This is a genomic window from Teredinibacter purpureus, from assembly GCF_014217335.1.
Taxonomy (GTDB): domain Bacteria; phylum Pseudomonadota; class Gammaproteobacteria; order Pseudomonadales; family Cellvibrionaceae; genus Teredinibacter; species Teredinibacter purpureus.
The window spans coordinates 17,501-75,171 of record NZ_CP060092.1; the positions used below are offsets into that span (position 1 = coordinate 17,501).

Annotated in this window: 38 protein-coding genes (2 of these 38 running past the window's edge); 11 read left to right on the plus strand and 27 right to left on the minus strand. The window is 47.5% G+C overall.

Annotation, left to right across the window (positions count from 1 at the left end; translation table 11 throughout):
* Positions 1 to 943 carry the 3' portion of a UDP-glucose--hexose-1-phosphate uridylyltransferase gene (locus H5647_RS00075; protein ID WP_045860891.1) on the plus strand. Its footprint begins 119 nt before the window's first position, so 943 of the gene's 1,062 nt are visible here — the last part of the coding sequence; the start codon falls outside the window, past its left edge; its stop codon occupies positions 941 to 943.
* A gap of 49 nt (positions 944 to 992) precedes the next feature.
* Positions 993 to 2,153 (plus strand): galactokinase, encoded by a 1,161-nt coding sequence (gene galK / locus H5647_RS00080; protein ID WP_045855511.1) that lies wholly within the window; start codon positions 993 to 995, stop codon positions 2,151 to 2,153.
* A gap of 271 nt (positions 2,154 to 2,424) precedes the next feature.
* Here the strand turns inward: galK and H5647_RS00085 are convergent, their stop codons facing one another.
* Complete coding sequence (locus tag H5647_RS00085; RefSeq protein WP_045855512.1) at positions 2,425 to 3,987, minus strand: sodium/sugar symporter; 1,563 nt, start codon at positions 3,985 to 3,987, stop codon at positions 2,425 to 2,427.
* A 1,260-nt stretch (positions 3,988 to 5,247) separates the two neighbouring features.
* On the opposite strand from H5647_RS00085, the gene H5647_RS00090 reads away from it, so the two are divergent.
* Positions 5,248 to 6,171, plus strand: coding sequence for a carboxylesterase family protein (locus tag H5647_RS00090; protein ID WP_052691766.1), 924 nt, complete (start codon positions 5,248 to 5,250; stop codon positions 6,169 to 6,171).
* 28 nt (positions 6,172 to 6,199) lie between these two features.
* On the opposite strand, the gene H5647_RS00095 is transcribed toward H5647_RS00090, so the two are convergent.
* From H5647_RS00095 to H5647_RS00150, 12 genes are all read right to left on the minus strand, one after another.
* Entirely contained in the window at positions 6,200 to 6,619 is a 420-nt protein-coding gene (locus tag H5647_RS00095) for a type IV pilin protein (RefSeq protein ID WP_045855513.1), read from the minus strand.
* Between the two features lie 27 nt (positions 6,620 to 6,646).
* Complete coding sequence (locus H5647_RS00100) at positions 6,647 to 11,632, minus strand: pilus assembly protein (RefSeq protein WP_162926247.1); 4,986 nt, start codon at positions 11,630 to 11,632, stop codon at positions 6,647 to 6,649.
* A gap of 34 nt (positions 11,633 to 11,666) precedes the next feature.
* The gene (locus tag H5647_RS00105; RefSeq protein ID WP_082086897.1) at positions 11,667 to 12,308 is read right to left on the minus strand and encodes a pilus assembly PilX family protein; all 642 of its coding nucleotides are present in this window, start codon (positions 12,306 to 12,308) and stop codon (positions 11,667 to 11,669) included.
* A gap of 17 nt (positions 12,309 to 12,325) precedes the next feature.
* Positions 12,326 to 13,399: a PilW family protein gene (locus H5647_RS00110; protein WP_045855516.1), complete on the minus strand. Its 1,074-nt coding sequence runs from the start codon at positions 13,397 to 13,399 to the stop codon at positions 12,326 to 12,328.
* A 34-nt stretch (positions 13,400 to 13,433) separates the two neighbouring features.
* A complete protein-coding gene (pilV, locus tag H5647_RS00115) occupies positions 13,434 to 13,892 on the minus strand; it encodes a type IV pilus modification protein PilV (protein WP_045855517.1) in 459 nt (152 codons plus the stop codon).
* Position 13,893: 1 nt separating this feature from the next.
* On the minus strand, positions 13,894 to 14,541 hold the full coding sequence (locus tag H5647_RS00120) for a GspH/FimT family pseudopilin (RefSeq protein ID WP_052691767.1): 648 nt from the start codon (positions 14,539 to 14,541) through the stop codon (positions 13,894 to 13,896).
* A 637-nt stretch (positions 14,542 to 15,178) separates the two neighbouring features.
* On the minus strand, positions 15,179 to 19,222 hold the full coding sequence (gene cobN / locus H5647_RS00125) for a cobaltochelatase subunit CobN (protein ID WP_045855518.1): 4,044 nt from the start codon (positions 19,220 to 19,222) through the stop codon (positions 15,179 to 15,181).
* Between the two features lie 71 nt (positions 19,223 to 19,293).
* Positions 19,294 to 19,599: a DUF2149 domain-containing protein gene (locus H5647_RS00130; protein WP_200911614.1), complete on the minus strand. Its 306-nt coding sequence runs from the start codon at positions 19,597 to 19,599 to the stop codon at positions 19,294 to 19,296.
* Complete coding sequence (locus H5647_RS00135) at positions 19,586 to 20,155, minus strand: MotA/TolQ/ExbB proton channel family protein (RefSeq protein ID WP_045855520.1); 570 nt, start codon at positions 20,153 to 20,155, stop codon at positions 19,586 to 19,588. Before H5647_RS00135 ends, H5647_RS00130 begins: the two co-directional genes overlap by 14 nt.
* A gap of 97 nt (positions 20,156 to 20,252) precedes the next feature.
* On the minus strand, positions 20,253 to 21,386 hold the full coding sequence (locus H5647_RS00140) for an HmuY family protein (protein WP_045855521.1): 1,134 nt from the start codon (positions 21,384 to 21,386) through the stop codon (positions 20,253 to 20,255).
* A 12-nt stretch (positions 21,387 to 21,398) separates the two neighbouring features.
* Positions 21,399 to 23,426, minus strand: coding sequence for a TonB-dependent receptor plug domain-containing protein (locus tag H5647_RS00145; protein ID WP_052691768.1), 2,028 nt, complete (start codon positions 23,424 to 23,426; stop codon positions 21,399 to 21,401).
* 131 nt (positions 23,427 to 23,557) lie between these two features.
* Positions 23,558 to 24,007, minus strand: coding sequence for a hypothetical protein (locus H5647_RS00150; RefSeq protein ID WP_045855522.1), 450 nt, complete (start codon positions 24,005 to 24,007; stop codon positions 23,558 to 23,560).
* Positions 24,008 to 24,098: 91 nt separating this feature from the next.
* Here H5647_RS00150 and H5647_RS00155 point away from each other — a divergent pair, with 91 nt between their 5' ends.
* Positions 24,099 to 24,284 (plus strand): hypothetical protein, encoded by a 186-nt coding sequence (locus H5647_RS00155; RefSeq protein ID WP_162926248.1) that lies wholly within the window; start codon positions 24,099 to 24,101, stop codon positions 24,282 to 24,284.
* Positions 24,285 to 24,449: 165 nt separating this feature from the next.
* On the opposite strand, the gene H5647_RS00160 is transcribed toward H5647_RS00155, so the two are convergent.
* Entirely contained in the window at positions 24,450 to 25,730 is a 1,281-nt protein-coding gene (locus tag H5647_RS00160) for an MFS transporter (RefSeq protein ID WP_045855523.1), read from the minus strand.
* 195 nt (positions 25,731 to 25,925) lie between these two features.
* Here H5647_RS00160 and H5647_RS00165 point away from each other — a divergent pair, with 195 nt between their 5' ends.
* Positions 25,926 to 26,567, plus strand: coding sequence for a 4'-phosphopantetheinyl transferase family protein (locus tag H5647_RS00165; RefSeq protein WP_162926249.1), 642 nt, complete (start codon positions 25,926 to 25,928; stop codon positions 26,565 to 26,567).
* On the opposite strand, the gene H5647_RS00170 is transcribed toward H5647_RS00165, so the two are convergent.
* From H5647_RS00170 to H5647_RS00215, 10 genes are all read right to left on the minus strand, one after another.
* On the minus strand, positions 26,564 to 32,806 hold the full coding sequence (locus H5647_RS00170) for a non-ribosomal peptide synthetase (RefSeq protein WP_045855524.1): 6,243 nt from the start codon (positions 32,804 to 32,806) through the stop codon (positions 26,564 to 26,566). The genes H5647_RS00165 and H5647_RS00170 overlap by 4 nt on opposite strands.
* A 25-nt stretch (positions 32,807 to 32,831) precedes the next feature.
* Complete coding sequence (gene dhbA / locus H5647_RS00175) at positions 32,832 to 33,584, minus strand: 2,3-dihydro-2,3-dihydroxybenzoate dehydrogenase (protein ID WP_045855525.1); 753 nt, start codon at positions 33,582 to 33,584, stop codon at positions 32,832 to 32,834.
* A gap of 6 nt (positions 33,585 to 33,590) precedes the next feature.
* Positions 33,591 to 36,758: a non-ribosomal peptide synthetase gene (locus H5647_RS00180; RefSeq protein WP_045855526.1), complete on the minus strand. Its 3,168-nt coding sequence runs from the start codon at positions 36,756 to 36,758 to the stop codon at positions 33,591 to 33,593.
* Positions 36,755 to 37,672 (minus strand): isochorismatase family protein, encoded by a 918-nt coding sequence (locus tag H5647_RS00185; protein WP_045855527.1) that lies wholly within the window; start codon positions 37,670 to 37,672, stop codon positions 36,755 to 36,757. Before H5647_RS00185 ends, H5647_RS00180 begins: the two co-directional genes overlap by 4 nt.
* 19 nt (positions 37,673 to 37,691) lie before the next feature.
* The gene (locus H5647_RS00190; protein ID WP_045855528.1) at positions 37,692 to 39,323 is read right to left on the minus strand and encodes a (2,3-dihydroxybenzoyl)adenylate synthase; all 1,632 of its coding nucleotides are present in this window, start codon (positions 39,321 to 39,323) and stop codon (positions 37,692 to 37,694) included.
* A complete protein-coding gene (locus tag H5647_RS00195) occupies positions 39,320 to 40,555 on the minus strand; it encodes an isochorismate synthase (protein WP_052691770.1) in 1,236 nt (411 codons plus the stop codon). The genes H5647_RS00190 and H5647_RS00195 overlap by 4 nt, the downstream gene beginning before the upstream one ends.
* 369 nt (positions 40,556 to 40,924) lie before the next feature.
* The gene (locus tag H5647_RS00200) at positions 40,925 to 42,589 is read right to left on the minus strand and encodes a PepSY-associated TM helix domain-containing protein (protein WP_045855529.1); all 1,665 of its coding nucleotides are present in this window, start codon (positions 42,587 to 42,589) and stop codon (positions 40,925 to 40,927) included.
* Positions 42,586 to 42,891: a hypothetical protein gene (locus H5647_RS00205; protein WP_045855530.1), complete on the minus strand. Its 306-nt coding sequence runs from the start codon at positions 42,889 to 42,891 to the stop codon at positions 42,586 to 42,588. Before H5647_RS00205 ends, H5647_RS00200 begins: the two co-directional genes overlap by 4 nt.
* 317 nt (positions 42,892 to 43,208) lie before the next feature.
* Positions 43,209 to 45,161 carry a TonB-dependent receptor domain-containing protein gene (locus H5647_RS00210; RefSeq protein ID WP_045855532.1) on the minus strand — a complete coding sequence of 651 codons (1,953 nt, stop codon included), beginning with the start codon at positions 45,159 to 45,161 and terminating at the stop codon, positions 43,209 to 43,211.
* Positions 45,162 to 45,511: 350 nt separating this feature from the next.
* Positions 45,512 to 46,333 (minus strand): hypothetical protein, encoded by an 822-nt coding sequence (locus tag H5647_RS00215; protein WP_045855533.1) that lies wholly within the window; start codon positions 46,331 to 46,333, stop codon positions 45,512 to 45,514.
* Between the two features lie 91 nt (positions 46,334 to 46,424).
* Between H5647_RS00215 and H5647_RS00220 the strand changes: the two genes are divergently transcribed.
* Both H5647_RS00220 and H5647_RS00225 read left to right on the plus strand, forming a co-directional pair.
* Positions 46,425 to 47,090, plus strand: coding sequence for a Fe2+-dependent dioxygenase (locus H5647_RS00220; protein ID WP_045855534.1), 666 nt, complete (start codon positions 46,425 to 46,427; stop codon positions 47,088 to 47,090).
* A 244-nt stretch (positions 47,091 to 47,334) separates the two neighbouring features.
* On the plus strand, positions 47,335 to 48,642 hold the full coding sequence (locus tag H5647_RS00225; RefSeq protein ID WP_045855535.1) for a GGDEF domain-containing protein: 1,308 nt from the start codon (positions 47,335 to 47,337) through the stop codon (positions 48,640 to 48,642).
* Positions 48,643 to 48,856: 214 nt separating this feature from the next.
* Here H5647_RS00225 and tyrS read toward each other — a convergent pair whose 3' ends face one another.
* Positions 48,857 to 50,161 carry a tyrosine--tRNA ligase gene (gene tyrS, locus H5647_RS00230; RefSeq protein ID WP_045855536.1) on the minus strand — a complete coding sequence of 435 codons (1,305 nt, stop codon included), beginning with the start codon at positions 50,159 to 50,161 and terminating at the stop codon, positions 48,857 to 48,859.
* A 319-nt stretch (positions 50,162 to 50,480) separates the two neighbouring features.
* On the opposite strand from tyrS, the gene H5647_RS00235 reads away from it, so the two are divergent.
* Together H5647_RS00235 and H5647_RS00240 are read left to right on the plus strand one after the other, a co-directional pair.
* Positions 50,481 to 51,860 (plus strand): OapA family protein, encoded by a 1,380-nt coding sequence (locus H5647_RS00235; protein WP_121495400.1) that lies wholly within the window; start codon positions 50,481 to 50,483, stop codon positions 51,858 to 51,860.
* Positions 51,861 to 51,994: 134 nt separating this feature from the next.
* On the plus strand, positions 51,995 to 53,119 hold the full coding sequence (locus H5647_RS00240; protein WP_045855537.1) for an anhydro-N-acetylmuramic acid kinase: 1,125 nt from the start codon (positions 51,995 to 51,997) through the stop codon (positions 53,117 to 53,119).
* A 7-nt stretch (positions 53,120 to 53,126) separates the two neighbouring features.
* Here the strand turns inward: H5647_RS00240 and H5647_RS00245 are convergent, their stop codons facing one another.
* Positions 53,127 to 53,765 (minus strand): SOS response-associated peptidase, encoded by a 639-nt coding sequence (locus H5647_RS00245; RefSeq protein WP_045855538.1) that lies wholly within the window; start codon positions 53,763 to 53,765, stop codon positions 53,127 to 53,129.
* A 121-nt stretch (positions 53,766 to 53,886) separates the two neighbouring features.
* On the opposite strand from H5647_RS00245, the gene H5647_RS00250 reads away from it, so the two are divergent.
* Entirely contained in the window at positions 53,887 to 55,869 is a 1,983-nt protein-coding gene (locus H5647_RS00250) for a sialate O-acetylesterase (protein WP_236074707.1), read from the plus strand.
* Between the two features lie 62 nt (positions 55,870 to 55,931).
* Positions 55,932 to 56,540 carry a DUF2799 domain-containing protein gene (locus H5647_RS00255; RefSeq protein WP_045855539.1) on the plus strand — a complete coding sequence of 203 codons (609 nt, stop codon included), beginning with the start codon at positions 55,932 to 55,934 and terminating at the stop codon, positions 56,538 to 56,540.
* Between the two features lie 132 nt (positions 56,541 to 56,672).
* On the opposite strand, the gene H5647_RS00260 is transcribed toward H5647_RS00255, so the two are convergent.
* On the minus strand, positions 56,673 to 57,671 hold the 3' portion of the coding sequence (locus H5647_RS00260) for an endo-1,4-beta-xylanase (RefSeq protein WP_162926250.1). The gene runs 1,077 nt beyond the window's last position; 999 of the gene's 2,076 nt are visible here — the last part of the coding sequence; its start codon lies beyond the right edge, outside the window; its stop codon occupies positions 56,673 to 56,675.

Here is a 57,671-nt window from a genome sequence, read left to right on the forward strand (position 1 = left end):
CTGGCTGGGCCAAGAGGAGGCGCCTACGCCTTTGCAGACAACACCCTACGACCCTAAGTGTTATTTATGTGCAGGCAATACTCGTATTAACGGTATTGAAAACCCTCAGTACGAAAATACTTTCGTATTTACGAACGATTTCGCCGCCGTAGAGCAGCAAATGCGTGAATCAACGGCCTGTGAACACGCCCTACTTCAGCATACGCCTGTCGCCGGTACCTCTCGCGTTATTTGTTTTTCCCCTGATCACAGTAAAACGTTACCGCAGCTTCCTCAAACGGAAATCGTAAAGGTAATAGAATGCTGGCAAGCCCAATTGAATGAGCTTTCTCAACAATGGGATTGGGTGCAGATATTCGAAAACAAGGGTGCAGCAATGGGCTGCTCCAACCCACACCCGCATGGACAAATATGGGCAACAGACACACTGCCTACGGAGGCAATAAAAGCAGACGCGAACCTTCGCCGCTACTATGAACAACACCAACGCAACCTATTATTGGATTACGCAACGCTCGAGTTAGAACAGCAGGAACGTGTAGTAGATCAAAACGAGCACTGGCTTGTAGTTGTTCCCTATTGGGCCTGCTGGCCTTTTGAACTATTGTTATTGCCACTGCAACCGGTTAAGCATTTAAACCAATTAAACCACGCACAAACAGACAGCCTTGCCAGCATCATGAAGTCTTGTCTTACACGATACGACAACCTTTTTAACTGCAGCTTTCCTTATTCTATGGGGTGGCACGGCCAAGCCTTTAATCGTGGCAATCAAGATCACTGGCAATTACACGCACATTTCTATCCACCACTCTTACGCAGCGCGTCAGTTAAAAAGCATATGGTAGGTTATGAAATGTTGGCGGAGCCTCAGCGCGACATTACGCCGGAGCAAGCCGCTCAGCGCCTTCGCGACTGCAGCACTAAACATTACGCTGCGTGATTTCTCGCCCTATCACGCCAAACACTTAGATGATTAGAGACGTATGATAATGAATCAACCTTTAGAGCGTGCCAAACAGGCATTTACTGAAAAATTCGGACGCCAACCCGATAGGATTTTTCATGCCCCCGGTCGCGTAAACTTAATTGGCGAGCACACAGATTACAATAACGGGTTTGTTTTACCGACAGCGATTGATCGTGGCACATACATCGCGGTGGGTATCCGCGATGACAGTGAAATCACGGTTACGGCTTTGGATATTAGCGGTGAAACCAGCCGCTGGGATACACGAAAGGCCGTTCAACATGACCCAGAGCACAGTTGGGCCAACTATTTACGCGGTGTATTTATACAATTTATCGAATCATCTCACTCAAACCTGCTGGGCTTAAACGCTGTAGTTGCGGGTAACATTCCCCAGGGTGCAGGCCTCAGCTCGTCCGCGTCATTATCGGTTGCCTTCGCAACCGCGCTTAATGAAATCAATCATTTGAGCTACACCCCCGCTAAAATTGCCCTACTTTGCCAGGCCGCCGAAAACCAGTTTGTAGGCTGCAACTGCGGCATTATGGATCAGCTTGTTTCCGCCGCTGGACAGGCTAACCACGCCCTGCTCATCGACTGCCAAAACCTCGCGGTTAATCCTGTATCAGTACCCGATTCACTTTCGGTCATGATTATCGACAGTAAGGTCACGCGCGGCCTAGTGGATAGCGAGTACAACGATCGGCGCGAACAGTGCGAACTTGCCGCTTCGCAATTAGAGGTGCCTAGCCTACGCAGCGCGAGCCTTTCGCAGCTTCTAGCCAGTAAAGAGAAACTCGACCCAACGGCATACAAGCGCGCCCACCACATTATTACCGAAAATGAACGTACCCTCGCGGCGGCGGAAGCACTTAAACATAACAACGTCGCTAGCCTATCTCGGCTCATGGCGGAATCGCATGTTTCTATGCGTGACGATTTCGAAATTACGGTCCCGGCTATCGATTTTCTCGTCGACATCATTGCTAAGGTGATTGGTATTAATGGTGGTGTACGTATGACGGGCGGAGGCTTTGGTGGGTGCGTTGTGTGCTTATTACCAGAAAACCTTATTGCCCCTGTCACGGCTGCTATCAACGAATACTACCCTCAAGCACACGGCCTTCACGCAGAAGTCCACATTTGCAAAGCGTCCAATGGGGCGGGCGAAATAAACGATTAATGGGCGTGCTACCAAACCACGCACGAGGGGCCGTTTAAGCCCCTTTTTTCTTGCCTGATAATAAACAACCTTTCCCACCTCACTCTACACTTTCCCTAGAGTCTCACTCACCAGCCTCTGTATAACCGCCATAGCGCGGCACACTGCTCACTCGCGCCAAGCCTTACTCCCTACTCATCAACCCTTTTTATTTTACCCACAAAAAAGCCCAGCCAATTGCTGGGCTTTTATACGCTTAATACGGTTTATTTAACCGCGTTGCGATACAGCGTTACCACCAAGTAGCGTAGAGCGCCACCAAGATTAATGATACGGCCATAGCCGATACCTTATAAGAGGTCGTCGTACCAAATTCAATACCGTTGAGGTCCACCGCATTCTCTTGATCCTTACCACCGGTAAGAATTACCGTAATAACCGCCAGCACAATACAGCTAACAAATACCACGCCAACACGGTCCATAAAGGGCAGCTCTGGCCACAAAAACTTCAGCGTAAGCGACAACACAAAAGAACCGAGCGCGGCAACCATTGCGGACGCTGCGTTGGCTTTTTTCCAAAACATTCCCAACAAAAACAAGACACAAATACCTGGCGTAAAGAAGCCCGTGAATTCTTGAATATATTGAAACGCCTGATCGAAATTACCCAATAATGGCTTCGCACAAATAATCGCTAACACCAAAGAGCCCAAACTTACCGCACGACCGACAAACACATAATGCTCTTGAGACTCGTCTTTTCGGTAATAGGAGTATAAGTCCATGGTGAAGATAGTTGAGATACTGTTCGTCATCGAACCCAGTGACGACACAATAGCCGCTACCAACGCCGCAAATACCAAGCCTTTAATACCGATAGGCATTAGCTGCATCATCGATGGGTAAGCTTCGTCAGAACGACCAAGGTCAGGCACCAATACAGCTGCAGCAATACCCGGCAACACCACAATAATAGGCATTAACAGCTTCAAAAAGGCCGCGAACACAATCCCTTTCTGGCCTTCTTCTAAACTCTTGGCCGCTAATGTGCGCTGGATAATATATTGGTTAAACCCCCAATAGGAAAGGTTCATAATCCACATACCACCCACCAAAACAGATAAACCCGGCAAACTCATATAGTGAGGGTTATCTTCGCTCAATATCATATCGAACTTTTCGGGTACCGCTTCGGTAAGCGCAACAAATCCTGCAACAATGCCCTCGCCTTTACCCAATAGCCCCAAACAAATATAGGTAAGCAACAAGCCACCAAAGACCAAGATAACTATTTGAATAATATCGGTCATGGCCACGGCTTTTAAACCGCCATATAGGGAATAAGCGACGGCAAAGGCTGCTAGAAATAACATGCCATAGGTCATATCAACACCCGCGATGGTATTAATCGCCAATGCACCCAACCAAAGAACCGCGGTTAAGTTTACAAACACGTAAACACCTAACCAAAAAATCGCTAATACCGTGCGCACGTTGTGATCGTAACGCTGCTCCAAAAACTGAGGCATTGTATAAATGCCACGCTTGAGAAAAATCGGCAAAAAATACTTACCCACAATAATCAACGTTATTGCGGCCATCCATTCGTAAGATGAAATCGCGAGACCAATCGCAAAACCTGAACCGGACATCCCGATAATTTGTTCAGCTGAAATATTGGCGGCAATAAGAGAAGAGCCTATGGCCCACCAAGGGAGGCTGTTACCAGCCAAAAAATAGTCTTTTGTATCTTTTTGGTGACCCGCCTTTTCACGAGAAACCCACCAAGCAATTGCGATTAACGCAACGACGTATACAAGAAACACTCCGGAATCAATTGGAGAGAGCGTCATACATCCACCTTAAAGTTATTATTGTCTAAATAGCGCTATACCTCTGTGAAGCGAGATAATGGCACAGACTTATACAACAAGCCATATGCACCAGCCCCACAAAAGGTAAACGTTTACCTTGCCCGCTTCCTAGAATATAGCGTTTGCCCTCATCAAGCAACGTTCGTTGATATATACGACACTCGCGACGCAGCTCATCGCTGATAAATCGTCGAGTTCTCCCAACTTATCGCACTCCGCAGAAGTAACAGACTCAACGATACCGTGCACGCCTTTAGCCCATTTAACATATTGGCGCGACGAATCACTTATAAAAAAGGGGTAACGTTGACCGCTAAACCGATACAACAGTATAAACGTTGCTCTGACACAATTGCTGACCCTCACGCATTCTGCTGTTTAACGCGGCACAACAACAATAATGAAGGCATCGTTCAATCCTTCCCTGCCAGAGTATTTCATCCTTTCTTTTTCTTATCATACATTCATGCTTGTGAAGACAACGGCTAACCGTCTCTCGCCCGAAGTAAGAAGAACTCTTAGGAAAGCTTTAACATCCTTACGTTTATTCACATTACGCCCGCTATGAACCATTTGCGCGGTTATATTTATAGCCGCTACTCAGAAATAGTGCGTGCTCGCTAAGCAATTTCTAGACAACCTCTCCACACAGAGCTGTACCGCTCAATAAGTATTAGGCGCACTCTTCAATGCTGCTCTTATCAATCCGCCCATCCATTCAATGACCAGAAAGCATACAAACTTTCTTTTACTGAACTAGCAACGAAACCAACACATAAATTAACGATATTCCAATTGAGAAAGAAATAAAAGGCGCCAAAATGTAACCCAATACAGCGGGGAAACACTAAATCACCCATCTTTAAGTGATTTTTAGTCAAAAACCACCACCCCTCTCTTATAGTAGTATTGACAATAAGATAGCTATGCCAGACAATAGCCCTTCGTTAATCATTTTGTAACGAGAAGTTCTGGTGTTATCAACCTTGGCAGCCCCCAATCACTGTTTAAGGTTGGCCGGAAACTTTCTCTTCACGGAGGGTTTAGCGTATTTCTCCTGGCGTCTGAATTGCTCTTGGTTTATTCAGGCAGAGACCAATGAGTTAAGGGTCTTAAATAGGTTAGGTTGACAGGGTGGGCATTGCCCACCCTTTTTTTGCCTGTCATTCACACCTTGCTAGTGCCTACGCCTGCTTTTCGTTATGGTGAGCCCATCATACAAGCAGAACAGGCCACCACATGTCGCACTCTTTTTATTTATTAACGTCACCTTACCGCCAACTCCATTGGGCACAAGACTGTTGCCGATACGTGTTTTTATCTGTTTTAACCTTAGCAACGAGCGCAATTGCTGTTACGGAAAATGTACAAACAAAATCTGCAGATCACCTACTCAGCAAGCATGTTTACACCGCCAGCAATGGCATGACGCTGCCTTACCGCCTCTATCTACCGAAAAATACAAGCCAAAAGACCCCTTTACCCCTGTTGATCTTTTTGCACGGCAGAGGAGAACGCGGCACAGACAATAATGCGAACATGTTTAACAATGTAGGGTTATTTAAAGGCGAGCATTCAATCCTCAGCCATAAAAACCGTCAACAATTCCCTACCGCTATTCTCATTCCTCAGTGCTCAGACAAAACCCCCCATGAAGAATGGGCACGCTGGAAAGGTAACTCCGCCGAACAGCCCTTTGCCGGCTTGGGTGCCGATGGTAGCTATCAGCAACACGCTCAACCGTCTGCCTCTTCGGCAGCTACGTTGGAGCTCATCGATTTATTAATTGCGCAGAAGAGATTAGACCCACAACGTATTTACCTCACGGGTATTTCCATGGGAGGTTTCGGGACATGGGAATTGACCAGTCGTCGCCCAGAGTTGTTTGCGGCAGCCGTACCCATGGCAGGCTTTTCCGATCCGTCTAAGGCGGCGTTAATTAACACCATTCCATTTTGGGTTTTTCATGGCACCACGGATCAATACAACCCTGTTGAGGGCTCACGTGTCATGACACAAAAAATGAAGGCGCTAGGTGCTGCGATTACCTATACCGAATATGAAGGGCTGGGGCATGGCGAAACATTTGAAAAAGCTTGGCAGAACACTCATATTCTGCCGTGGATATTTGCCCAGAAAAAAGCACTAAGCCCCCAGCAATAGGTGAAAAGGCATGACATTGACTGCGTGGTTACCAACATTTGGACGCATCGGCGCCGTCAATGTCGAACGCTTTTCGCAAGCCGGCTTGATTCAACGTGAAGCGTGCACATTGCGTATCATCCGTTTGCTTACCTGCCACTGACGCCGTTAATACATATCGAGTAATTGCATCACCCGCCTGCACCACGGAAATCGTGTAATAACCGTCGGGGCTTTCACTTCCACCAATATCATCCACGTCTGCGGAGTATTGATTGTTTTGCATATACAATCGCTCTTGCATTGCCGCCGCCGAGAGCAATGCGTCCTTTGCGTCGGTTCTATGACTTTTGAGCATAGAAGATCGATAGCTGGGCACTGCGATTGAAGCCAAAATCGCAACAATAACCAACACAATCAACACTTCTATTAACGAAAACCCGCCATTCGTTTGCTTTAATTCCAACATACTTACGACCTATTTTAACTCAATTTTTTACCAATCAATGGGAATCTCTCGCCACGATTGACGTTGCCCTGTTCGTGTACGCCCCTGAATTTCCTGATTCACAATTTCACCCGTAGAGGTTTGAATAATTGCACGGCTATTGCCGTCGGCGTCCTGATAAATCGTCGGTGTTGAAGGGTTGCCCGTGCCCAACGACTCATTTTCTTCTACAAGTTCTGCTTCACCATTTTTTACCGACGAATCTTTACCCAGCGGAGCAAATTCGCCGGGGATTCCTACTTGATAATGAGGGGCATAGAGATAGCCACTGCCTTCGGCATCACACACTTCACCCGTAGGCTGATACGTGGTAAAAATGAGAGACTCATCAGAGAGCTCAGCTTTGGTAGTATTGCGCTCTAGATCGTAAGGGAAATCAAAGAACCAACCGGAATGGTCTGCCACTGCGCTCATGACATCGGAAAAAGTCTCTACACTCTCACCGGTATTTAACGAAACCGGCGTGCTACCACCGCGCTTAATAGAGCCATCGGTGTACACATCTATATCAGTCGTTTCGACAAGAGTAGTTGTTGAAACTAACGTGCCAGGAATACTTTTCATATCCGCATCGGGGTCTTTTATGCCGTAATAAGTTTGATCTGTACTACTGCCATTATCGCCCGAAGTATAATAACGACCCGTACCACTGTAGACCCAAAAATTATTGGAGCGATCCCGAATTAGTGAGGGCGGTGCACTGAAAGGTTGGTTTGTTACGTTAATTAACTGACTAAAAGACATCGATAAAGAGCTGCCCGACAACGTTAAGCCGCCGCGCATAAGCTGGCCGGTAGGCGCGGCCTCGGTGCCGCCAACAACGCCAAAATAAATAGCATCATCTTCAAAATCATTATTCCAGTCGCCCGCCGCAACACCACCAACAAAGGCCTTAGCAATAGTGGTATCGAACTTCTGAAGCGCTTTTGTTCGCAAATTAAACGCGAATACCTTTGCTGTTTTTTCGCTAACAGCATTTTGCAACGCGGCACTGCGCGTCGCGGGCGTGTCGCCTGCAGGGCCAGAGCCAAATACTAAAAACCATTCATTTTTAGCGGGGCTAGAAAACGAACCTGAACGGCTATTTTTTGCCCTAAACTTTACAAGCGTTGGAATAGAAACCGAGTAACCTAAATCTTCGTCCGTAATCTCTGCAATGATTTCAGGTGGAGATTCTGGATCAGTAATATCGAGAATGACATAACCCGATCTCAACGTTATATCATCACTGGTATCGCTATCGCGCGCACTATCGGGATCGATTGTAACTTCGCCACCGCCAAAACGCATACCGACGACCAGAATATTACCCCAGCCCTCTGGATGATCAATTTTACTTGCGCTACTCCAAATACCGTTCACATCAAAAATTTGTGGCTGCCCATCAACATAATAAACATGCGCATATTCTGGCTGAGATAAATACTGTAGATGCGGAAGTAAGTTATAGGGAATATAGCCCCACAACTCACTACCTAGCGGGTGTGCCGAACGCCCATTAATTGATGTCTTGTAACTGGAAGAAGCCGAATCATAAAAGCCCGCGTTGAACGCATGGATCATGCCGTCGTTTGCGCCCAACATAACCACCTGCCGGCGGTCTTCAACCGCCTTCTTAAAATCAAGGTAAGTATTATCGCCAAAACTAACGTCATAACCTTTACCGGGGCGCGCTAGCGCAACGGGTGAAGAATTAACAATATCACCGAGCAGCCACGGTTCTTCACCATTCCCTGTATTACCGTCCCACTCTATTGTACGAGAGCGAAATTCATCATTCGATTCATCACCACGAATATAATTAACCAGGTTTTCCAGCGCAGTATTATCAGAGCCGTAATCCAGCAACCTAAAATTATGGCTGCCGCTCGTTGCAAACTGGCTCGCTTCAAACGGCACGGATTCCGCCAAATCAATTTGGCCGTCGCGTGTACTGGGGTTGTCTACGCCAGTAAAAAGGTAACGCCCCTTATTGGCAACGGTCCCGTAGTTTCGGTTTTCCGTGTAAGATTCTACCGCCGCCAACTGATCTCGTGCGCTCCATATGGGCTGTAAATCGGTAATATCAAACGCAGCCCCTGATACTGAGCCCCGTGTTCCATCGGCGTTAACCGCGTAACGCTGCACCATTGTGCGCTCTAAACCTTCGTCATAATAAATTTCTACAATAGGGTCACTGGACGTTAACTGCCCCGGAACTTCTGAGCCAGACTCCAAATCTTCACGCAGCTCACTATGGTCATCAATAAACAATGAATGCAATGTTCCCGCCCAAGTCACACGCGTATTGCCTGAGAGCGTGTCCACTTCAAAAACAGGGTTGTAGAGTGCTTGATACACCGCACCCTGACCGGCACCTGTACTTGCGACAACAGACGCCGCCGTACCAGACGAAACACGTTTAGTAATGTCGCCAAATACCCGCGCTAAACGCGACTCTAATTTCGCAGGGTTGCGCACAGGAAAATACGCATCGGGAATGCCATCAGCTCCCAAACTTCCGTCTACATCTGTTTTGTCCCATTCCGACGTTAAGTCCGGTAAATTATTATTGTTGATATCATTAAAATTTCCGTACTTCGCGGCGTACCATAATGGGTTTTCCAGTACTCCCGGTGTACCTGCGGCGGCCGTAAATTTTTCAATAACACTTCCCCACTGCGTTTTATTGTAAGCCGACCAACCACTTCCGGTTAACGCTACCGAATTAAAATCAACGTTAGAATCAGCTTCGATTAACGGGGTATAGGTTGCATCACGATTGCTCCCATTCATCACGAAACCAAGCGCGATATCGCCTCCGGCGTAGTTGGCAACCTCGGAAATACGTATTTGAATTTCACCCGTCGATGCCCCAGCCCAATTCGGACGGTTAGACGAAGAATCGTTAGTGTAATTACCGCATTGCGATTGCACGCTGGAGGCAGAACCCGTAGCCGTGCAATACTCCAACACCATGTACACATCCATATCAAAGTCACTGCCCCACAGTGAATCTTCCCAGGCAATATAAAAAGCAGCGTAATGATCGGTTTGGCTATGAGTGGTGATATCCACCAAGCTGCAGGCTGTTTCGCCAGTAGCACGCGTAGAAGTACAGTACGGAACTATGCGAACACTCTCTTTATTAGACGTAGTCACTTCCAACGTGGGGACGGATTCCGCCAGCGCTAACATATAGGATGAAACGTTCTGCTCGCCTTCCAAAGAGCGTAAATCTTTAAGAAAGCCATAATGCGCCAAGCCAGCTAAATTATAAGTGCCCTTCAACGAGGGGACTTCTGGGCATATACCAGTAGCGTCCGACAATTTTGTAATTGTTTTAGCGCTACAAGAATCGGTGGGATCGGCCGGTGTATTACCCACCAAAAATGTATTGTTGGTAATGTTTTCACCATCGCCCACAATGTCGGTATAGGCTTCGATATGCGAAAGCGATGATAAACCGGGTAGCGTACTACCGGATAACCCCGCCACTAAATTATCGCCGTCAAAAGTATTAACACCCGTCGACAACAATACAATGGCACAGTTTGCGCAAGAATCTGAACCGGACATGGGGTCGGACCAGTTAACGTTGGTCAGGCCATCAATGCTGTCTTTAGCCGCGCCGGCGTAACCATATTCCGTCGTTCCCGCCGTCGCACCGGCAAAGTAGCGCAAGGCTTCTAAGTACAGTTCCGCGAGAGGGTTGCCCCAATCTTTACATGTATAAGTACTACCGGATAAGAACTGGGTCATTGTAATGCCCCATGTGCCACAATCTTCGTAAAAGTTGGTGCCGAAATTCCAGCCCTGAATACGTAGGCGATTAAGCGTATTAATGATGCCGTTTTTATCGGTTCCTTGATTAACAAACTGTCCCGTTTGCGAATCTATTTCTATGTCGGCATTAGCCGCGCTTTCACCACCCATATAGGATACATTTTTACGTAATACACCGCCTTTATGGTTATTGATGTAGCTACCCGTCATTAAGCCAAATTGTAGGCCACCGTTTTCACCGTAAGATTGCAAAAGGCCATAGGGCTTATAGTGCGTAACATTTTCACCGTCTACGTACTGCCGGCAATCCGTCTGGTCTTGGCCACTAACACACGTTTCGACCCGCACATTAAATTCAAACTGCGAAATTCCACCGATAGAGCCCGACGTTGGCCTACTTGGAATAAAATCATTATGACGATCGCCATTGTCCCCAGCGACCTCTTCTTCAAACATACAAAGATTTCGTTCACTGCCGCTCCAGGTAAAAAGATCACCTTTTGCCACTTTAAAAACAGGGGGGTGAGTCGCAACATTTAGCGAGCCCGAAATTCCAGACGTAGCACTGGTAACGTTACAAAAACTTACCGCATCAGAACTTCCGTTTTCACTAGTGATAGCCGTGTAATCACTAATACTTCCGGTAATGTCGCTATTTTTTGCTACCTTTACAAACGCATGGTTATCATCGGGAAGCAGTGCGCGCTGTAATATGGTTTGGCTTTCGGTATCGGTTGAACGATAGCCGCCATAAAGTACCTTACGGATGACATCCATTCGCGTCATGGTCATCCAGTTCATAAAGTTACCGCTCCAACTACCGGCGGCACCAGCACAGCTATGATTCGGCGTTGGGCTGGCCACCGTAATATCGGAAGCCGATAATGCTACTTTACCCTTTGGGGAAAAGTAGCCGCTGACATAGCTATAACAATAATCAGAATTAAAATAGCCGTAATACACTAAGCCATCGTTATAGGTGGTCTCCAACGTACCATCATTATCGAGGTCACTATAGTCGGTGTAGGCTTTGTGCCACATTTGATTGTCATTAGACATGACCAACATAACCAACGGATCATCCGAGTTTGATAACAGCGGCGGCACCGAAATAAATTCTTCCATGCCCGCATGGCCAGTTAACGGCGCTACCATTACTACGGCTACTGCAATCCATTTTTTAACGCGCTTAGAAAAATAGTTCTGCATAGTATTGCTCTTTTTATGTAAGGTGCTCACTGTTTCACTCCACCACCATATAGGTTGACTGCAGCATAACTTTTGATCGGTCACCATTGCCGTCGGCTAGCGCGGTTACTCTATAAAGGGGCTCACCCGTAGTGGGATTAGTTTCATTAAAAATGACCATATCGTCGGGAGGTACGAAACACAGAAACTCCACGATAAATTTAACATCTTGCTCAATACCTTCCACTTTAATGGTGCGATGTTTCCCCGTGTTATTCCAAACATCTAAGGTTGTGTCTTTCCAAAAAGCCATGCGCTCGGCGGTAGTTGCCGAAGCGCCTACCGCGCATTCCCACTCTTCTGTGGCACCGGATGAAAAGTCACCATCAAAACACAACCCCCCGCTACACGTATCATCAAAACACGTAGCGCCATTGCCACACTCGTTATAAAGTTTACTGTGCGGTGGTTTATTGGCTTCAAGCCATTCTTCTGCACTGGCTAACGCGGCTTCCGCTGCTGCAAACGCCATATCACGATCACGATGACTCGTCGCCATTTTTAATTCGGTGGTCGACGTTTGCATGTTTGCAACACCTAAAAGACTGATCACAACCAAAATAACCAACGCGACAATAAGGATCGCCCCCGTCTGACGGGAGGGAAGAGAAGAGACACAGGAAGGGGGTTGCATCATTTTGAATTACTGCCCAATTAATTATTGCGTATTTTAATAGTGGCGCTAACAACTTGACGCATCAGTTTATCTTCAGAAAGTTTATAGTCGTCACCGTCAACTTTAAGAGTGACATCTTGATCCGTCAGATAGACATCTCGATCGGAGCGAAAAATTAACGTTAATCGCAAGGCCACCACTTCTGCCCAGTCAGCCACTTGGTGCGCCGATAAATACTGATTGGCCTCGCCGTCGTCATCACGATCAATACCGTATTGCACTTGCATGTCTTCGACGCCCACGGCCACTTCTTCGGTTTCTGTTGCGGCTACGCCATCGCTCGCCGTAAGCACCTGTCGTTTTAATGCAGGCATGTCCGCAACAACAACCGACTCACCAATATAATAGGCGCTCACTTCATACGGCATAACGACCGAACCGGCATTAAAATCTTTTTCAGTATTGGCGCCGCAGCTATCTACGGTGCACCCGTCAGCACAACTAATGCTATTGGTTTCAGTGGCACGAACCACTCGCGTGCAATTACGCGCACCATCCGCAGCATGTTGTAATGTATTTGAATCACCTCCGGGCCCTGTCACTTGGAACAGCCCTATCTCGCGACAGTTTGCGTCCGCGACCATCATGGTTGAGCCCGACGTTACCTTTTCACTTGTCCATAACGAAAACGTCGCGGTCGACGCGCTATGGCTACGGATACTGTATTCGCGAGAAGCATCAGCGAAGCGAACGATAAAAGCGTCGGTGCCTTCGAGAATATCCTCCGCAAAAACGTCCGGTTTATTGGCGCTCTCCCAATCAAACCCCTGAATGCTCTCAGTTAATTTAATAAAACCATCTAGATCATCAACAACTACATTCGCTTTATTCGCACTGCGGATACCCGCACAGCCACTATAGCCCGCCATGCGAATTTCTCTTTTTATTTGGTCTAATACGAATCGTGCGTTGTCCTGTACAAACGATAATTGCTCACCATCGTAAGAGGATCGCTTGGCGTTAAATGCGATATTCAATACACCAGCTAAAATAATGCCTGCGATTAATAACGACACGAGTAATTCAATAAGCGAGAGGCCCACCTGAGACATGCGAGAAAAGGAAGGCCTACAAAAACGGGACGGGTTAAACATCAGTTATCAACTTATATTCTTGCGTTATTCGAGTGCCGTCAGCATTGCTGCCCGATTCAAATTCAATACGAATAACAATTTGATTGCCAATTCTGTTGATCTCGCTGCGCCCACCCGGTAATAGGCTCGCAACGTTGCTGCGCCAATTATGTAAGTTCCATTTGGCCATATCGGTAGGCGAGCAACTCGATGCAACCGTCGCACAATCAGGCTTGGCGGGTGTGCTTTCAGTATAGTTAATGAAGTAAGAGGCCTCGGCACTTGGCGTAGTCAACATACCCTCGTAGATATCCGATGCAAGAAATGCAGCCTGAGAGTTCAGTGAAGCATCTTTCATTAAGGTAACGGATTTAACTTGCATCGACATAACCACAAGTAACCCAGTACCTAACACAATAAGTGCGACCATGGTTTCAATAAGTGACGAACCCGAATGTTTACGCATTTTCATTTTAAAGGCAGCTCAAATCAGATGTTGAAGAAAGCGTATTACTGGCGTTGGCAAATCGACTTTCATGTACACCGTCGCCATCGGAATCGATTGTCTGCAATACTCGGCCCGTACCGATCAGCATTAACCCTCGCGCAAAACTTGCCACTTTTTTTGCGCCACATATCTGAATCAGGATAGGACGATTAACCTGTTCTCCCTCAACTGAAGGGCGGCCGTACTCATTAAAGCTTAGATAATCGAGCGAAGACTCCGTGGACACATCTAGAATTGAGAACGAGTTCGACCCGTCATAAATAGACGCCAAAACTACCTCTTCATCGCCATTGCGCACGCCATCGCGCGCTGTACCGGAATGGTCAGCGCCATCATCCTGAAAAACGATCCAACCTTCATTCCAATCACCGTCGCAGTTTTCACCCGTGCCGCTAGGGCAGATAGAGACCGTTTTATTGCGCGCTACCGCTTCATACCGTGCACTCATCAGCGCCGAATTTATCATCTTTCGATCGGAGAAGACGGCGTTCTTGCGCACATAACTATCAAACGAAGGAACCGCTACCGTTACAAGAATAGCGGTAATAGCCATTGCAGTGATGAGATCCAACAGGGTGAAACCATGGCATTGGTTAGAAAAATGTCGTGTCATAACAATTGGCCTGCCCTTCTGGTGTGTTTTTAAGCCTCACGGTTATAGCGTGAAACCTACGAATACATTAAGTTCATTTAATATACGTTTATGATATATAGGTTTCGAGTCTGAACGGATAACCGGTACTTTATGATGATGTACGGAAGATGCATTATGCGTCACATAGGCTAACTATCGGTCATATTGGCCGACATACATTCATTAAAGTTATTTTGGTGTCAAGACGCATATTCCAAATAGATATATTAGATGGTGGATTTTAACGACACCCGCATAACGCTGATCGTTATTGAGCAAGATATAGCACGCGGCACTAAGACAATTTTTGGCGTACACAGAATCGGTTCAGCAAGATAAGGCCGTTAGGAGAATGTACTGATAAGCCAACGAAAGTGGCTTTTGGAAGGATACGTATACAACACGCGCAGAGCCGTTTGCGGGTGCAATGGCTGCCCCGTGTTGCACGTGCATAACAACTAGGCCGTAAAACCGCCCTTTGGGCAAAGGGCGTAGACAAAAACGCAAAATACGGTGCGCATAGTAGGCCCGCGCCGAGGGTTATCCCTTAAGCACTGAACAGCATCTAAAAAAGCAAGCAGAGCACCCCTTATCGGTTATTAGCCAAGGCCGCCATTCAAGAGAGCCCTTTTGCGGCAACGCCTCGACGAGGAATCGCCTGCCAGCCCATACCGCCTATCATCAACAAACAACACACCAGCGCAACCCACCAGAGGGTGTTATCGGGCTCCGAGGCCTCGCTTGTGGGTTCAACTTTCTGCAACTGCTGGCCTTGTATCTGCTGCATTTGCTCGGCCTGAACAGGGGGAACCGACTTAGCCGGCGCCTCAGGTGCAGGCAGTGATACGCTCAAGCCAAAGCCTGCAGCCTTTTCACCTACAAACTCACGTAGTTTGTCATTGTCGACAACCAGATCGTAGCGGTTGACCAAGGTTTGATAGCGTTCAATTAGCACCTCTACTGTGGCATCACTCGCGTCCCAATATTCTTTGCGCGTCGATTCCAAAAGTGTTTCGATCATTTGCGCTTGCGCTGCTGGGTTCGACTGTTCAAAGAACGTGTCCATATCGAGTTCAAGTCGGTCTTCTACATAAATCTCGAAGAAATCTTGCCATTGATCATCACGCACAACATTGGGGTCAACCACTTGCCAACCCCAAAAATTGGCGAGATTTGAAGCCATAGTGACGGCGCCGCTATATCCCTCTTTTTGCATTTCCTCAATCCAGCGTGAATTAAAGTTACGGCTACGTAATTCCTTCGCCATAAATTTAGCGGCACTTTCAAGTTTACTGTTTTTCGCATCACGCAAATTACTGATCAACATTTCTGGGCTTTTACCATCAAGATTGCGAACCGCTAAAGCAAGGGAGCCGAAGTATTCAAACGGGTCATCTGAAGTGATCATGCCATATAAATTTGACGATCGAGAAAACAGGGCTATGTCTGTACCGGAGAGTTGTTTGCCGTATAAGCCTTCCATTTGCCTGCCCCAACGATCGCTATCGGCGCCAAAGTAGTAGCCCATTTTACTAAGGTAAGTGTCGGCAATTACAGCATCGGTTTCCCAGCTTTCACTCTCAAAAATAGGACCATCAACACCACTTCCATAATCGCCCGATGCATTTGAAAAAATGCGTACCGTTGAAAGATATTGCGCTTCAGCTACGTCCACGCCCTCTTCCATTAACTGCGCTTTAATCGTTTGGCTGTTATCCCACAGTGAATTGCCAGCTTCTTTTAATTCAGCCACTTGCTTAATGGCATTAGCCAGACGCTGCATTACATTAGGGAACGCATCCCTATACAACCCTGTTGCAGATAGCACCACATCCACACGTGGCCGCCCAAGCTCACTCGCCGGAATTATTTCGGTATCGACGACTCGTCCATCGTCGCTCCATACCGGCTTAACGCCCATGGCGTATAACGCCTGACTTTCCAATACACCGTAATGACGCATGGCCTCTATCGACCACAACGAAAATGCCAATTTGTCGGGGAATTCTCCATGTTGTTCGCGATAATCATTAATCGCCTGTTCGACCAACACTTTGCCCTGATCGAAAGCTGCTCGCGTAGGTAAGCGTGAAGGGTCAAAACCATAAAGGTTCAAACCGGTAGGCAATGAGTCCGGGTGCCTCACCGGGTCGCCGCCGGTCTTAACCGCAATATACCCACCCGACAGCCCACGCAAGGTATTGGGCAACTCCTGAATACTTTGCATGTTGGCAAAATACTCACGGCCTTTTAACACGTGTGTTTGCAGCGCTTCGGGCAAAGGGGAAATATCACTATTTGTCATTACAAAATCTGTGACCACACGGTAACCTGGCAACCGCTCCACGGGTGTTTCGGAATTTTGAAAAAACGCATGGTGTGCATCATCTTCGTCAACCGCAACATCACTTCCGTGCGCATGTTCGCCGTGAGTTTCGTCGAGGTGTTCGTGTTTATCAGGGGCGTAATGTTCCGCTTCATATTCCGCAGCCAACGCGGTAAATTCACGACCTAACATTTGCCCTAACGTACTAGCCTGTAATCGCACCTCCGGTAATTCTCCGAAACTATGTAAACCCAGTGGCTGATTTTCAGCCGCGAGTTCGCCAAGATAGGTATGCAGTACCGCTAAAAAACCCTCAAAATCGGCCTGAATAGCCTCGAGCGTCCAACCAATATCTTTACACAAATCTTTTTCAATACAGACCGAGGTAATGTTGTCGCCGGTTTTTTGTTTAACCGCGCCCTCGTCCATCGATTTATATTCATGCATTAATGCATGAATATCGGCAGTGACCCCCTGCAAACCGGCCGCCGCATATGGCGGCGTCATATGGCTTACCACAACAGCGCTACCGCGACGTTTGGTTTGCATAGCTTCACCGACATCATCCACGATGAAGGGATACATCACGGGTACATCGCCCACGGCTAAATTACCGCCATCGTAACGAGACAGACCACGCTCTTTACCCGGCAAGTATTCTTGTGAGCCATGTGTGCCCAAATGGATAAACGCATCACTTCCCCACACCTCACGCGCATAAAAATACGCGGCCAGGTAATAATGATTCATTGGAATTGTTGTTTTATGAAACAGGCCTTGTTCCTGTTCTGCATCGTCGCCTCGTGGCGGCTGGCGCATAATGAGCATATTGCCATTACGAATACGGGGTATAACAAAATATTTTTCGCCTGCCCGTTCTACCACCATAAAATTATCGTCGGGCTCACCCCAAAATTCAGTTATGGGCGTAGTTGTTCCTGCGGGCAGAGTCGCTAACCAATCCTGATAACGCGCAACTGGGAATAGTTCAGCAAGATCTTGTTCTAATAATTTATCCAGTTCGTATTCACGGTAAAACGGATCGAGCACTTTGTTCACGCGTTCAATATAAAATTCGCCGGGCCTTGCCTCAATGTTGTAACCCGCTTTATTCAGTGCGGTCCCGACTGTACGCAAGCTTTCAGGTATATTCAGAAACGATGCGCCCATGTCGCGATCCCCCCAAAACAGTACCGTCAGTTTTTTATCTTTATTAGGAAGGTGCGCCAAAGCAGCATAATTAATGGCACGGCTCACAAGGTGCTCTAGCTGATAGTCTATCGCTGTTGCTCTATGCGTGGTTTGGTCAATTGCAGCCACAATAACAGGGTCTATAACGCCTGCGGTTTCCGGCAATACCAGTGTGAAAGCCATCATTCCTGCGGAGATACCTTGCTTACTCTCTTCCCATGCTTGCTGATCACCATCGTAGTAGGTAAGTGCCTGCATGACGGGTACACCGAGTTTTTCAAACTCCGCTTTCCGCTTGTTGGCCCAGTGAATGGACCTAAAATTAATAATAGCATCAACAGTGGTAACGCCATTGTCTTGCAGCAGTGCAGAATAGTCCTTGGAGCGAGGGCTTAACTCAAAGTAGAACGGCACAACGTTTATACCACGCGCTTCCAATAACGCGATGGTTGCGTCCACCACCTCTGTTTGCGCACTTTCGATAAGCGCGCGCTGCAACATCACACCAATACGAATACCTTTTTCATCAGCTTGCTTTGTCGATTCGTCTGTCGATTCGGCCAACCATTGATCATACGCCGCGCGCCCATCAAAAATAAGCTGGCTATACTGAGGATGATAAATACCTTGCGCGGGGAATATTATGGGCGGCTCAAGGGCGATATCACGGTTATCAAACAAAGCATGACGAAGGTACTGCACCAAGCGATTAAAATTTTCGACTCCGCCATTATCGTAATAATCGAATAACGTTTTAGCCTGCTGTTCGCTCATATTCGCACGAAGTTCGCCTAAACTAGGTGCACGAACGGCCACTATTTTGGTTGACGCCTGCTGTACAATGGGCGCGTACTTTAAAAATGTCGACCGCGTACTGCGCTCCGAGACCGTATCGAAAACGGTTAAATCATAGTTTTCTAAAAAACGTTTCACGTCTTCTTTTTCGCCTAACGCGCTTTCGGCCATTTGTTCAATAATAATATTTTGGCTTTTCGCGAGATCCTTTAATATCGTTACTTTTGATTTGTTACTATGGGAACCGCTCACGAACAATATTTTCTCGTCAGCCATACTCCAAGAAGATAATAGTACCAACCCCATTACCCACCCAATATTGGCCACAACTTTTATCAAGCTCGTCATTATCTATCTCAACTATAACTTATTAAATTTCAGATTTACCGCAACACAGGTTTTAAACGAAAGCAAAACGACTATTCAGGAACATAGACAATTGAGCCATCGGCCATTTTATAGGCCACACCGGCTTTAACTCCCTCCCCCGCGCCAATTTGGCCACTACTTTGGTAGGTTTCAATTGTTTCGCCTTTTTTGATCATGACCTCCATGTTCGGCTGGCCCGCATTTTTAATGACGGTTACATTTTCATCCATAAACGGGTTTAATGGATTTTGCGCAATCGCAATTAATAATGCTGCCACCAACACTAAAAACACATCAACTAAATTAATCACCGACAGCGCTGGGTTACTGGCTTCATCTTCATCAAGCAGCCTCACGAATATCCTCCCCTGCGGGTGTTTCGTGTCGCTGGTTAAGCGTATTCAAGTGAACTAGCTCCATCGCTAACCAACGTTTTTTAATGGTTGCTATCCAAAACGTAATCGTAGCGATAACAAGCCCAAATATTACCGCCGAAAATGCCACAATAAGATTGTCACTAATACCTTGAACGTTCCCGTTTGCTAAGCTTTTCAACGCTGGCCCCATGGGTACCATGGTTGCAATAAGCCCCAACATAGGGGCTATACGGCTAACCATACGCACGCCTTCCAACTCTTTGAGGGCGGCCACATCAAGCTCATCTTGGCTAATTGTTCGATTACTCAACCACGCTTGCGCAAGGGGATAGCCCGCAACGTGTGCGCAATCCTCTTTGTTCAGCCGGGGTAAACACTGAATTTTCTCAGCATTACGTGAGCGCTGCCAAGCGGTGGCGAAAAATACGCCCAGTACAAATAAGCTATAGGCAAACAAAACAGCCAGCAATACGAGTACAGGCGCAAGAAAAAAGTCGGACATCTGATACATCAGATTTTCTAAAGAACGAATCATCGAAATAAACCTTGTAAAAAACGGTTGCCCCCGGGGCTAACGGAGGCAACCCAAATAAAAGGTTCCATCTACTGCAAAGGAACCCTTCGTCCACACATCAAAGTACTGCGAAACGGAAACTGTAATTCCCTGAATTACCCTCTGCATCGTAATAACTTGTAATTTGAATTTTGTAAGTGGCGGTGGCCGTTTTTATGAGGTAAACACCGTATTGTGACCACAGCTGATGGCCGCTTTGTAGATTGTAGGCATACCAAGAATGAGCATCGAAAAATCGTACCTGCTTAACATTGGATTCAAAACCATAGTACGCCGCAGACGCAACAGGTATTCCCGTATAGGCATTATCAAAATCCCGAATTGCACTCGCATCGTCGGCAATATTTATTTCAAAATCCGCGCCGGTATTTTCCGCTACCGTCACGCAAGGTAATTGAATATCCCACGCATCGTTTTCGGTCACCACGCTTTGAGATTCGGCATCGATAAAAATATCATTCGTACAGGCAGCGGTATCGACCATAACGTCTACTTCCGCCATAAAGCTTTCATCGCCAGCGGCTACATCTTGCAATGCTACTCCCAGCGTAAGGCTCGCAATGGTGTACCCGGCGGTGGTTAACGATTTAGCGCGGATTTTGCTAAAATTACCGTCGGACTGAACAATAAAGTAGTGTGTTTCCGCCGCACTCACCGCATGCGTTTCGTAGTTATAATTATAAAATTCGGAACCAACAATAAGTGCTTCCGTATCCGTTGAAAACTGATCGTCTGCTGGAATATCTGCTGCAGTTACAGCGGTAAAATCATTGAGTTCAGATTCTGCGGTGGCCGCCACAAACTGATCAACAACCGGCAGGCCGTCATCGCCCCAAAATTCAGCATTATTGCCCGTAAAGTAACCCACAACAGGCGTTGTTGCCGCGCCATTTAATTGCACATTGGTCCGTTTAAAGGAAAAATCCCAATCGTCACTAGCAGCAGCTTCTTCCTCTGTGAGCGTGAGTGCTTCACCGGTGTCCAGGTCGAAATAAACATAATGTGATTCAGCGGTTGTTCCGGTTGAATACGGGCCCACTATTGCACCGGGTTCTGGTGTTGGCTCTACCGTTGGTACGGGTGTGGGTGCTAGTGTGGGCGTCACACTCGTATCAATATTACTGCCTGAACCACCGCAGGCAATTAATGTTAAGGTGCTGCACGTTAATAGTATTAATTTATAAGTGTTCATACTGTCCTCAATTTAAATTAGATCGAACTGAATACTGATAAAAATCTTACGGCTAGACACAGGACGCAAATCAAATAAATGATTGCGCTCAGCGGCAGGATTTTTATGTTGGTTAAATAGATTGTCTACACCGGTACGCCACGTAAAGTGGTCACCTATAGACTGGCTGAAATTTATATTCCACGCTGTCCAGCTGTTTTGTTCAACGCTAAGAATATCGGCGGGTACTTGCTCATCTCGCTCGTGAACAACGTAAAGCAGAGCATCCAATTGCCACGGCGTGTAGCGGTAACCTGCATTAGCTTTTATCTGGTGATAAGGTCTTTCTTGTAGACGTTGACCATCGCCATTTCGAGCATCGAGATAGCTGTAATTGAGCTGAAGAGTTACATGATTTTGTTTATAGGTTGTCGATAAATCGACGCCTTGAAGAATAGCTTTTTCTACATTTTGATAATTATAAATTTGTAACCCCGCGCCCGCCGACGCGTTAGCGTGATAGGACGTTTCGATCAGATTTTCGGCCGCTGAATAATGTCCGCTTAACTCAACGCTCAGATTTTTACGGTACTCATCAAAATGGCCGCCCCACGTTAATGTATTGTTAAACGATAAGGCTGTTTCGGGTTTTAGCGCGGCGTTGCCCAGTACTATGTAGCCCAAGTTGCTGTGATCAAACACGTACAGACGCTCTTTTAATGTTGGCACGCGATAACTCTGGCCTGCGCCTAATCGCCATTGCAGCTCTTGAGTGTCACTCAATTCAATGGTTTTTAATCCGCTCGCTCTCACCGCACTGTGCCAGCCAAAATCACTATCGTTTTGCGCCCGCACACCCGCTACCCATTCATTTTTTGGGTTTAACCAACTCACTTGCGCAAAACTTTCAACGCTATTACGCAATGCATCGTCAATTTCTACTGCTCCAACATGCCCAGCGCTTACCGGCAACTTTTCCTGATGCAGGGTATCTTGGTGAACCACAACACCCGCAACCCATTCAGCTTTCGGTGTAGACCAAACACTTTGCGCATCCATCTCTGCCAAGGTGATATGACTATCACGCAGGCTGTTAGAGTTACCACTAATTTCGTTATGTTCGATAACCCGGCTATTAATTTGCCACTGACCGGCTAATGTTTTTTCGGCACGATTAAGCGTGCTTTGAATGCGAAGATCATGCTGAATTTGTTCGACATGTGATTGATAAAAAACAACACTACTTTGCCCCGGGACCGTCAGACTGTCTCGCACTTTATCTTCTTCGAACTGTTGGAAACGGTACTCCGCTTTTATAACATCGAATTCACGCCCCATTGCAATGCGGCTAAATAGTTTTTCTAGCGCTGCTGCATCTTGAGCGACCGTTTCCACATCGTAGTCAAAACCGGGGTCATCTATCCATTGAACCTGCGCCGAACCAAACCACCGGCCCGCTCGAAATGCACCTTTTACCCTGTGCTGCTGTGCTGGAAGTTGCTCCTCTCGCGCATCGGCACTGTACCGGGCCGCTTCGCTGTTAAGGCTTAGCTGGGTGCCATCTTGTTGACGCGTAATAATATTAATTACACCGCCCATGGCCGATGAACCGTACAATACAGAACCTGCGCCACGTACAATTTCAATACGCTCTATATCCGCGACGCTCACCTGATCCAAATCGACCGCCGCGCCAGACGGGCTAATAAGCGGCTGACCATCCACAAGCACCAACACACGATCGCCATCAAAGCCTTGCATATAAACGTTGTAACCGTCTTTTACACTGCGCTTCACCACAACGCCGGGCACTACATTTAACGCTTGTGCCACCGTGGTTTGTGAGGCCTGTCGAATCGTTTCGCCATCTGTAACGGTCACGCTCACCGCTGAATCAACGAGATTTTTGGGTGTTCGGCTACCTGTCACGACCATTTCTTCGAGGGGCTCTGGCGGACGTAAACCCTCCGCACTCACAAACAATGGGAGCGCACACACAGTGCCACCAAGAACAGCCGCAATCCAAATTGATCTCGCACCAGACCACACTCTATTAACCACTCAATACCCCCAATAATGTAACCGTCATAACTGGCCAGCGTGTCTAGCCAGTGAATGAATCGTCAATTTGACACTAAAATCAACCATTAACAAGAATGATAACGGTTATCATTAAGATGCGCAATTGTATCTTAATGCATTACTGTCGACATTGATCCTGCGCAAATGGCGTTAAAGTCATTTTCAGAAGTGGGCTGACGAAGGCTATTCAATACATCGATGGCTTGCTGACGATCCTTTTCAGGCAGGGATTCATCGCCGATTACGATCATCAAATAGTCTCTTAATAATCGATGACAACCATCCGCTTCACTCCACAGCTGTAGCACACGAAGCACCTCCCCCAAGCACAAGCCAGCCGATATCAGCTTGTTGCGATCAAATACTCGGTCGCCCGACCCCTGCTGATGGACGTGAAGCAAAGCAATTTCAAACGCCGTGCCGTAAAACGACCGTGCCAACGTAAGATTGCCATCTCGCCGCGCAACGCCTCCGTTACTCATTGCTCCCTGCCATAGGGACGCGGCCTGTTGACGATCACCCAACAAGACCTTTTGATGACGAGCGCACAAGTACTGCATAAATCCTCCAAACCATTATTGATAATGAGAATCATTATCGTTAAAATGATTCAACAATACAACCTCAGTATTCAAAAACCGGAGGGGCGCAATGAGCACACCAATGAATGAACGGGTATCTGTGACGATTGAAAAGAAATGCTTGCAGCGACTGCTAGACACGCAGCAATTAAGTGTTGTCGAATTTCACTGTACCGATAGAACGAGCAAGTACTGGCTTAAGTCGTTACTGTTATCGCTAACAGTCAAACGACTTAATCACACACCTAACGTGTAATATTTTAAAGGCCCGAAACAAACCCTTCGAGACAACCTAACCCCTCACTCGATGCAATAGCTCGCGTCGTTCGAATAGCCTTTGCCTCTTCAGCAAGGCATATCAGCATAGAGGGGCCTCCATACACGGCATTGCACCGCCATAGCCCCTCAGAGTTACGGCCTACTAGAGTGCAACTTTATCTATTTTCGAACCTATAGGCGTTTGTAAGATGTCGTGCCCTTGAGCCGGCGAAGCATCACGCCTAACCCGCAACGCTTGCCTTAGCAAATACAGAAGTAACATTGAACACACACACATAACCCCCAAAAGCACTGGGAAACCGCTCAATTGGCCCGCGTTATTCTCGGTCAGTACAACAACCGACAACATCGAAGCAATACCGGCCGCGCTATTCCCTAAAGCGCCTTGTATGGCCGAAAACGCACCGCGCTGCTGCGGGGATGGGATTTTAGATAGCATTGCCGAAGCAATATTCGTACGCGCTGAGCTCGCAGCCATAAACAACGCAAACCCGATATACAGCGCAGAGACCGACAACACCTCAACACCACTGAAAACACCAAAACCTAGCACTGCCGCAACACACACCGCACCCGTCGTCCAACCAAACAAACGCATGCCCTCACCTTTATCGACCTTTCGCCCTGCAACGTGTAATGCCCCTAAACTGCAAAGCCCTCCTACAAAGTACAGCAGCGGAATTTCGCTGCGCGCGAACCCCACATTAAATTGGAAATAACTCGAAAGATGAGGAATAAGAAAGAAGTGCCCAAACATTTGTACAAAGGCAAATGCCATAGCCCAACGTACCGCTATGTTCGCCATTAAATGCCGCATATTCTCCCAAGGTGCTTTGCGCACAGGTGCACGCGGTAAAGAGGGAAACCCCCATGCAACCGCTAACATTAAGACCAAACCAATACTCGCAAAACAGATAAAACTCCCTCGCCACGAAAGCCATTGGGACAGCAGTAAACCTAACGGCACAGAAAAAATAGCCGCTAACGAAAAACCACTGGCAACCATAGCAATGGCTCTACCACGCTGTTCAGGGGCGGTAATATCGATGATTGACGCTAGTAATAAACCGGTAGCAGGCCCACCAAAACAACTTGAAAGTATATAGAGCATAATAAGTTGTTCCGACGATGCCGCCCACGCACACGCGAGGAGCACGCTAAACTTGCCCGAAAAGAACGCAATTAACGCCCATTTTTTGTTAAAGCCATCCAAACTTGGCGCCAATAAAAATCCAAACAGTGCCGCCCCAAAGGTGGCACCGCCCGCTAAATACCCAATATGGTCAGGCGCCATTCCTAGGTCGATAACGAAATCGGGGCCCATGGGCATCACCATCATTAACGTACCGGTTGAAATCATGTTAATTAATAACGCAAGCCACAACGCTTGTTTTGGTAATGCTTGCTTCGGTAATGATTGCATTGTATTGACTGTCTCCTAGTCGCAGGTGCCACTGAATAAGCACTTACTCAAACTTGATAAAACTGTTATCCATAAATCGGTTGCGATAAACTTGGCTATCCTTCCGCCCCTCTTTCTATGGTCTATTGTGTGTTTCTTTCCCACCAAACTGCGTTAAACCCGTGGCACGAGCCAAACGAAAGCTGCTTTTTTAGCGTGACCTTCGAAGATGCGCACTATTGCGATACCGATTACGCCACCTACGGCCTAACGTTACCAGGCTCCCTTAAACGTGCCGTGCCCAAGCGCCGAGCAGAATTTTTGGCCGGTCGCTATTGCGCAAGATCGGCATTAATAACGTTAGGGTATTCACCGGTAACCATTGGTATTGGTGATCACCGACAGCCCCTTTGGCCCAACGGTATCACCGGCTCTATCACCCATAAAGATGACATCGCAGCCGCATTTCTATGCCCTCAATCGCAGTATGTTGGTGTAGGTATTGATATTGAAAAACTGCTTCAACCAACGCTTCTTCCTAGTATTGGTGATCAAGTGCTCACCGATAGCGAACGCTTGCTAACCGCACACGCCTGCACTCATCAACAATTTGTAACGCTTATCTTTTCCGTAAAAGAAGCTTTTTTTAAAGCAGCCTTCTCCAGTGTTGGCCATTATTTTAATTTCGATGCGGTGTCCGTTATCGAAATTGATCACCGCGAACACCGCCTGCAACTGCGCTTAAACCAAACGCTATGTAACACTCTCAACATTCATGACTGTGTAACAGCCGATTTCTTTTTCTCTTCCAACAACACCGTGATCACTCGCGTGTTACTGCCACACACACAACGTTAATCTACAGACGATAAAAACATTTGCAGGGCCGCAGGCGAAGGGTGTCGAAGCAATAGATCAACCGAAATGGTGCGGTTTAACCTGTGCGAAAGCTGTTGCGCGAAAGCTATTTGCTGTAAGGAGTCGACCCCCAAAAGGTGTAAATCTACCGTGGCATCGGCTATTGGTTTACCGAGTAAGTCTTGCCATAGCACTAACATAGCCGATGGCTCACGGGTTGTTGTTACGTGGGTAGAAGGCGGTTGCTCCACGCGCGCATCACGTAGCGCAAGGCACACCGAATCTGGCTCGGTTAGCGGATGAATAACCAACGCGAGCAACTGTTCACTCCACTGTTGAAGGCAATGCTGAGCCCGTGCTGAAGCACATTGCGCACCATCAAATTCCAAACGTAGCGATAACTGTTGGTCTCGCTCACTCACTACAACACTTAAGGGAATACCTACTTTTTCAATTGCAGCCCCAAATTGAGGCTGAATTACGGTAGTCTCTGCATTCGGTTCGGGCTGCGGATAATTTTCGAAGACAAATAAACTATCAAATAATTGCCCGCCAACCGCCTTACCCAATAAGACCAACGACTGATGTGCATATTGATTCATTTCCGCCAGGCGTTGCTGCATGTCAACAAGTCGCTCTTCCAAACTGGCAGTAGAAACCCAACCTATGTGAATAGGCAAAGTATTAATGTACAAACCAACACTCTCTGGTACGCCAGAGACGGGGTTTTCTCGACCGGTTAACACATTACCTATTTGCGTAAAAGGTTGTTCTAGTAAGCTAGCCACTAAACGGTGCCAAGCATATTGACAAAGCACACTAGGCGTTATGCCAATATCACGGCAACGTTCCGCTACGTGCTGTGTTTGTAAAACGGTAAGTGTCTGAGCCACAACGGCAGGCGCTGTCTGCTCAAATGCAACGGGCTCCGTTAACTCAAATAATCGCCCTATCGCGCCACTTGCGGGAAGGCATTGCAACCCTTGTTCTAACCAAAACGCATGAGCCTTATCACGCTGTTGCACACCATATTCATTGTTGTCGATATACGCATGATCCTGCCAGGGCACCAACGCCTCACCTGCCGTTAATGCAGCGTAGGCTTCATGTACCGACGCCATTAATCGCGGCCCACTCCAACCATCGATAATGCTGTGGTGGCATGCCCATAAAACACGGTACTCTTGTTCAGCCAATTTAAAACAACTTATATGCATAGGGCACGGCTGAGAAAGATCAAACCCTTGTGTTAAAAGTTGCTGCTGGTGTTGTGCCATAAAAGCATCTTGTTGTGGCTCAGAACTTAAATCGACGAACGTAAATGTTGGTTTCGCCTCGCGGTGAATTAATTGGAATACCGAGAAGCGTTCGTCGTAATGATTAGGTTGGTCAACAGACCAATACAAGCTACTGCGAAGTACAGCAAAGCGCTCGCACTGAACCTCCCACGCACGACGATATTGGTTGGGCTGTAAGGCTGTTTGATAATGCAGCGGCGAAATTAAGGTGTACGCCTGATCGGAGGGGTGGCATAACTGATGGTAAAGCATGGCCTCTTGCAATGAACTCGCTGCCAATAACGTTTCGATATTATGCGCTGTCGTTATACGGTCTAACTGCGCTTGGCTTACCGACAATAAAGGGTAATCGCTGGGTGTTGACGTTGGCCCGTGCTGCACAATGCGTTCATGACAGTAATTTATAAGCGCGCATAAATCTGCGTGTAGCTGCGCCATAAAAGCATCGCTGCTCACTTGCGCCATACGCCCCACTTGGCGGAGGTTTAATTCACCGTTCGCTATACCACCATGCACACTCAGTATTTCCGAAGGTCGATTTTGTTCGCTAATACTTTCGCCTAGCGGCCCTTCTACGGGGGACCACGGAGGCGGGTTTTCTCCACTAGCCGATTGCACACCCAAATAATTTAACACCACGGGTGATGCACTTAACGCTTGGCCTTGTGGGTGATGGTAACGGAGGGCGTTAAAACCAATACCCTTGTCAGGCATTTGCCTAAACCGCTCTTTCGCTTCACAAATAATCGTGGCCCATGTAGCCGGATCACAACCAATGCGTACCGGAAAACTACTCGTAAACCAACCCAGCGTACGGCTAATATCGAGCGTTTCATCAATAAATTCTCGGCCATGCCCTTCTAATGTAATCACCGAATCTTGCCCGGGCATTAGCGTTTGCATACTCATCGCTAGCGCGGCCATGAGCAGCTCGTTTGTTTCCGTATTAAAGGCTGCGTTTGCACTTTGCAAACGCGCCGTCTCTTCTCGGCTCAAGGTTAATAGGGAGTGGCTTGCCTTGCCGTCAATTGCGGCCATTTTATCGAGATTCGAAAAATCTACGCCCGCCGTTTGCGCCTCCCACAAACTCCATTGGCCCGCATTTTTTTCCGCATACTGCACCAACGCCTGCCCCCATTGCCGATAACTTGTGCCCTTAGTTGGTAGAACTTCGTGGCGAAATAAACTGGCGAAATCTTCGCTGATAATACGCCACGACACCGCATCAATAGCGAGATGGTGAATGGCTAAAAATAGACATCGTGGTAACGTCCCATGCCCTTCGATTAACGCCCATGCGATATTGTGGCCGCATTCAGGGTTTAGGCTCGCGTGCAATTCCGTTAACGCGTGATGAACACCTGCAACACCCATCGACCCCTTAAGCTGCACTAACGCCGGCACCATTGCCTGCTGCTGATAACGCTGAACATTACGACTAAAAACCGAGCGCAAACTATCGTGGTAGTCCATTAATGTTTTGAGCATTTCCGGCAACTGTGCGGCCGTCAATGTTTCGGGCAGTGCCAGTAATGCGGCTTGGTTCCAATGATGCGGTTTATCGAACGGCTGCTCCCAAAACCACTGCTGAATGGGATGCGCTAGAAATTCGCCGTCTAAAATCCCCTCTTCCCGCAACAGCTCTGGCGCGGCGCGATCGTTATCCAGCGTGAGGCACAAGCGACGGACAGTTTTTGCCTCGAAAACATCTTTTACTGTGCAGCGAAGGCCCTCTTTTTGAAGCCGCGAGGTCAACTGAATACTCAGAATAGAATCACCACCAAGACGAAAAAAATCATCTTCCACACCATAGGCGCCAGGCATGATCGACTGCCAGACACTTAATACTTGCGATTCTAAAGCCGTGCCAGGCCCCGTCACCTCAGCTGCGTTACAGTCAACTTCGGGTAACGCCGCAACATCTATTTTTCCATTAGCGGTAAAGGGCATTTCAGGTAAAAATACGAGTTGCGCCGGTACCATGTACTCCGGTAATTGTCGCCCCAGTGTTAGCAATAACGTATCCGCATTTGGTGCAGCGTGATTGGGATGAAGGCTGACATACGCTAACAGTTGCTGTGCGCGTGACAGTTCTCCGCCTAACAGTACTTTCGCCATCGCAATGGCCGGCGAACACTTTAATAAACACGCTTCAATTTCACCCGGTTCTATTCTGTACCCGCGCAATTTAATTTGCTCGTCCAAGCGGCCCATAAATTCGACATCGCCATTATTGCGCACACGCGCTTTATCGCCGGTACGATAAAGTCGAACGCGGTGTCCGCTCCCAAACGACCAATCAATAAACGCTTTTTCGGTAAGATCATCACGATTAACATAACCACGCGCAATGCCCAAACCGACAAGACATAATTCGCCGGCAATACCCGGTGCACATAGGTTTAAATTTTTATCGAGTATGAGTGCATGGGTATTATTTACCGATTGCCCAATGGTAATTGGCTCGCCCGCAACCAACTCGGCGGCCAAAGCGGTGACCGTAAATTCGGTAGGCCCATAACAATTAATTAACGTAACCCTACTCGCCCATCGCTCAACCACAATAGGCGGACAGGCTTCACCACCAAAACCAACAACACGCAAATGCGGCGCATCGAACGCCTCTAACGACGCCAACAATGCCACCGCTAACACCGTGTGCGTTGCTTCACTGTTCAGCAACTGCTGCTGTAGATCGACTTGAGGATCTCCAAACACCAATTCACTGCCCACACACAGCGGCAGTAACGTTGTCATGTTTCCGGCGTCAAACGTTAGCGACATGCAATTAAACATACGCGAACGTGAATCGATAGAGAAGCGAGCGGCGTGGTCATCCATTAAATTGGCAAGAGCACCGTGCTCAACCATCACACCTTTTGGCGTGCCGGATGAACCCGACGTAAATATAATGTACGCAAGATCTGACGCCGAGATATCGATAACCGGTGGTACAACAGGAAAGCCTTCAAGACTTGGCCAGAAATTTTCAATGGCTACGTCAACGCCTATCATAAAAGGAATTTTTTTAGCCAGCCCTGCAAGCTTTTCACCTACGCATAAAGCTATACCGGCATCGGCACACATTTGCGTTAGTCGCGGTGCCGGCGCGTGTCGATCGAGCGGAACAGTTGCACCACCTACACGCCATATGGCTAGCATACCAATCACAAAACTCGCAGACCTATCGGCTACTAGGCCAATGCCATCGCCCTGTTTGGCGCCCAGCGCTATTAACTTATGAGCCAATTGATTCGCACGCGCATTCAGCGCTGAATAACAGATACGCTCACCCACCTCAATCACGGCAATCGACGCTGGTGGTTGCAATAAAATACGGTCGGGGCACAAAGTACCGGTATACGTTTGTGGTAATGCCAACAGCATTTTTTCGGTGGTTTGTTCTGTCTGTTGCGCATATAAAGGAATCGCCCAAATATCCTGTTCGGGCCGCTGCACTACACTACGAAGTAAGCGCTCAAAGTACACGGAATATTGTTGTACCGTTTCAGTTTCCCAAAGCGCGGTGCAGTACAACCAATCAAGCCTTACACCGGAAGCGAGTTCAGTCGCTTTTACTGAAAGGTCTGTTTTTGCCGGCAGCAAGTTCGAGTGCTCTTCTACTGCGCCGCACCCAGGAATTAAATCATTAAAATCAACCCGCGCTTGGTAAACCAGCATTATTTGAAACAACGGATTTACGGCCGTTGTACGATCGGCCCCAATCAATTCCGATAAAGATTCAAACCGATATAACTGGTGATCGAATGCCTCGAGATCTTGTTCACGTACGTTTGAGAGATAATCCGCAAAGGCCTGCTGCGAAGGCAACACGGTACGCAATACAATTGTGTTAACAAAAAAGCCAACAACCTCTTCTATTTCGGCACGTTCTCTATAGGCCAAAGGAGAGCCGATCACAATATCGTGTTCGCCACTTAAACGCGCCAACAACAACGAAAATACAGCATGCAACCCTATAAAACTGGAGGCGTTTGAGCGCCGGCAAAACTGGTTAAAACGCGCCCATAATTCAGCATCTAAATGTGAGGTTACCAGCTCACCGGTGGTATCGGCGCTGGCGGGCCTTGGTTTATCTAAAGGCACACTATGAATATCGGGCATTGATTGTAAACGATCTGCCCAGAACGTTTCGAATTGCTGGTGATAATCTAAAAAGGCAGGGGTGTTAAACCAACGAGCATAATCAAGGTAAGTCAATGCCGTAGGTTTCAGTGGATTAGGTTGATTATTTTGATACGCGCTGTACGCCAATTTTATATCGGAAAATAATGTTTTTATGGACCAACCATCCGATACAATATGATGCTGTGTGAGCATTAAAACAGCTTCTTGTTCGCCAAGCATCACCAGTTGAACTCGTGTCAACTGGCCTACTTCCAGATCAAATGGCTCTGTCACTGTCTTTTGCAGTAAATCGTTTAAGGCTGCCTTTCGCGCGCGGTTATCTAACCGAGATAAATCCGTTTTAGCGACAACAAGCGAGCTATCATCCGTGAGCTGCTGATAGCCAACGCCCTGCCGGTCTTTGTAAAATCGTGTTCGCAAACTGCCGTGTTTTGCTTGAATACAGGTTAGCGCAAACTGAAGCGCATCTTCATTAATATCGCCGAACAATCGAAAATGTACCGGCATATTATAAAGAACCGAATTTGTTTCATACTGCTCGATAAACCACAAACCACTTTGCGATGACGACAATACGCTATGGTTTTCGCTGCTGGCAATTATGGGCTGATCAAATGCTTTTTTAGCCTTTAAACACGTTACGATACGGTCTTTTTCTATAGTAATGGTTTCAACAACATCTTTCGTCATTAACGTCTTTCGTGCATGGGAAACCAGTTGATCTTTTTCATTTAGCGCTAGCTTTATACCACGGCGTTCGAAATTAGAGAGCAGCGCAATTACACCGGTCATAGGTTTTATCCAATTTAAGTTTATGTTAGCAACCGAGTGTTGCGCCGCCATCAACTACTAAATTTTGTAAGGTGATGTGGTGAGAATAATCTGAGGCAAGAAAACAAACCGATTGGGCAATATCATGGGGCGTTGCTAACTTTTTCAAAGGAATACCCAGCTTATACTCAGCGGGAGTACCCTCAATAATACCTGGTTCATCCATTGCCCCATCGCCTAGTTGCTGCAGCATTGGCGTTCGTGTGGAGCCGGGAGAAATACAATTGCATCGCACACCATAAGCCGAAAGCTCTAGCCCCAAGGTTTGAGTTAAACTAATAAGTGCGGCTTTAGATGCGCCATAAGCGGCCATATTCATACGCGGTACCTGCGCAGCATTAGAGGCTATTGCCACCACGCAACCCGTTTTCTGCTGTTTAAATACCGGCGCAATGTGCCGATAAAAATAAAAGGGTGCCGACACATTTACCGCCATAATATCGTCCCATTCGCGAAGGCTCGAATGTTCAATGTCCGATAGTGTTAAAATACCAGCAGCGCTCACAAAAATATCCACACGGCCATGGTCTGCCAGCAACTTATCGCAGGTTTCGGCAACCTTTTCTGGCTGCGAAATATCCACCGTAACGTATTGCGAAAATTCGCCGTCGGTCGCGAATGTTTTATCAATGGCAATAACCGTTGCGCCTAAAGCGTGAAAGAGTTGGCCTACTGCACGCCCAATGCCACTTCCTGCACCGGTCACCCATACAATTTTATGATCAAACCTAAATGTCATAGGTAATTACCACACCATTTCAACGTGATCGCCAACGTCCAATAAGGTGTTGTCGAGATATTGGCAAAACTCACTGAGTACGGGCCGATCGAATAGATCCGACACTTTACAGTTAATCCCTTTATCGGCATTAATTCGGTTCACTATTTGAATAGTTTGCAATGACTGCCCGCCCAGCTCAAAGAAATTATCGCTGGAATGAATAGCATTAACGCCCAAGATACGCTGCCATAAGGCCCCTACACTATTTTCTGTTTCGGTTGATAATGCTAGCGTTGTACCTTGTTGTTGGTAGCCACTTAATAACGCTTTCCGATCTATTTTACCGCGATTATTTTTGGGTAGATTCGTGTAAAACACGTAATCGGACGGAATCATGGCTGCCGGCAATATTTGAGCTAAAGACGCTTTAATAGCCTTTGGCTCAATGCTGTGCGCACTGCCAATAAAGGCCACTAATCGCCGCAGGCTGGAATCGACAATGACACCTTGTACGGCGACTTCCGAAATTTCTGGAAGTGTTAACAACTGTGCTTCAACCTCCGCAGGCTGTATACGATAACCGCTCATTTTAAATTCGTTATCCATTCGCCCAAGGTAAAACAAATGTTGCTGGTCAATGCGAACACGATCTCCCGTACGATACACTCGTACCGTTTTATCGCCCACCTGAAGGTAATCAAATGCACTGCCACGTTGTATTGTCTTCTCAGTGTCTATCGGGCAATAACCTCGCGCGAGTGTTGGCCCCATCAACAGTAATTCACCTTCGGTTGCAGGCTTATCTTTTTCACCTACCACGAGCGCCTGAAGCCCGGGCAATAGGCGCCCAATCGGTACCGGTGTCGCTGTGTCGCTCTGACTTATGTCTGCCGAACACGCCACTACAGTGGATTCTGTCGGGCCATAAGTATTGTGCAGAACGACTCGCGAGTTCCCTGACCGCTCAACCTGTTGCTGCCATTTTTGAAGCTGTTCCGGAAAAACAGCTTCGCCACCAATAATGACCTGCCGTAATGTACCCGGCAATGCCTCGGCATGTGGTTTGAAGCTGGTCACCCATTCATTCCAGAAAGCCGTTGGTAAATCCAATACGGTAATACGCTCGTGCTGTAGAACTTCAGCGAAAACGTGCATCGATTCCAGCATGGCGTCGCTACGTAAAACGAGCGTTGCGCCCTGAGAAAGCGTTACAAATATCTCCTCAATACAGGCATCGAAATTAAAAGGCGCAAATTGCAATACACGATCACCTTCATTAAAACCGTACCGTGTTTGCGCCGCAGAACAAAAATGCCTTAACGATGCATGGGATATTTCGACCCCTTTAGGCTTTCCCGTAGAGCCGGAGGTAAACATAATATAAGCAGCGATTTTTTCGTCGATCTCTATAACGTGTAGCGGCTCGGCATCGGTGCACGACAGTGAAGCCGTTATGTCGATTAATACGGTTGAACAACCCAGCTGCATTGCAATGGGCTGTAGCGCTGCGCTACATAGAACATGTGAAAGCGCTACGTCTTCCAGTATCTTACGCTGTCGTATCTCCGGCTGTAGCGGGTCTAACGGTACCACCGTAACACCCAAGTGTACGCAGGCTAAAAAGCTACAAATGGCATTGGGCTCTCGCCCCATCATTAGGCCCACACGGCACCCGGGTTTTAACCCTAGCTGCATTAATTGCAACGTAATAATGTGCACCACCTGCGCCAATTGTGCATAGGTAATACACTGCTTATCGTTTTCTGGAGTAGCGATTGTTTCTATCGCAATGGCGCTGGGCTGTAGTGTCGACCATGAAGCAACAGCCTCAATTACACGTGGGCTAACCGGATTTATTTCTGCGGTTATCACGGCCATCTCGCGCTGCTGCGCTAGCTCGATATCACATAGCTGCTCTAACGTTAGGGTAGAATTGTTAACCCAACGGTGCATTACTTTAAAAAGTTCTTGCTGTAACGTTTTAAGTTTTTGCGGTGTATAGGTGTTTGCATTTGCGTCAAAATCGATGGCTGGTGCACCCTCCGCCTGTTGATGGATTTCGATGGTTAAATCTTCAACAGGCCCTGCACTTAGGTTATGTGTGGTCGCGGTAACATCGTGGTAGCGCATAGGTAGATCGAAGGGCATTATATTAATCAAGGGCCCAAATAATCGCCGGCCGGCACCATAGCACGCCAGCTCACGACGCAAGTCTTCATAGCGATACGATTGATAGCGACGCATTGCCTTCTTTTGCTTAGCCACTTTTCTAGCCAGATCAACGAAAGTATCGCTTGGCTCTAACTGTAAACATAAGGGTACAATATTCATTTGCATACAGGGAACGCGCAACGATTTAGAACCCATTCGGTTCATCACCATCATGCCCAACGTTTGCTTATATTGACCGGTATTCATATTCAGGTGGGCGGCAATTAACGCAATAAAGGCATCGGCCCACGAAAACTTATGTTGCTCGCACACGCGTGTTAATGCGCTCCAATCATCGTGTTGGGGCTGGCCTGTTTCACGTAAAAACTCCGCACAAACAGGTGCCGTATTGTCAGCAAATGATTGCGGCTCGGGGAAATTATTGCATCGGTCTAACCAGTAATCTCGTGCTTTAGCATAACGCCCAGAAGCCAAACGCTGTGTCTCTTCTTCGATAACATCAGCCAAGCGCCCATACGGGCATTCGGGCACTATTTGCTGCAACACCATTGCAGAATAGATTGCAGCTATACGCTGCAATACCAGACTATTACCAAATCCATCAATGGCAATATGGTGAATGCAGCTATAGAGATAATCTCTTTCTTGCGATTGAAAAATTACAAATCGACACGGTAATTCTTTTTCCAAATCAAACGGTTTGTTTAGGTTTGATCGTGCCCACTGACGTAGCCAGCTCTGCTCTTGCTCACTATCGTGTACGCCGTCTGGCATGGGCAATACCACGATAGGCACGTCCATATCTGCGGGTACTGTTTCTACACGACCATCTGTATGGGTTTGAAATACGCAATACAGGCTTTCGGCCTCCATCACTGCTCGGCTCACCGCCACACTTAAATTCTCTAGGTTTATGCGGCCATTAAACGCAATACTTTCTGCCGTGTTAAACAGGGCTTTGTTTTCGCTAAGTGAATAACCCAGCCATACTCCTCGCTGAGCAGCGGTTAACGCGCTCACGAAATACTCCCCTCAAGGGTATTGGAGGACTGTTTTTTCTCAAGTAACGCCCACCATGCATCAAAGCTTGTATTTTCCGCTAAGTCGGTAAATTGAATATCAATTCCACCTGCACGCCATTCGCTAATAAAGGCCATGACTTGTACGGAATCTAACCCGTAGTCCATAAGACTTTCGCTTGAATCGAACGCTTCTTCCGGCTCATCAATCAAGCCTAGAATAGTGTTCAATAAATCGTTCCGCGTAAGCATCTTAGCGTTGCCGATAGTACTTTTTTTTGCCGTTAGCGTTTCCTTTAACGCGTCACAGCTAACCACTTTCCCACAGCAAGACGCCACATACTCTATGGCCTTTTGATGATGTACAGCGGAGAAATCCGCTATACCATCTGCAACCATAAAGGGCTGAATATCACGCATAAAAGCATCGGCAGCCGTGAGCTGGCAACCGATATGCCCGTAGATTCCAACAATAATTAATTGATCTCTGCCCCAACGCCGCATGCGACTTTCAAGATCCGATTTTTGAAACGCACTATAGCGATGCTTCACCAATGTAGTATCGCTCGCCTTGGGCGCCAACAACGACACGATAGGTGTTCGCTCGGGCCGATTATTAATACCGGCACCCCACATGTCATTCAACAACCCACGGCTACTGTGATTCTCGTCCGGTTGCTGTGCTGTGTACACCACGGGAATACCACGCTCATCACAATGCGAACGGATGGCATTTATGTTGTCAATTACACGCGTCATTAAAGGGTTGTCTGTCCCATAAAAATCCACGAAATAATCTTGCATGTCGTGAATTAACAGCACCGCTCGCGAATGATCTAACGTCCAATTCACTTTGTTTTTAGGGAGTGATTGCGCACTGGGTAATGCGTAGTGATTAAGTGCAGGTATTGTCATAGTTTTTCCACAGAATATTTTATGCGCACGCAAGCGCTTGCTTCGCCAGCTGGCGCTTATTTACTTTCCCAACAGGGGTTAACGGAAATTGTTCGACAAACTCAAAACGGTCGGGCACTTTGTAGGCGGCGATACCCAAATTTCTGAGATATCGCCTAATCGCTACGGGGCGAGGTTGCGCACAATTCACGTGAGTAATTACAAATACACAGGTTTTTTCGCCCATTCTTTCGTCCGGAATAGGCACAATTGCAGCATTCGCAATACACTCATGTTTGAGCAAAAGATTTTCAATTTCTGCGGCGGCAATTTTTTCGCCTCCACGATTAATCTGTTCTTTTATGCGACCAACCACTTGCAGATCACCTTCAGTCGTTTTACGCACTAGATCTCCAGTTAGGTAATACCCTTGTGAATCAAACGCCTGCTGATTATGCTCGGGAGCATTGAAGTACCCCCTTACGGTATAAGGCCCCTGCGTTGCAAGCTGGCCTATTTCACCCTCGTCAACACACTCGCCGCTCTCATTCACCACTTTCAATTCATCGTGCTCGGACATGGGCCGCCCCTGACAATGATTCACCCGTGCCTCGCTATCACTGAGACGGGTATAGTTCACCAAGCCTTCGGCCATGCCGAAAACTTGCTGTAACTTACAGCCAAATCTAACCGGAACTTGTGCCGCTGTTTCGGGGCTTAAGGCGGCACCGCCTACCTGAATAAAATCTAGGCTGGGCAAATGAGTATTGTGAAGCTGTTGGCACTGCAACCATAGAATAAGTGCGGGCGGAACAAGTGAAACGACCGTAATGCAATGCTTCTCAATTAACTCAAAACAATAATCGGGGCTTGGGTTATCACCCAACACTACGGTACCACCGGCCATAAAAACGCCGAGCGCTCCAGGAGAACTCAACACAAAGTTGTGGGCTGCTGGAAGGGCACAGAGGTAGCGTGTTGTCGTATTAAAGCCACATACACCTACACTTTCTCGCACACTGTATTCGTAATCATTATGTGTGCGAGGAATAAGTTTTGGTGTGCCGGTGGAACCACCGGAGAGCTGAAAAAAAGCGACCTCATCTGCCGGGCTCGCGTTAAAGCTGTCATCGCTTATCGACGCAACAACACTGCAGCACGCTTCAAGACTTTCGCCCTGCCAGCTGCGCCCAGAGAGAACAACATGTCGAATAGACGGATAATCAGCAACAAGCGATGCGATAAAATCATCGCCCGAAAACAATGCGTGCTCTGCACTACCAATAATAAGCGTTGGTTTTAATTGCTGACAGTAACTGCTTAGCTCAAATTTATTGTGGCTCATTAATGCGTTAACCGGTGCAACACCGATTTTTAAGAGCGCAAAGAAAACGCAATAAAACTCAGCAATGTTAGGTAGCTGCACTACGGCCGTATCACCTACGGTTAATCCCCGTGCGCTTAGGTTCCGGGCCATGTTCGTTGAGCGCTCGTCGAGCATGGCGTAGCTCCACTCTCGATCACCGCAGACAATCGCCGTGCGCTCCGGCCATGACGCTACCGAACGTGCCAATATTGCAATGAGTGGCTCATCTCGCCAGCACCCTTGTTCGCGATAATGTGCAGCTAACATGTCGGGCCAACGCGTAAAAGGGAGGAGCGTCGAACTCATAATGGCGCATTACCCGACAAGCCCATGGCTCGCAACATAGTGGCCAGCTTAGCTTGTGTTTCTAGCCACTCTTTTTCCGGCTGAGACCCTAAAACAATACCGGCACCAGCGAACAGCTGAATAGATTGTTGCTGCACTTGGCCACACCGAATGGCAATGGCCCAATCGCCATTACCGTTCGCATCACACCAACCCACAATGCCGGTAAATAAATGCCGATCATAATTTTCGAGCGACAGAAGCGCCTCTTTCGCTTCCTTCGTGGGAAAGCCACACACCGCAGGCGTAGGATGCAGCGCACACGCCAATGTTAAACTGGTGACTTCTGGGTTTTTTAGCCAACCTTGCAGGCGCGTTGATAAGTGCCACATAGCCGGCGTAGACACTAACGAAGGGGTTGCGGGAACATCGAGCGATACGCAATAGGGGGCTAGATTACGTTTAATATCATCGACAACAAGACGATGCTCCCGCAAATCTTTTTCTGACGTCAATAATCGCTCGCTTACCAAGCAATCTTTACTGGGATCAGATTCTCTCGCAATGGAACCCGCTAACGGATTCGCCTGGAGCTCCATACCGTGCCGACGCACGAGCAACTCAGGGCTTGCGCCCATAAAAATACTGCCGTCTTCAAGTGGCACAGAAAAATAATGGCTCGCGGGATTTTGCTGAACAATCGCTCCCATCAACTTAACCGGATCAACGGGCGCACTTAACACCATATCCAAACGCCGAGACAATACCGATTTTTGTAACTCACCTGCCTCAAATTGCCTTACCAATGCAGTAACGGCATCCCTGTACCCACGCTCATCGGGCGCACTAGTTGCGTCAACAAGCGACACCTCTTGCTGACCACCTTGCAACGCTTGAAAATCGGAGGCGGGCAAAAAACGATGACTCTTGGGCACAAAAAGATGTGAAGGCTTACGCGTATCAAAAGGTATGGCACCCACTACAACGGGAGACAATTGCCCCGCAGCTCTTGCCGCCGACAACGCCTCTTTCACCGCCGAATGAAAGCTCTCCTGGCTTCCGTTCTCATCCGTTACAGGCAAGCGAATGGATTGACTTCGCCCAGAAGCAATGAGCCCAACCTGACCGGTTGCCAGTAAACAATCATTTAACGGGTTAAATTGACTTAACGACGAAGCCGTAAGTTCATTCGCATTCACTGCGTTACGCGGTGTGCGAACCGGTTCAATAGTACTCGCGTCTGCTAGGCTCATGATTTATCGCTCCCCCAAAGGGCGTATAACACTCGGTCTTTTATGGATGAAAAAAGAAATCTTTCCCACACAGCAGCATGGCTCTCGCAACACTTAACGTGCGAACAAACATCTCTCTCAAAAGCGAGAGAAATGTAACACTCCAAAGATACGATGTAAATACAAACGATAACGATTAGCATTACGAATAACGTTTAGGCGCGCCCTCCTTCTTTTTCTGGCGCACAACCCAACTAAAAAGTAACGTGTAGCCGAAAGCTGCTACCGAGCAGAACGTTTTAACGGCATAGAAATAGACGCGGCATAACCTGTCGCCTTGAATAGGCGATAGGTTATGCCGGAAGAGACGAAGAATTTAGATGAAAGAACTTAGATAACGCGCACCGGACGGGCGGCGTGTAGTATTTTCGAGCGTAGGCGATAGCCTGCATACAACAAGAAAACACTCGCAAGCAACGCAAAAGCATCAACCGCTAAAGATGATAAGTTTATATGCACCCACAGGGATAATTCAGGCCACAAAAAAGCTAATGAGGAGGTCGCCGGAACGGCCAGCCAAACCACACTCGCAAGCAACATTAGCTGGTACGATGCTTTACGCCCCCCAACTAAAAACGCCCATGCGTTGACCGCGAGAAAAACCACGTAGTACACCCAAAGGTAGCCATACCCAACCTCCTGACTATAAAGCTGCAACCACTTGCTGGCCGCCAAACATGCGCCCACGCCGGTAACCGAACCCAAGCACACACCCGAGGTAAGCGCCGAAAGAAATCTAACGCCCTTCGGCTCACTATCACCGAATGGGACTTCGGCCAATTTTTTACGGCGTTTTTCTAACCACAGCACGTTACCACTAAAAAATAAAAACGCACCCGCAAGCCCAAGCGTAAAGTACAACCAACGTGTAACGTTGCCACCAAAACTACCAAAATGTAACGAGAATAGTTTACCCACAACCGCATTCCACGGGTCTGCCTTACCGGGAATAACGCTTGAAGCATTTAATTCACCGGTAAACGGATTTAGGCCCATAAACGCTGCATGTGCACCTCGTACCATATGCGCAGGGCTCTCTAACGACACTAATACCATGGGGCGAGGTGAATTTAAATTCATGTAGGCTAGCTCAGCAATACGGAAGCCCGGCGCCACCTGATGAACACGTTCTGTAATATCAGAAACCGGTAAGAGCGTAGAAAGAGCTGGTACCCCTCCAATAACCAGAGGAGCACGCCCAAATAAAGGTTTATCGCCGTAGGCCGCCCAACTTAAACCACCGTAAAACTGATCGTGAAAAGCAAACCCAATAGCGGTGATACAGATAACAAGGTGAAAGGGCAAACTCGTCACGCCGATAATGTTGTGCGCATCTAACCAAAACCGGCGCTTACTTTTCTGGGTGCGCAACCGAAGAAAATTTTTGGCTAAAGTAGGCAACAAAATAATCAACCCCGATACCAGTGCTAGAAAATACAACATGGCCGCCGAACCCGTAACCCAAACCCCTAAATATTCACCACCCACTTTACTGGGAATTCCCGCGGTTTGATGGAGCATATCAATAAGCCCGCCCAGCACCGAAGGCTTCACCTTCACTACTTCGATACTATGATTGTCAGATTCAGCTTTATTTTTTGCTTCACTTAGGGCTTCGGTTACACTTTCATTTGCGATTGCAGTTACCGCTGTATTTATATTTGCCTGCCAGCGGGTTTCCGTTAACTGTATCGTTTTACTTCGCCGATTATCTTCCGCCCAACTAATAGGGGCAGCCGAAGGATCGAACTGCAATTTAAACCCCGTGCGCGCGGCTGGATATTGAGCCAATACTTCGTCAACTAAAAATTGTAACTGTTCCGTTTCGATAGAAGTTTGAAGGCTCGACGGCGGGGTGCTCCATTGATTAATAGGTGCCTTGAACATATTAATAGCGCCGGCGAAAAACGCGATAAATAATACGAGACCCGAGACGATGCCCACCCAGGTATGCACCGTTAGATAGGTTCGCACTATGTCTGCGCGAATTTTCATACCTGTGACTCCATCAGCATTCGACAACACAGCAAAACGCCGTATAGCACGCCATTAATTCCGCCCAACCAAAAAAACGCCTGCGCCGCACTGCGAAAAAGATACACCAAACTCCAGCACACCATCATGATAGGCGGCATTACCCACATATTAAATTGCACTTTATGCGGCGTATCAATACCACCGGGGCCCAGCCAAGCGAAAAGACTCGATAGCGCTAACGCTAACAAAAAACCCATTACAAGGCCTAAGCAATTCTTACCCCACCAATCGACGGTACTCGCCTTAATGTTCACGCGCATTTATTTCAAACCTATTATGTGTACTCTTTTTAACATCGGCAAAAAAGGCACCACACAACCACTACACATACAGGTTGTGAGCCACATAAAACATGCAGCAGGCCCACTAAGCTGAGCAATAAATGCCGCTAAGCATAGGAGTTGATACCCCGCCAACAACCAACGCCACGGATAACTCGGCATCGGCCGTTTTAGCATTTGTTGATGCTGAAGCGTGAGATAAAAAAAGCCGCAACCCAGAATTGTTGCGGCAACGGTTAATAAAAGCATGGATACATATCCTATCGCCCCCCATAAAAAATGGGGGGCCTACAGTATTAGAAACGGTATGCGAGAGACGCCACCACTTCGCGACCCATTGCAGGGTAACCAACATAAGTATTTGAGGGCGCACCCAAGTAGGTGTAAGTCGCGTGATCGTAATAGAATTCGTTCAACAAATTATTAACCGTAAGCGATACCGTTAAACTGCTGACCGGTGACCAATTCCCATACGCTTTTACCACTGAATAGGATTCTTTATCCGGCGCACCTTCTACCACAGAATTTTTTTCGCTTTCAACAAAACGTACATTTACACCGTATTGCAACGATTGGCTGCCCGAAAACTCTAACGCGCCTAACCAGGTGCGACCAATGGTTGTACCTAAACCCATATTGCGGTCTGAAAGAGGCTCGCCATTCAAGGTATTATCGGCATCCCAAACACCGAGTGTTGCCGTGATATTGTCGAAGTTGTATCCTGCTTCAAATTCGTAACCCTCTACTTTGGCATCACCAACATTGCGCCAATAACCCCATACATCACCACCGGTGTATTCTACATCAATAAAGTTTTCAATATTCTGTTCGTACAGTGTCGCGCGAGCAAACATATTATTCTTTTCGTAGGCAATGCCTAGCTCTATATTGTCTGCTTTTTCAGACTCGAGCGTTCCATCATGTAAATACAAACCGCTGAAAAACGCTTCGCGTATAGTGACACCTCTAAACGCTTGTGCATAAGCCACGCGCAACTCCAACGAATCTGTCACTTCAAAGGCAGCGCTTAGGTTAGGGCTAATACCTGAATCTGAGATGTCCACGCCATCACTCACACCGCTGTCGCCTTCAAGGCTATAACTATCGTAACGAATACCCGCGGCTATATTGAGCTGCGGTGTTGCCGCCCAGTTATCTTGCACGTAAACACCGGTGACCGAAGCACTTTGCTCTGTTGTACCCCACGCAAACGGTGGCGTCGCATTTTGTGCTGAAGTTAAGTTATCTGCACGGTAGTCAATGCCGTAGGTAATATTCTGGCTACCGACGCTTGTACTATTACGTACGTCAAAACCGATACTACCAAAATCACCTTCACCGTAAATTACATCCGCGTTTTGACGCTGAACTTTGAAGTCTGAGTCGTTTGTATAAGCGGTTATATGAAGGTCAACCGCCTCGCTCGACGGATCAAAACCATAATTTATTGATACCGTATTACGATTTAACTCTTGGTCTGATAACTGAAAACGACCGGCATAATTAGTGAGGTTTGGGCGCTCATAAGTTGTTGCCGAATCAGCCACATTTTCCAAGGTGAAGTCGAAGCTGTGATGGCCCGCACCCGAATTTAGTTTTAAAAAGCTACGGTCATGCTGGTAGGGCGTAGCCTCAACCACATCACCGTTTCCATCGGCGTAGTCTTTGCGATCTTCGCCTGAAAAACCAACAATAACACCGGTGTTATCGGAAAGACGGCCATACGCAGAACCCGTAATTTTAGAACCGTTATCGCCATTGGCCATGTAGGTCCCTTTTACCAAAGCCCCTACATTCGCATCATCCTCTAACATGTCAAACGCATTTTTCAAGGTAACGCGCAATGCTCCTGTTAACGCGCCAGCGCCATTAGTGGCGGCGCCTGCACCCGCATCCAATTCAATACGCTTTATAAATTCCGGCTCCAACTGTACGCGGGCCTGGTGGTGATACAGTTCGCCGGGGCTTTGCGCGCCATCAACCGTGACATTCAGCATCACATCTTCAAAGCCCCGCACGTAAATTTTCTGTGCGGTTGCAGACCCGCCGCCAACCGCGACGGAAGACTGGTTCGAAAAAATATCTTCGAGTGTTGCCGCCTGAATACGCTGCAGCGCCTCATCGTCCAGCAGCATGTTACCGGGCTCTCTTTCGCCTACGACCAGTACTGTTTCAATACTTTCTTGCGCAAAACTGGGTAACACAATTGACGCTATGGCAGCGCTTAGAAGGGACGTCTTTTTGATCATTTCAAATTCCTTGGGGGGACGTAATAATAGAAAATAAACTCAATTGCTGCGAATGATAATGCAACTGAGAACAATTCTCAATCAGAGTTTGGGTTCTATTGTCATCAAACATCACTATGGCCCCTGCCTTTCATTGCTAAGGTATTTAAGATTCACAAACGGGTTATCCACTCAAAAGCGCATAAGATCACGCCTTGAAATAGGCGTAAGAGGCTTGGTTATTCAGCAAAAGCGTGCACTTACTTACGGCCAAAGTCCCTTCATTAAAAGGGATAGGCTTCCGGCACCAAAAGTATCGAACGCGCGACGACGAAGGCGCCGCGTTAAACGCCTATAAGTGGGCGGGCCGGTTAGAGCCCATTGGCCAGTAATTCGATTTTCGCGGCCGCACCATAAAGTGCTCCTGCATCGGTATCCAGTGTTAGCGGCGGAATAAGACTCGGCCACATCGCGGCTAGCTCATCAATAATTCGAGCCGCTTTAGCCGACGCCTCACCTGCATCACCCTCTTGTGTTCTGCCGCTAGCGATAAGCTGCTTCGCTATGGTGGTAAACCCCAGAGCGTCTTGGTATTCATGGGCATTCGAAAGCTGGCCATCTACCACCGCAATGGCATACTCTTCGCCCGCAACGCGCAGTAATTCAACCACACGTTTCAGCTGCATGGCGCTAGTTTGCGCCTGGGTATTCACACCCTGTTCGGCATGACCAATCGCCTCCATCAATTCGTTATAGGCGTGCGCGACAATCGACTTTTCCGCACCAGCACCTACCAGCGAGGCCAAACGCTGTAATTCAGTCGCAAACCCGGCCACGCCTCTTGCGGCAAAGGCCGGTTCGATTGCTGCGTATAACTCACTTTTAGGGTGTTTCATATGGGTTTTTGCGTGTTCCACATGGTCGGCTTGGTACAGTGAATAACCAACATAAAGATGGCCACGCATTAGGCCCAACTGCGTAAGATAAGCAAGATCATCAGTCTCAAGACCGGCAGCATCAGAAGCACCTTCGCCTTCACCTTCGTCCGCAATAATCATATTTGGCGAGGTATAGCCTGCACCGTTAACCTCTCGCGCATCACTTTGGGTTTCACTGCTACAACCATTCAATGTCGCCAAGCCCGCAAACGTGATCGCACTAACCCCAATCCACAATTTTTTCTGCTTGTTCATGTATAGTCCCTTGTCATTTCGGTTATTGTTTAGCTTGTTTCGTAAGTTAACTTACCTCTCACTCAACCGCAAATAATTCTCATTCAAAAATATGCAAATCATCATTCATAACGTTCTCGATACCTATCAAATTGAAGCGCTCACATCGTTGCTAGAGGCTTCCCATCTTTACGAAGACGGCCGAAATACCGCCGGTAACACGGCAAAATCCGTCAAAAATAATTGGCAAGCAAAGCAGGGTAGCCTCGAAATTAAAGGGGCTCAAAAAACGATTGAGCTGGCGCTGCGTAAGCACCCACTACTGGTCGCCGCAGCCATTCCGCTCAATTTTACGAATGCATTAATGTCCTGCTACACGGAGAATATGCAGTACGGTAGCCATATCGATAACCCTTTTATCGATAACGTACGCACAGATTTGTCCTATACACTCTTTCTGTCCAAGCCCGAAAATTACGAGGGAGGTGAGCTTGTGCTACAAAAACCAAGCGGCGATGAATATATAAAACTTCCGCAAGGCAGCCTGATACTCTACGCCAGCACCCATTTACACCGAGTAGCCGAAGTAACATCAGGGAAAAGGCTCGCCGCTGTAGGATGGATTCAGAGCCGAATTAAAAGCCCTGAAGCACGAGAAATACTCTTCGATCTGAGCAAATGCCTAGCCGAACTAAACAATACTCCCGAGCACCACAAGACACGCTTGTCACTACAGAAAATAAAAGCCAACCTTACCCGCATGTGGGACGAAACCTAGAAGATGGAAAGCGTTTAATGGGGAGGCAATTGCCCCAACGCATTGCTTCTTTCCCCTTCAAGGCAGCGCGTTCATACACGATCCAACTAACGCCAATAGTGTTGCTCAATTAGCACTATACTTGGGCGTACTCTTACAAATATTGATACGATCGACACCAACCATCGCTAACAATGCCCAGCACTGCCTTTAGCGAAACTAGCAACAAAACTAGCCAATTAAAAAAGCGGGGCCAACAACAAAGATGGTAAAGGGTTACCTCTCTATCCAGCTTAAGTCTCAATGGCTTTATCTCGCTTTTCTGCTCACAATCTTGGCAATATTTGCCTACGATTGGATACCCCCTCGCTCGCTAACACTCTTAACGCCAGGTTCAACAACCAGCCTCTACATGGACTCTGAGAATACCGGAACCAGTGTTGGCGAATGGCTTGATAAGACCAACCACGCTTTTCGTTGTACTTTTTATGATACACCCGCCCACTATAAATATTGCGGCTTCGATGTATTGCAAGGCGATGGGCTTTCGGCCGGTATAGATTACTCCCACTACACAACATTAAAGATTAAACTTCACTATAAGGGCGATGCTGAACTTTTGCGGTTTTATGTACGCCACTTTGCCCATGGGCTTTCGAATGTAAACGACACGCGCAATACCGCCAAATATGCGCGCGTACTTGTTGCGACAAACGACCTTAATATCGAAGTTTCCCTTCCCCTTACCCAATTTTCGCTCGCCAATTGGTGGGTAAGAGCAATGAACCTTCCTACGGAGTTGTCCTATCCTGAGTTTTCTAACGCTATTAATATTGGTATAGACCACCCCTACCCCGCGCGAATCGGGGTTCACGATATTCAGGTGGCCTATATTCGATTAGAGGGTATTTGGTTAACGAAAGAATCGTGGTATTTGGGCATCGTAGGGTTTTGGTTTTTAATATTAGTATTAAAAAATTTACAACAACTGTTTCACTACCGCTCGCTGTTAACCCGAAATACCGAGCAGCTAGACTACGCCTTAACCAAAGCCGAAAAACTGGAAGCAGAATCCAATCGCTTTAAAGAGCTATCGTTAATTGACCAGCTCACGAGTACATTAAACAGAAGAGGGATTCAGCGAGAAGTTGATAAAATCGACCGGCAATCCAAATGGTCCGATACTGCAATAGTACTTATGGATATCGATTTTTTTAAGCCTATCAATGATAGTTATGGGCATGACGTTGGCGATAAAGTACTTGAATCGCTTGGCGCAATATTGAGAGATGCCGCCGGCACACGCGGCTATGCAGGCCGCTGGGGGGGCGAAGAATTTATTCTGCTTTTTTCCGGCACGAGCGTAATGCAAGCGAGAGATACCGCCGAGGCTATTCGCCAACGCATTGCCAACTTTGTATTTTGTGGTGAACTAAACATTCGACTAACGGCAAGTTTTGGTGTGGGTACCGCAGCAGTAGACGAGTGTTTTGAAGACACGTTCCGCCACGTAGACCGTGCACTTTATTTAGCGAAGAACTCAGGGCGTAACTGCGTTAAAACGGCTGAATAAGGTTGTCAGTATTTTAGCGGTTTCAAAACAAAAAAAGCCGAGCATATACTCGGCTTTTTCATTAAAAACTATTGATATAGTCCTGCATTGCACCGTCAAACACACTATATTTACGGCCTTAGAGCGGCGACTAAAAGGTATCCGTACGTTATCGTCACTCTCTCTATTCGCCCCTAAGACCACCCTCTAGAGCGAGGGAGACTGCACTATTTTTCTAGACTAATTCAAACAAATGATTTTTCTTTTTGCCCAATTTCACCAAGAAAAAACGATTAAACAATGCATGCTCTTTTGCGAAACATTCAGCAGCCTTCATATTATCCCCTGCCCCTTTTGCAGCCCCATTAATCAACACCGCGTTCCGGCCCAAGGCATCTTTCACCTCTCGGCCCGCTTTAACCATGCCACATTCGGCTAGCAAGGTTGTTAAGGGTTTGTCGGTAAACTCGCCAGCCACTAATTGGCTAGCAGGTAAACCATCCAACGCTAATTGCTCTAAGTCCGACTCACTTAAATCACCTAAATTGCCGCTAAACATTGCCGCCGTAATACGCTCAGCGGCCAGCAAGCCGTCTTCGCCATGAATAAGCTTCGTGACTTCTTTTGCCAAGATGCCTTGCCCTTCCGGGCGGCCGGCTGCGGCTGTATCTCGAGCTTCGATTTCAGCAATATCTCCAACCGACAAAAAGGTAAAAAAGCGTAAAAACTTATACGTGTCGGCATCTGCGGTGTTCAACCAAAACTGGAAGAATGCATACGGCGAAGTTTTAGCGGGATCTAGCCAAATAGTGCCCGACTCCGTTTTACCGAATTTAGTGCCGTCCGATTTTGTAACCAAAGGAAGCGTTAACCCAAACACGTGCCCCGAGTACATGCGACGCGTCAAATCAATTCCGCCAGTGATATTACCCCACTGATCGGAGCCGCCTATCTGCAGCGTACAATTGTGCTGCTTATAAAGCTCTGCAAAATCGTACGATTGCAAAATCATATACGTAAATTCAGTAAAGGAAATACCCGCACCTTCTCGGTCAATGCGCTGCTTCACCGATTCTTTTTGAATCATATTGTTAATTGAAAAATGCTTGCCTACATCCCGCAAAAAATCGAGTACGTTTACATTACCGATCCAATCTAAATTATTCACAACCTCAGCGGCATTATCGCCACCGTCAAAATCGATAAAACGAGACACTTGGGTACGCAGTTTATCAACCCAACCCGCTACCACATCGGGCGTATTCAGCTGTCGCTCTTGCGCTTTAAAGCTAGGGTCGCCAATTAAACCTGTCGCCCCCCCCACCAAAGCCAAAGGCTTATGGCCTGCGTCCTGAAAACGCTTTAACGTCAAGAGCGGCACCAAGCTGCCAATATGGAGGCTGTCGGCGGTCGGGTCGAACCCGCAATAGAGTGTGCGAGATTCGTCTAACCACGTCTGTAACTGATCATCGCCGGTCATTTGGGCAACAAGGCCTCGGGCCTGAAGGTCGTTAAGAAGGTTGGAATCTACCGCTGTCATGCATCTACCCTACGTCGAATGTATTCATTGAATGGTTTAAGGTAATAGCGCTACCCGCACTATTAAAAGAGGCGCAAACGATACCGAAAATAACGTACAAAACAAACCGGTATTTCATACTGCAGGCAATGAAAATCATCATTCGTAAGGAAGTGATCACTTACAAACACATTATAAAAACCTAAGATCCAGATTCCTTTGTTCTATTACCTGTAATTTCTCAATACGTGGGTGATATTTGATGATTTTTCTGTTATAAATTTGATAGTTACAGCTCACTAATAGGCTTTTAGTTAAGATTTAAATGCAACCCGTTGATATGAAAAGACAAAACCGTTTTACACGCGAGCAAAAAACAGCGTCATCACTGCTGTCGGCGCTACCCCGTAAACACATTATTGCCATAGCAACACTCTCCGTGTGTCTTGGTCTTTTCTTGATGCTTCCTAGTAAAAATACCGAAGCTAAACGCCAAAGCCAGAGCATCCCCATCCCAGCTCTGCACTCAGCTACGGCTGCAATGCCTAGCTTGGCTCCAGAGCTAGACCTACTCGAAAACCAGCTAGCCTCCTTAGAAAGCAACACGAGAGAAACCGTAAAATCGGGTGACAACCTCTCTCTTATTTTTAAGCGGGCAGGCCTGACCGATCGCACCATGATGGCACTTCTGCACGCCGAACATGGCAAAAAGCTCGCAGCGCTATACCCTGGTCATACACTTGATTTTGCCATTAATAAAGATGGTGATTTACAAAAGCTTACGTACACCCAAGACCAGCTGAACAGTTTTAGCTTTACCCGCAACGAAAGCGGTTTCGCGTATACCGAAAACCAGCGCAAACCCGACATTATTCTAGCCTCCCGATCCGCCACTATTACAGACTCGCTTTTTCTTGCGGGGAAAGACGCTCGATTAGACGATAAGCTCGTGATGGAACTGGCCGGAATATTTGGCTGGGATATAGACTTTATGCTCGACATTCGTGAAGGTGATGCCTTTAAAGTGTTATTTGAAGAATCATTTCTCGACGGCGAAAAAATTGGTAACGGCAATATCTTAGCCGCACAATTTACCAATAAGGGTACCACTTTCCACGCGGTACGCTACGAAGACAGCAACGGTAATAGCCAATATTACACCCCCGCAGGTGACACAATGCGCAAAGAATTTTTGCGCTCTCCTATCGACTTTGCCCGAATTTCTTCACACTTTAATTTACGACGCAAACACCCAGTGCTGAATAAAATACGTGCCCACAAAGGCACCGATTACGCCGCAGGGCACGGCACCCCCATTCGCTCGGCGGGCGATGGCAAGGTGATTTATGCGGGACGAAAAGGAGGCTACGGCAACGTCGTGATTGTTCAGCACGGCCAAACCTACAAAACCCTTTATGCCCACATCAGCAAATTTAATCGCGGCATTAGAAAAGGTGTGCGCGTTAAACAAGGCCAAGTTATTGCGTACGTTGGCTCCACTGGGTTGGCCACAGGCCCCCATCTTCACTACGAGTTTTATGTCAACGGCGCAGTAAGAAACCCTGTTACTATCGCCCTGCCCAAAGCAAAAGCCATTGCCAAAAGCGAGCTGCAGCGTTTTTATCAACACACTCAACCACTACTCGCTGAATTAAACCCTCTCGCTAGTACAACAAAACTTGCCCACAGTCATACCATTGGCGACACAAAAAAATTATAATTCCTAATAGCGCTCAAACGGCCGGTTTACGTATACGTAGCGGGGCTTGCAGTCGTTTTTACCACCCGAATTATTCATGGTTCGAGCCACAAGCTTGCGCCTTTCTTAACGCACGAAGTTTATAGAGGCTTCCTATGTCAGAGGCTAAACGCCTGTTTATTGGCCTGATGTCTGGCACCAGTGTCGATTCCATTGATGCCGCACTGGTTGAATTTTCCGACAACACGTTACGCCTTCATGGGACAGTAGGAATTTCCTTTGAAGATCGCACCCGACAAAAAATATTTGATCTCACCCGCCCCGGAGCGAACGAAATCGATCGCATGGGCGCGCTCGACAAACAAATGGGTATACTCTTCGCAAGAGCGGTGAACCAACTGTTAGCCGAAACTGGTTATACCGCTAGCGATATAACGGCCATAGGCAGCCACGGCCAAACTATTCGCCATAGGCCCCGAAGCGCAGGGACTCCCGATCAATTCACTCTGCAAATTGGCGACCCCAGCACCATTACCCAGCTTACCGGCATTACCACCGTTGCCGATTTTCGCCGTAGAGATATGGCGGCGGGCGGACAAGGTGCGCCACTAGCCCCAACCTTCCATAAAGAAATGTTTTCATCAAGCACCGAATCTCGCTGCATACTCAATATTGGCGGGATGAGTAACGTTACCTATCTATCAAAAGAAGGCAACGTAGTAGGGTTTGACACTGGGCCGGGCAATGTATTAATGGACGCTTGGATTAGCTCATTTGGCTCCCATAGCTTCGATAAAAGTGGTGGCTGGGCCGCTGAAGGCACGGTGAATCAAGAATTATTAGACAAACTTCTTAGTCACTCTTTTTTCCGCATGCCTGCGCCCAAAAGTACAGGTAGAGAAGATTTTGATCTGAGCTGGGTAACCTCGGCCGTAGAACAAACTATTACGCCGTTTACGCCGCAAGATGTACAAGCCACATTGACGGAGCTTACCGCCGTAACGATAGCAAACGCGTTAACCGAGACCTGCGAACACGGAACACACATTTTCGTGTGCGGCGGCGGTGCACACAACACGCACCTTTTCGAACGCCTAACAACGTTGCTACCCCAATTTAAACTCGACACTACAGAGGCATTAAACTTACACCCCGATTGGGTAGAAGCTGTTGCCTTTGCTTGGCTGGCCATGCGCACTCTAGACCGAAAACCGGGCAATATTCCCGCCGTAACTGGCGCCTCGAATACGCTGATATTAGGTGGGGTCTATTACGCTTAACACGATATTAATCCGGCTCGATAAGCGCTGGGCTGATTAACGTCTCGCCTTGATGCCGTGTATTATTGACACCTTTGTCGACGGCATAATATTGTACTGTTGAGCGATCATTTCCATCACTAGGCAATGACTCTCCCGTTAACAACCACTCCATCGCATGTTCCGGCTGTAGCATAACGGGCATGCGGCGGTGCAATTCCGTTAACGCGTTCACGGCAGGCTCTGTTAGCACGGTGAACGAAAGCGCCTCGTCGCGCTGCTCCCATAAGCCCGCCAAGACCAAAGGCTCACTCGTTACTTGCGCACGAATAAAATAGGGCTGTTTAGTACGCCCCTCTGTTTTCCATTCGTAGTAACCCAAAATGGGAATCAAGCAATGCTGACGATGTCTCCACGGCTCCCGAAAAGCGGGTTTTTCAGCCACCGTCTCAATACGCGCGTTAAAAGTGGCGAACCTAGGCACCGCGTCTTTAGACCAACGGGGTATCAACCCCCAACGCATGGAATAAACACCCCCAGACGTTAACACCGGCACTTGCTGCGTGGGCGCAACATTGAAACCGGTAGGCGCGCCTGCGGGCCAGTCAGCCAATAACGCCGCCCAACGATGCATATCCTGCAAATGATTTGCGAAGCGACCACACATAGTTAATTTCCTGCTTTACTCATATTTAGCTGGCACAGCAATAGCTTAATGACCTATTCATATGAATGATGCAATTATCTTTTAGTCATATTGACATTATCGCGAAAAGGCTAGACCCTTCGTGTTTGCAAATTTTTCTGACAGCCACCTAAAAAAGCAGCGCACCATTATGACAATGTTTTCTCGATTACTCTGCAGCTTACTCTTTATCTCAAGCCTTCCCCTCACCGCTTATGCCGACGTAAGTCTGCCACGCCTGTTATCTGAGGGCATGGTATTACAGCGTGACACACACAATAAACTATGGGGTTGGGCCGATAGCGGTGAAACCGTAAGCGCCAAATTGAATGGTAAAGACATTGGCACAACCACCGCTGTTAACGGCCGTTGGATGATCGAGTTTAAAGGATTACCCGCAGGAGGGCCTCATACCATCGTCATTGACGGGCGCAATCAAATTGTATTAAACGACATTCTATTCGGCGATGTTTGGGTGGCGTCGGGTCAATCCAATATGCAATTACCACTATACCGTGTGGAAGAACGTTTTCCTGACGAGATGGCCAACGCCAACCTACCTCATCTACGGCAATTTACCGTTCCCCGAGAAATGCAGTTTAATACTCTAGCCGAGGACTTCTCCGGCGGCCAGTGGGAACAAACCAAACCCAACCTTATTCGACACCATTCCGCAACGGCTTATTTTTTCGGTAAGAAAATTCATCAAGAAGAACAGGTACCTGTGGGTATTTTAAGTGCTAATTTCGGAGGCTCGCCCGCAGAATGCTGGATGAGTGAAGAAGCACTTAAACCGTACCCAGCGCAATACGCCAAAGCCAAAAGTTATCAAGACAACGACTACCTGCAATCACTAAAAGACGCCGATCAAGCCGACATTACGGCATGGTTTAACCATCTAAATACAAGCGATGCGGGCTTCCAAGACGGCCAGCAATGGTTTCTCGACAATACAAACGATAGCGACTGGCAAACACTGTCTATCCCTGCAATATTCGAAGAACATGGTATAGAGCCTATTAGTGGCATTATGTGGTTTAGAAAAACACTCGACCTCCCCAACTCCGCCGCCGGTAAAGCAGCGTTTTTACGTCTCGGCACGCTAATAGATGCTGACACCACCTACATCAACGGCCAACAAGTAGGGCAAACAGGCTATCAATACCCCCCGCGCCGCTACCCCATAAAAGCAGGCCTATTAAAAGCAGGTAAGAACACCATCACTATTCGCCTACAAATCGACAACAAAGGCGGTGCATTTACACGAGAAATGCCCTACTACCTTGAGATTGATCAGCAGAAAATCGACTTAACCGGTGAATGGCGATACAAAGTAGGCACAACTGTAGATGCCCCTACGAGCCGTCGGTTTGTACCTTGGAACGAACCTTTAGGTTGCTATAACGCGATGCTTCCACCACTTTTTAACATGCCTATTAAAGGTGTTATTTGGTATCAAGGAGAATCCAATACCGACCGTGCCCAGGAGTATGACCAGGTATTCCCGGATCTTATTGCGCTATGGCGCGCACAATGGCAGCAAGGCGACTTCCCTTTTATTTTCGTGCAGCTCACCAATTATAGGCCCGCCGAAGAACAACCCAGCGAAAGCAACTGGGCTGAGTTACGCTTTGCTCAATTAAAATCCTTGCGTGTACCGAATACCGCCATGGCCATCACCATCGACGTAGGCGACTGGAACGATCTCCACCCAATGGACAAACAATCGGTAGGCGAACGTTTAGCTCTCGGCGCACAAGCATTAGCCTACGGTAAAAATATCGTCTATTCTGGCCCCATACTCCAAGCCGCACACCGTAACAAGAACACGGTAAGCATTAGCTTTGAACATGTTGGGAAAGGCCTAATGGCGAAGGGTAGAAAGCTAGGCGGTTTCGCAATAGCAGGTGACGATGGCCAGTTTGTGTGGGCTAAAGCCAAAATAAAAGACAACAAGGTTATTGTGTGGCACCCATCAATCGATAAGCCAACAAAAGTTCGCTATGCTTGGGCCCATACACCGGATACTGCCAACCTATACAATAAAAATGGGTTACCAGCATCGCCTTTCGAAATCACTTTATAGGTATTGACGGGCTACTCCCACAAGCTACATCATACCCACCGGCATACATAACAAGGTTAGCCATGAAACGTATTGTATATACCGCAACATTCGGGCTGACCTTTTTATTAAACGCTTGCGCATCGTTAAGTGAGCAAGAATGTTTAAATGCTGATTGGTCTATGATTGGCCAAGAAGACGCCTCTATAGGTCGTTCGGTCACCACCTTATCGAATCACCGAAAGGCCTGCGCCAAGGTCAATATCATCCCCAACCAAACTCAATACGAACAGGGATATCAGCGGGGGCTACTACATTACTGTACTTATACTAACGGGCAAACGCTGGCGAGCAACGGCGGCCATTTTTTCGAGGCATGCTCTGAACCACAGGCCACTGATTTTTTAGCGGGTTTCGAACACGGCCAAAAAATTCATGCGACTAAACAGGCCGTCGCTACTTTAAAGCGCGAGATTCAAACATTAAATAGCGCGCTAGAAGACTCCCTCCTACAGATTAAGGAACTCGAAGAAACGCTTATACAAGGCGACGGCAATGAGGGTTCTCGCCGAGACGCTCTCACCGAAATCGATCGACTACAACTCACCGCGAAAGACTCACGCACTGCGCTATTAGCACTAGAGCGCCGCTTAAAAAGCCAACAACGTTTACTGCAATCTCTCACGCGTTAATACTTATTTTACCCGGTTTTTTTTTGCAAACGCCTTCATCTAATAAACGCTAAATACGCCCGTTTAAAATAAAATTAACACGAAAAAAAACCCGCTATTTCAGCGGGTTTTTTTAACGATAAAGCTTACGTTTTATTTAACTCGGCTTGACCTGCGACGCAGAGAATATCCACATAAAGCTAACAAGAAAAGCATACCGAAATTAAACGAACCGCCTCCGTTATCCGATTCGGATATTTCTGGCCAGATGGTGACGTCACCGACTTCGCCATCATTCGCAATATCGTTTAAATTGACCGTCACCGTAACCATTTCCGAGTCACTAAACAATTCATCCATAACAATGACATCAATGGTATAGCTTGGCGACGTCTCGTAATCCAGTGTCACTCCAGCGGCAACATATAGTTCACCTGAATATGGGTCCAACTCAAATCGTCCGATACCTGTGCCGCCAACTATCGTCCAGTTTGTAATATTTGCGTTCTCACCATCGGGATCATCCGCCGTTAAAAACGCGATAGTCGTGCCGTCTAGAATTTCCTCATCAACGGTTACAGTAGAATTCGAACTATCAATTACAGGGCTTTCGTTAACACCACCAACGTAAGCTCTTAACCACGTTGCTGCAGGCCGGTCATCATCGTCAGCCTCAAGAATATAAGCTTGAGAATCGTTCCGCCAGAGCCCTGGGCGATACCCCCACAAGGTCACACCTTCAACAGATTCGTGTTCCCAAAATAGAGGGAAAATACGCTTATAGTCGTTCAGCTGTACCATGTCGGACTCAACAGCGGTGCCTTCTGGGTCACCATCTACATCCATCTCGGTAATCTGAATAGGCAACCCAATTTCCGCTAGTGAATCAAGTGTTTCTTGTATTTGTGTAGCGCTGACGCGCGTCGAAAATGCATGCGCCTGAACACCAATTACGTCAACTAAACCCTCAGCGTGCAAATCCACTACCATGGCTTTGTACTCAGCAAGCACACCACCGTTAAGCACGTGGTATTCATTTATCGCGAGTTTCGCTTCTGGGAATCTTTCGCGCGCCATACTAAACGCAGTCTTCAACCACGCATTATTTGCTGCTCCACCCAGCGCATCGATATAATTACCATTACCTTCACC

What these genes read in the sequence shown, in the direction of transcription:
- galK (WP_045855511.1), top strand. Translation starts at nt 993, where the DNA reads ATGAATCAACCTTTAGAGCGTGCCAAACAGGCATTTACTGAAAAATTC.
- H5647_RS00085 (WP_045855512.1), bottom strand. Translation starts at nt 3,987, where the DNA reads ATGACGCTCTCTCCAATTGATTCCGGAGTGTTTCTTGTATACGTCGTT.
- H5647_RS00090 (WP_052691766.1), top strand. Translation starts at nt 5,248, where the DNA reads ATGTCGCACTCTTTTTATTTATTAACGTCACCTTACCGCCAACTCCAT.
- H5647_RS00095 (WP_045855513.1), bottom strand. Translation starts at nt 6,619, where the DNA reads ATGTTGGAATTAAAGCAAACGAATGGCGGGTTTTCGTTAATAGAAGTG.
- H5647_RS00100 (WP_162926247.1), bottom strand. Translation starts at nt 11,632, where the DNA reads ATGCAGAACTATTTTTCTAAGCGCGTTAAAAAATGGATTGCAGTAGCC.
- H5647_RS00105 (WP_082086897.1), bottom strand. Translation starts at nt 12,308, where the DNA reads ATGATGCAACCCCCTTCCTGTGTCTCTTCTCTTCCCTCCCGTCAGACG.
- H5647_RS00110 (WP_045855516.1), bottom strand. Translation starts at nt 13,399, where the DNA reads ATGTCTCAGGTGGGCCTCTCGCTTATTGAATTACTCGTGTCGTTATTA.
- pilV (WP_045855517.1), bottom strand. Translation starts at nt 13,892, where the DNA reads ATGAAAATGCGTAAACATTCGGGTTCGTCACTTATTGAAACCATGGTC.
- H5647_RS00120 (WP_052691767.1), bottom strand. Translation starts at nt 14,541, where the DNA reads ATGACACGACATTTTTCTAACCAATGCCATGGTTTCACCCTGTTGGAT.
- cobN (WP_045855518.1), bottom strand. Translation starts at nt 19,222, where the DNA reads ATGACGAGCTTGATAAAAGTTGTGGCCAATATTGGGTGGGTAATGGGG.
- H5647_RS00135 (WP_045855520.1), bottom strand. Translation starts at nt 20,155, where the DNA reads ATGATTCGTTCTTTAGAAAATCTGATGTATCAGATGTCCGACTTTTTT.
- H5647_RS00140 (WP_045855521.1), bottom strand. Translation starts at nt 21,386, where the DNA reads ATGAACACTTATAAATTAATACTATTAACGTGCAGCACCTTAACATTA.
- H5647_RS00150 (WP_045855522.1), bottom strand. Translation starts at nt 24,007, where the DNA reads ATGCAGTACTTGTGCGCTCGTCATCAAAAGGTCTTGTTGGGTGATCGT.
- H5647_RS00155 (WP_162926248.1), top strand. Translation starts at nt 24,099, where the DNA reads ATGAGCACACCAATGAATGAACGGGTATCTGTGACGATTGAAAAGAAA.
- H5647_RS00160 (WP_045855523.1), bottom strand. Translation starts at nt 25,730, where the DNA reads ATGCAATCATTACCGAAGCAAGCATTACCAAAACAAGCGTTGTGGCTT.
- H5647_RS00170 (WP_045855524.1), bottom strand. Translation starts at nt 32,806, where the DNA reads ATGACCGGTGTAATTGCGCTGCTCTCTAATTTCGAACGCCGTGGTATA.
- dhbA (WP_045855525.1), bottom strand. Translation starts at nt 33,584, where the DNA reads ATGACATTTAGGTTTGATCATAAAATTGTATGGGTGACCGGTGCAGGA.
- H5647_RS00185 (WP_045855527.1), bottom strand. Translation starts at nt 37,672, where the DNA reads ATGACAATACCTGCACTTAATCACTACGCATTACCCAGTGCGCAATCA.
- H5647_RS00190 (WP_045855528.1), bottom strand. Translation starts at nt 39,323, where the DNA reads ATGAGTTCGACGCTCCTCCCTTTTACGCGTTGGCCCGACATGTTAGCT.
- H5647_RS00195 (WP_052691770.1), bottom strand. Translation starts at nt 40,555, where the DNA reads ATGAGCCTAGCAGACGCGAGTACTATTGAACCGGTTCGCACACCGCGT.
- H5647_RS00200 (WP_045855529.1), bottom strand. Translation starts at nt 42,589, where the DNA reads ATGAAAATTCGCGCAGACATAGTGCGAACCTATCTAACGGTGCATACC.
- H5647_RS00205 (WP_045855530.1), bottom strand. Translation starts at nt 42,891, where the DNA reads ATGCGCGTGAACATTAAGGCGAGTACCGTCGATTGGTGGGGTAAGAAT.
- H5647_RS00210 (WP_045855532.1), bottom strand. Translation starts at nt 45,161, where the DNA reads ATGATCAAAAAGACGTCCCTTCTAAGCGCTGCCATAGCGTCAATTGTG.
- H5647_RS00215 (WP_045855533.1), bottom strand. Translation starts at nt 46,333, where the DNA reads ATGAACAAGCAGAAAAAATTGTGGATTGGGGTTAGTGCGATCACGTTT.
- H5647_RS00220 (WP_045855534.1), top strand. Translation starts at nt 46,425, where the DNA reads ATGCAAATCATCATTCATAACGTTCTCGATACCTATCAAATTGAAGCG.
- H5647_RS00225 (WP_045855535.1), top strand. Translation starts at nt 47,335, where the DNA reads ATGGTAAAGGGTTACCTCTCTATCCAGCTTAAGTCTCAATGGCTTTAT.
- tyrS (WP_045855536.1), bottom strand. Translation starts at nt 50,161, where the DNA reads ATGACAGCGGTAGATTCCAACCTTCTTAACGACCTTCAGGCCCGAGGC.
- H5647_RS00235 (WP_121495400.1), top strand. Translation starts at nt 50,481, where the DNA reads ATGAAAAGACAAAACCGTTTTACACGCGAGCAAAAAACAGCGTCATCA.
- H5647_RS00240 (WP_045855537.1), top strand. Translation starts at nt 51,995, where the DNA reads ATGTCAGAGGCTAAACGCCTGTTTATTGGCCTGATGTCTGGCACCAGT.
- H5647_RS00245 (WP_045855538.1), bottom strand. Translation starts at nt 53,765, where the DNA reads ATGTGTGGTCGCTTCGCAAATCATTTGCAGGATATGCATCGTTGGGCG.
- H5647_RS00255 (WP_045855539.1), top strand. Translation starts at nt 55,932, where the DNA reads ATGAAACGTATTGTATATACCGCAACATTCGGGCTGACCTTTTTATTA.